The 57,671-nt window shown below is 32.0% G+C and carries 57 protein-coding genes and 3 tRNA genes (2 of these 60 only partly in view); 24 read left to right on the forward strand and 36 right to left on the reverse strand.

Features of this window, described 5'->3' with window-relative positions; all coding sequences use genetic code 11:
• The 3 genes from ftsZ to ACQY6M_RS06140 all read left to right on the forward strand — a co-directional run.
• Positions 1–566: the end of a cell division protein FtsZ gene (gene ftsZ, locus ACQY6M_RS06130; protein ID WP_428741289.1), read on the forward strand. It extends 1,300 nt beyond the left edge of the window; the window shows 566 of its 1,866 coding nt (coding positions 1,301–1,866); its start codon lies beyond the left edge, outside the window; it ends in the stop codon at positions 564–566.
• A 68-nt stretch (positions 567–634) separates the two neighbouring features.
• A complete protein-coding gene (locus ACQY6M_RS06135) occupies positions 635–1,081 on the forward strand; it encodes a GatB/YqeY domain-containing protein (RefSeq protein ID WP_428741288.1) in 447 nt (148 codons plus the stop codon).
• Between the two features lie 13 nt (positions 1,082–1,094).
• A tRNA-Arg gene (locus tag ACQY6M_RS06140) sits at positions 1,095–1,168 on the forward strand.
• 241 nt (positions 1,169–1,409) lie between these two features.
• Here the strand turns inward: ACQY6M_RS06140 and ACQY6M_RS06145 are convergent.
• Positions 1,410–2,531, reverse strand: a complete 1,122-nt coding sequence (locus ACQY6M_RS06145; RefSeq protein ID WP_428741287.1) for a LytTR family transcriptional regulator DNA-binding domain-containing protein — start codon at positions 2,529–2,531, stop codon at positions 1,410–1,412.
• Positions 2,532–2,756: 225 nt separating this feature from the next.
• Between ACQY6M_RS06145 and ACQY6M_RS06150 the strand changes: the two genes are divergently transcribed.
• The 5 genes from ACQY6M_RS06150 to ACQY6M_RS06170 all read left to right on the forward strand — a co-directional run bounded on the left by ACQY6M_RS06150 (position 2,757) and on the right by ACQY6M_RS06170 (position 5,987).
• Positions 2,757–3,620 carry a COG4315 family predicted lipoprotein gene (locus tag ACQY6M_RS06150; RefSeq protein ID WP_428741286.1) on the forward strand — a complete coding sequence of 288 codons (864 nt, stop codon included), beginning with the start codon at positions 2,757–2,759 and terminating at the stop codon, positions 3,618–3,620.
• A 75-nt stretch (positions 3,621–3,695) separates the two neighbouring features.
• Positions 3,696–4,037 (forward strand): c-type cytochrome, encoded by a 342-nt coding sequence (locus ACQY6M_RS06155; protein WP_428741285.1) that lies wholly within the window; start codon positions 3,696–3,698, stop codon positions 4,035–4,037.
• Between the two features lie 15 nt (positions 4,038–4,052).
• On the forward strand, positions 4,053–4,478 hold the full coding sequence (locus tag ACQY6M_RS06160) for an OB-fold protein (RefSeq protein WP_428741284.1): 426 nt from the start codon (positions 4,053–4,055) through the stop codon (positions 4,476–4,478).
• Positions 4,479–4,480: 2 nt separating this feature from the next.
• The gene (locus ACQY6M_RS06165) at positions 4,481–5,032 is read left to right on the forward strand and encodes a YceI family protein (RefSeq protein ID WP_428741283.1); all 552 of its coding nucleotides are present in this window, start codon (positions 4,481–4,483) and stop codon (positions 5,030–5,032) included.
• Positions 5,033–5,084: 52 nt separating this feature from the next.
• Positions 5,085–5,987, forward strand: coding sequence for a DUF5777 family beta-barrel protein (locus tag ACQY6M_RS06170; protein WP_428741282.1), 903 nt, complete (start codon positions 5,085–5,087; stop codon positions 5,985–5,987).
• 182 nt (positions 5,988–6,169) lie between these two features.
• On the opposite strand, the gene ACQY6M_RS06175 is transcribed toward ACQY6M_RS06170, so the two are convergent.
• The 5 genes from ACQY6M_RS06175 to ACQY6M_RS06195 form a co-directional block, all read right to left on the reverse strand.
• Positions 6,170–6,358, reverse strand: a complete 189-nt coding sequence (locus ACQY6M_RS06175; RefSeq protein ID WP_428741281.1) for a YgaP family membrane protein — start codon at positions 6,356–6,358, stop codon at positions 6,170–6,172.
• 1 nt (position 6,359) lies between these two features.
• Positions 6,360–9,566 carry an efflux RND transporter permease subunit gene (locus tag ACQY6M_RS06180; protein WP_428741280.1) on the reverse strand — a complete coding sequence of 1,069 codons (3,207 nt, stop codon included), beginning with the start codon at positions 9,564–9,566 and terminating at the stop codon, positions 6,360–6,362.
• 86 nt (positions 9,567–9,652) lie between these two features.
• Positions 9,653–10,729 carry an efflux RND transporter periplasmic adaptor subunit gene (locus ACQY6M_RS06185; RefSeq protein WP_428741279.1) on the reverse strand — a complete coding sequence of 359 codons (1,077 nt, stop codon included), beginning with the start codon at positions 10,727–10,729 and terminating at the stop codon, positions 9,653–9,655.
• 7 nt (positions 10,730–10,736) lie between these two features.
• Complete coding sequence (locus ACQY6M_RS06190; protein WP_428741278.1) at positions 10,737–12,050, reverse strand: TolC family protein; 1,314 nt, start codon at positions 12,048–12,050, stop codon at positions 10,737–10,739.
• 147 nt (positions 12,051–12,197) lie between these two features.
• Positions 12,198–12,830, reverse strand: a complete 633-nt coding sequence (locus tag ACQY6M_RS06195) for a Crp/Fnr family transcriptional regulator (protein ID WP_428741277.1) — start codon at positions 12,828–12,830, stop codon at positions 12,198–12,200.
• Positions 12,831–12,974: 144 nt separating this feature from the next.
• Between ACQY6M_RS06195 and ACQY6M_RS06200 the strand changes: the two genes are divergently transcribed.
• Both ACQY6M_RS06200 and ACQY6M_RS06205 read left to right on the forward strand, forming a co-directional pair.
• Positions 12,975–13,394 carry a CBS domain-containing protein gene (locus ACQY6M_RS06200; protein ID WP_428741276.1) on the forward strand — a complete coding sequence of 140 codons (420 nt, stop codon included), beginning with the start codon at positions 12,975–12,977 and terminating at the stop codon, positions 13,392–13,394.
• Between the two features lie 130 nt (positions 13,395–13,524).
• Positions 13,525–13,677, forward strand: coding sequence for a hypothetical protein (locus ACQY6M_RS06205; protein WP_428744931.1), 153 nt, complete (start codon positions 13,525–13,527; stop codon positions 13,675–13,677).
• Between the two features lie 91 nt (positions 13,678–13,768).
• On the opposite strand, the gene rpe is transcribed toward ACQY6M_RS06205, so the two are convergent.
• Both rpe and ACQY6M_RS06215 read right to left on the reverse strand, forming a co-directional pair.
• A complete protein-coding gene (rpe, locus tag ACQY6M_RS06210) occupies positions 13,769–14,425 on the reverse strand; it encodes a ribulose-phosphate 3-epimerase (RefSeq protein WP_428741275.1) in 657 nt (218 codons plus the stop codon).
• Between the two features lie 150 nt (positions 14,426–14,575).
• The gene (locus ACQY6M_RS06215; protein WP_028891227.1) at positions 14,576–15,439 is read right to left on the reverse strand and encodes a sigma-70 family RNA polymerase sigma factor; all 864 of its coding nucleotides are present in this window, start codon (positions 15,437–15,439) and stop codon (positions 14,576–14,578) included.
• A gap of 218 nt (positions 15,440–15,657) precedes the next feature.
• On the opposite strand from ACQY6M_RS06215, the gene ACQY6M_RS06220 reads away from it, so the two are divergent.
• From ACQY6M_RS06220 to ACQY6M_RS06230, 3 genes are read left to right on the forward strand one after another with little or no spacing between them, the layout of a single operon-like run.
• Complete coding sequence (locus tag ACQY6M_RS06220) at positions 15,658–16,227, forward strand: RNA polymerase sigma factor (protein WP_428741274.1); 570 nt, start codon at positions 15,658–15,660, stop codon at positions 16,225–16,227.
• Between the two features lie 5 nt (positions 16,228–16,232).
• Positions 16,233–16,427 (forward strand): hypothetical protein, encoded by a 195-nt coding sequence (locus tag ACQY6M_RS06225; protein WP_428741273.1) that lies wholly within the window; start codon positions 16,233–16,235, stop codon positions 16,425–16,427.
• A 23-nt stretch (positions 16,428–16,450) separates the two neighbouring features.
• Complete coding sequence (locus ACQY6M_RS06230) at positions 16,451–17,269, forward strand: mechanosensitive ion channel family protein (protein WP_428741272.1); 819 nt, start codon at positions 16,451–16,453, stop codon at positions 17,267–17,269.
• 282 nt (positions 17,270–17,551) lie between these two features.
• Here the strand turns inward: ACQY6M_RS06230 and ACQY6M_RS06235 are convergent, their stop codons facing one another.
• The 5 genes from ACQY6M_RS06235 to ACQY6M_RS06255 form a co-directional block, all read right to left on the reverse strand.
• The gene (locus ACQY6M_RS06235; RefSeq protein ID WP_428741271.1) at positions 17,552–18,250 is read right to left on the reverse strand and encodes a porin family protein; all 699 of its coding nucleotides are present in this window, start codon (positions 18,248–18,250) and stop codon (positions 17,552–17,554) included.
• A 1-nt stretch (position 18,251) separates the two neighbouring features.
• Positions 18,252–18,980, reverse strand: coding sequence for a bifunctional demethylmenaquinone methyltransferase/2-methoxy-6-polyprenyl-1,4-benzoquinol methylase UbiE (gene ubiE, locus ACQY6M_RS06240; protein ID WP_428741270.1), 729 nt, complete (start codon positions 18,978–18,980; stop codon positions 18,252–18,254).
• Between the two features lie 25 nt (positions 18,981–19,005).
• Complete coding sequence (locus ACQY6M_RS06245; protein ID WP_428741269.1) at positions 19,006–19,899, reverse strand: NifU N-terminal domain-containing protein; 894 nt, start codon at positions 19,897–19,899, stop codon at positions 19,006–19,008.
• A gap of 99 nt (positions 19,900–19,998) precedes the next feature.
• Positions 19,999–21,393 (reverse strand): OmpP1/FadL family transporter, encoded by a 1,395-nt coding sequence (locus ACQY6M_RS06250; RefSeq protein WP_428741268.1) that lies wholly within the window; start codon positions 21,391–21,393, stop codon positions 19,999–20,001.
• 38 nt (positions 21,394–21,431) lie between these two features.
• Positions 21,432–22,712, reverse strand: a complete 1,281-nt coding sequence (locus ACQY6M_RS06255; protein WP_428741267.1) for a hypothetical protein — start codon at positions 22,710–22,712, stop codon at positions 21,432–21,434.
• 145 nt (positions 22,713–22,857) lie between these two features.
• Between ACQY6M_RS06255 and proS the strand changes: the two genes are divergently transcribed.
• The 4 genes from proS (at position 22,858) to rpsT (ending at position 24,952) form a co-directional block, all read left to right on the forward strand.
• Entirely contained in the window at positions 22,858–24,336 is a 1,479-nt protein-coding gene (proS, locus tag ACQY6M_RS06260) for a proline--tRNA ligase (protein ID WP_428741266.1), read from the forward strand.
• 75 nt (positions 24,337–24,411) lie between these two features.
• Positions 24,412–24,483, forward strand: a tRNA-Glu gene (locus ACQY6M_RS06265).
• 111 nt (positions 24,484–24,594) lie between these two features.
• Positions 24,595–24,666: transfer RNA gene (locus tag ACQY6M_RS06270), tRNA-Glu, on the forward strand.
• Positions 24,667–24,700: 34 nt separating this feature from the next.
• Entirely contained in the window at positions 24,701–24,952 is a 252-nt protein-coding gene (rpsT, locus tag ACQY6M_RS06275; protein ID WP_428741265.1) for a 30S ribosomal protein S20, read from the forward strand.
• Positions 24,953–25,106: 154 nt separating this feature from the next.
• Here the strand turns inward: rpsT and rodA are convergent, their stop codons facing one another.
• The 15 genes from rodA to ACQY6M_RS06350 all read right to left on the reverse strand — a co-directional run bounded on the left by rodA (position 25,107) and on the right by ACQY6M_RS06350 (position 39,758).
• Positions 25,107–26,384, reverse strand: coding sequence for a rod shape-determining protein RodA (rodA, locus tag ACQY6M_RS06280; RefSeq protein WP_428741264.1), 1,278 nt, complete (start codon positions 26,382–26,384; stop codon positions 25,107–25,109).
• Positions 26,365–28,257 carry a penicillin-binding protein 2 gene (gene mrdA, locus ACQY6M_RS06285; protein WP_428741263.1) on the reverse strand — a complete coding sequence of 631 codons (1,893 nt, stop codon included), beginning with the start codon at positions 28,255–28,257 and terminating at the stop codon, positions 26,365–26,367. Before mrdA ends, rodA begins: the two co-directional genes overlap by 20 nt.
• A complete protein-coding gene (gene mreD / locus ACQY6M_RS06290; protein WP_428741262.1) occupies positions 28,254–28,760 on the reverse strand; it encodes a rod shape-determining protein MreD in 507 nt (168 codons plus the stop codon). The genes mrdA and mreD overlap by 4 nt, the downstream gene beginning before the upstream one ends.
• Positions 28,753–29,580: a rod shape-determining protein MreC gene (mreC, locus tag ACQY6M_RS06295; RefSeq protein WP_428741261.1), complete on the reverse strand. Its 828-nt coding sequence runs from the start codon at positions 29,578–29,580 to the stop codon at positions 28,753–28,755. The genes mreD and mreC overlap by 8 nt, the downstream gene beginning before the upstream one ends.
• 16 nt (positions 29,581–29,596) lie before the next feature.
• On the reverse strand, positions 29,597–30,625 hold the full coding sequence (locus ACQY6M_RS06300; RefSeq protein ID WP_133537849.1) for a rod shape-determining protein: 1,029 nt from the start codon (positions 30,623–30,625) through the stop codon (positions 29,597–29,599).
• 81 nt (positions 30,626–30,706) lie between these two features.
• Entirely contained in the window at positions 30,707–32,233 is a 1,527-nt protein-coding gene (purH, locus tag ACQY6M_RS06305; protein ID WP_428741260.1) for a bifunctional phosphoribosylaminoimidazolecarboxamide formyltransferase/IMP cyclohydrolase, read from the reverse strand.
• Between the two features lie 147 nt (positions 32,234–32,380).
• Complete coding sequence (locus tag ACQY6M_RS06310) at positions 32,381–32,506, reverse strand: hypothetical protein (protein ID WP_262708966.1); 126 nt, start codon at positions 32,504–32,506, stop codon at positions 32,381–32,383.
• Positions 32,507–32,587: 81 nt separating this feature from the next.
• On the reverse strand, positions 32,588–33,043 hold the full coding sequence (locus ACQY6M_RS06315; protein WP_428741259.1) for a GAF domain-containing protein: 456 nt from the start codon (positions 33,041–33,043) through the stop codon (positions 32,588–32,590).
• A 533-nt stretch (positions 33,044–33,576) separates the two neighbouring features.
• The gene (locus ACQY6M_RS06320) at positions 33,577–34,413 is read right to left on the reverse strand and encodes a pseudouridine synthase (RefSeq protein ID WP_428741258.1); all 837 of its coding nucleotides are present in this window, start codon (positions 34,411–34,413) and stop codon (positions 33,577–33,579) included.
• Positions 34,414–34,460: 47 nt separating this feature from the next.
• Positions 34,461–35,378 (reverse strand): geranylgeranylglycerol-phosphate geranylgeranyltransferase, encoded by a 918-nt coding sequence (locus ACQY6M_RS06325; protein ID WP_428741257.1) that lies wholly within the window; start codon positions 35,376–35,378, stop codon positions 34,461–34,463.
• Between the two features lie 17 nt (positions 35,379–35,395).
• A complete protein-coding gene (locus tag ACQY6M_RS06330; RefSeq protein WP_428741256.1) occupies positions 35,396–36,322 on the reverse strand; it encodes a mevalonate kinase family protein in 927 nt (308 codons plus the stop codon).
• A 51-nt stretch (positions 36,323–36,373) separates the two neighbouring features.
• Positions 36,374–36,871 carry a toxin-antitoxin system YwqK family antitoxin gene (locus tag ACQY6M_RS06335; protein WP_428741255.1) on the reverse strand — a complete coding sequence of 166 codons (498 nt, stop codon included), beginning with the start codon at positions 36,869–36,871 and terminating at the stop codon, positions 36,374–36,376.
• Between the two features lie 20 nt (positions 36,872–36,891).
• On the reverse strand, positions 36,892–37,971 hold the full coding sequence (locus ACQY6M_RS06340; protein ID WP_428741254.1) for a diphosphomevalonate/mevalonate 3,5-bisphosphate decarboxylase family protein: 1,080 nt from the start codon (positions 37,969–37,971) through the stop codon (positions 36,892–36,894).
• Positions 37,972–38,005: 34 nt separating this feature from the next.
• Positions 38,006–38,713, reverse strand: coding sequence for a LytR/AlgR family response regulator transcription factor (locus ACQY6M_RS06345; protein WP_428741253.1), 708 nt, complete (start codon positions 38,711–38,713; stop codon positions 38,006–38,008).
• A complete protein-coding gene (locus ACQY6M_RS06350; protein WP_428741252.1) occupies positions 38,706–39,758 on the reverse strand; it encodes a sensor histidine kinase in 1,053 nt (350 codons plus the stop codon). The genes ACQY6M_RS06345 and ACQY6M_RS06350 overlap by 8 nt, the downstream gene beginning before the upstream one ends.
• 200 nt (positions 39,759–39,958) lie before the next feature.
• Between ACQY6M_RS06350 and ACQY6M_RS06355 the strand changes: the two genes are divergently transcribed.
• The 3 genes from ACQY6M_RS06355 to ACQY6M_RS06365 all read left to right on the forward strand — a co-directional run bounded on the left by ACQY6M_RS06355 (position 39,959) and on the right by ACQY6M_RS06365 (position 40,921).
• On the forward strand, positions 39,959–40,300 hold the full coding sequence (locus ACQY6M_RS06355; protein WP_428741251.1) for a MotA/TolQ/ExbB proton channel family protein: 342 nt from the start codon (positions 39,959–39,961) through the stop codon (positions 40,298–40,300).
• 67 nt (positions 40,301–40,367) lie between these two features.
• A complete protein-coding gene (locus ACQY6M_RS06360; RefSeq protein WP_428741250.1) occupies positions 40,368–40,598 on the forward strand; it encodes a hypothetical protein in 231 nt (76 codons plus the stop codon).
• Positions 40,599–40,618: 20 nt separating this feature from the next.
• Positions 40,619–40,921 (forward strand): hypothetical protein, encoded by a 303-nt coding sequence (locus ACQY6M_RS06365; protein WP_428741249.1) that lies wholly within the window; start codon positions 40,619–40,621, stop codon positions 40,919–40,921.
• 50 nt (positions 40,922–40,971) lie between these two features.
• Here the strand turns inward: ACQY6M_RS06365 and ACQY6M_RS06370 are convergent, their stop codons facing one another.
• The 3 genes from ACQY6M_RS06370 to ACQY6M_RS06380 are packed head-to-tail and all read right to left on the reverse strand — an operon-like array spanning position 40,972 to position 44,842.
• Positions 40,972–42,183 (reverse strand): NAD(P)/FAD-dependent oxidoreductase, encoded by a 1,212-nt coding sequence (locus ACQY6M_RS06370; RefSeq protein ID WP_428741248.1) that lies wholly within the window; start codon positions 42,181–42,183, stop codon positions 40,972–40,974.
• Positions 42,183–43,109, reverse strand: a complete 927-nt coding sequence (locus ACQY6M_RS06375; protein WP_428741247.1) for a GYDIA family GHMP kinase — start codon at positions 43,107–43,109, stop codon at positions 42,183–42,185. Before ACQY6M_RS06375 ends, ACQY6M_RS06370 begins: the two co-directional genes overlap by 1 nt.
• Complete coding sequence (locus ACQY6M_RS06380) at positions 43,109–44,842, reverse strand: hydroxymethylglutaryl-CoA reductase, degradative (RefSeq protein WP_428741246.1); 1,734 nt, start codon at positions 44,840–44,842, stop codon at positions 43,109–43,111. Before ACQY6M_RS06380 ends, ACQY6M_RS06375 begins: the two co-directional genes overlap by 1 nt.
• 142 nt (positions 44,843–44,984) lie before the next feature.
• Between ACQY6M_RS06380 and ACQY6M_RS06385 the strand changes: the two genes are divergently transcribed.
• The 4 genes from ACQY6M_RS06385 to ACQY6M_RS06400 all read left to right on the forward strand — a co-directional run bounded on the left by ACQY6M_RS06385 (position 44,985) and on the right by ACQY6M_RS06400 (position 51,162).
• Positions 44,985–47,132: a S9 family peptidase gene (locus ACQY6M_RS06385; protein ID WP_428741245.1), complete on the forward strand. Its 2,148-nt coding sequence runs from the start codon at positions 44,985–44,987 to the stop codon at positions 47,130–47,132.
• 46 nt (positions 47,133–47,178) lie between these two features.
• Positions 47,179–48,747 (forward strand): peptide MFS transporter, encoded by a 1,569-nt coding sequence (locus tag ACQY6M_RS06390; RefSeq protein WP_428741244.1) that lies wholly within the window; start codon positions 47,179–47,181, stop codon positions 48,745–48,747.
• Positions 48,748–48,781: 34 nt separating this feature from the next.
• Positions 48,782–50,545 (forward strand): peptide MFS transporter, encoded by a 1,764-nt coding sequence (locus ACQY6M_RS06395; protein ID WP_428741243.1) that lies wholly within the window; start codon positions 48,782–48,784, stop codon positions 50,543–50,545.
• Between the two features lie 98 nt (positions 50,546–50,643).
• A complete protein-coding gene (locus tag ACQY6M_RS06400; protein WP_428741242.1) occupies positions 50,644–51,162 on the forward strand; it encodes a thioredoxin family protein in 519 nt (172 codons plus the stop codon).
• A gap of 2 nt (positions 51,163–51,164) precedes the next feature.
• On the opposite strand, the gene ACQY6M_RS06405 is transcribed toward ACQY6M_RS06400, so the two are convergent.
• From ACQY6M_RS06405 to ACQY6M_RS06425, 5 genes are all read right to left on the reverse strand, one after another.
• On the reverse strand, positions 51,165–53,192 hold the full coding sequence (locus ACQY6M_RS06405) for a ComEC/Rec2 family competence protein (protein WP_428741241.1): 2,028 nt from the start codon (positions 53,190–53,192) through the stop codon (positions 51,165–51,167).
• 60 nt (positions 53,193–53,252) lie between these two features.
• Complete coding sequence (locus ACQY6M_RS06410) at positions 53,253–54,467, reverse strand: hypothetical protein (RefSeq protein WP_428741240.1); 1,215 nt, start codon at positions 54,465–54,467, stop codon at positions 53,253–53,255.
• A 133-nt stretch (positions 54,468–54,600) separates the two neighbouring features.
• Positions 54,601–54,936, reverse strand: coding sequence for a hypothetical protein (locus ACQY6M_RS06415; protein WP_428741239.1), 336 nt, complete (start codon positions 54,934–54,936; stop codon positions 54,601–54,603).
• 136 nt (positions 54,937–55,072) lie between these two features.
• The gene (lysS, locus tag ACQY6M_RS06420) at positions 55,073–56,770 is read right to left on the reverse strand and encodes a lysine--tRNA ligase (protein ID WP_428741238.1); all 1,698 of its coding nucleotides are present in this window, start codon (positions 56,768–56,770) and stop codon (positions 55,073–55,075) included.
• Positions 56,771–57,243: 473 nt separating this feature from the next.
• Positions 57,244–57,671: the 3' portion of a DUF456 domain-containing protein gene (locus tag ACQY6M_RS06425; RefSeq protein WP_428741237.1), read on the reverse strand. Its footprint extends 73 nt past the window's final position; the window shows 428 of its 501 coding nt (coding positions 74–501); the start codon falls outside the window, past its right edge — the gene reads right to left on this strand; the stop codon is at positions 57,244–57,246.

The raw sequence follows: 57,671 nt of genomic DNA on the forward strand, positions 1-57,671 counted from the left end.
TAAAACAGCAAACCGTTCAACAAGATTTGTTGTTTGATTTACCGTTGAATTCTTACGAAGAAATTAAACCAACTTCTCATTTAGTAGAAACTACGAATGAGATTAAAAATATTGAGGTTACCGCACAAGAAATTAAATTTCATAAGGTTGAAAAACGTTATGTGTTAGACGATTTTAGTGCACAACCAACGATTGGTAAAAGTTCTACACCAACGATAAAAGAAGAAGTAGAAGAAGAGTTACGTTTTGAGGTAAAATCTAAAACGAGAGAAGAGATCAATAATATTGAAACAACGAGTGAAGAAGTTTCTCCTTTAAGTTTAACAATTTCTGAATTGCAACAAAGAGCGCAAGAAAGAAGAGATAAGATGAAAGGGTTTAACTATAAATTCAACGATCAAGTAAGTAAAAATATTGATGATATTGAGCGTCAACCAGCCTATAAAAGGTTAGGAGTTGATATTGATGCTGGTTCTGATATTAGTAAGTCCGATACAGCATTAAATACAGATAATAACGATTTATTACGTTCAAATAACTCGTTTTTACACGATAATGTAGATTAATAAAAGAATAACACTTATTTTTAAAATCCCGAGTTATCGGGATTTTTTAATATAAAAAACGACAACTTATGAGTTTGCAAAAACAAGTAATGGATAAAATGAAAGAAGCTATGAAGTCTAAAGATACTGTAGCTTTAACCGCATTAAGAGCATTAAAGTCAGCTTTTATGTTGGCAAATACTGAAGCTGGTGCAGGAGAGCTTTCAGAAGCAGAAGAATTAAAGATTGTTCAAAAGCAAGTAAAACAACGCAAAGATAGTGCTGCTGTTTTTGCTGAACAAGGGCGTAACGACTTAGCGGAACCTGAATTAGCAGAGGCTACTGTTTTAGAACAATTTTTGCCTGAAGCGTTGAGTGAAGAGGAAATAGGAAATATTGTTGAGAAAACCATTGCAGATGTTGGAGCAGAAGGAATGAAAGATATGGGAAAAGTAATGGGAATTGTATCTAAACAATTAGCAGGACAAGCAGACGGAAAAACAATTTCAGCAATTGTAAAAGCTAAACTAGCATAACAATTGTTTTATAGACTCAGTAGTTCAACTGGATAGAACATCAGATTTCGGCTCTGAGGGTTGGGGGTTCGAGTCCTCTCTGGGTCGCTACAAGTTAAAGATAATCTAGAGTGTTTTTATAAAATACTCTAGATTACCAAACTTAATTAACTTAAGAAAATTTCTCGGTTGATTTTTGCCCAATCTTTAACGGATGTCATTTTTACAGGTAGTTTTTCCAAAACCTCTTTTATGTTTAGGTTAAAGATATTGCCGATTGCTCAACCGTTAGGTGACTCCGGTTTAGAGAACTTATATAAAAAAAATACAAACCATCATAAAAAATAAGCTATTCTCCTCTTAGCCATTTTTTAAATTCTGAAGATTTATTTTTACTTATAATTATATCTAAAGGAGATCGAGGTTTTGTTTCTATTTTAAGTTGATTACTTCCGTATTTATATATTTTGTCTATTGCTTTTACAGATATAATAAATTGTCTGTTAGCTCTAAAAAATTCAGTATTATCTAAATCAGAAAAAATATCATCTAGACTATTATTGCTGTGAAATATTGAACCATCAAGACAACAGATATAGGTAATAGTATTTTGAGTATAAATAAACCCTATGTTGTCGGGTTCAATCGATACTATTTCATCTTTTACATAAGTCAGAATTCTTTTTTTAACAGCTGAGTTTGTGATTGTTTTTTCAGCAGGTGTATCTACAGTATTTATTTTTTCTCTATACAACATTAAATCACTGTTTAACTGAGATAATGTAAGAACTTTTTTTGATAAGCCTTCGTTTTGTTCTTCAAGGTTTTTCTCATATCTCCCACTAATAAATCGAACCATAAATAAAGACATAATAATAATTAAAGTACCAGAAGCCCCATAAACAAGGATAAAATTGGTTTTAAGTTTTTGCATCCTGTTTTTAATATATTTTATATTGGCGTGTGCAGCAACAATCCAATCAGTATTTTTTACAGGGTATAAATAGATAATTTCAGAGCTTCTTTTCTTATCTGAAAACTCTCTAACCCCTCCCATTTCAGTTTTACTGTTTAATAGGTTGTAAAAATCGTGAGAATCTAATTCTTTATTAATAACAGGTTGAACAAATGATTCATCAGGTAAAATTAACTGTCCAATTTTTTTTGGGTCAGGATGGCAAATTTCAACCCCAGACCAGTCAAACATGCAAATAAAGCCAGACTCAATACTAGTGTTTTCTATACTTCTTTGTAAATTATTAATTACGACATTTTCAGGAAGCCCATTTTCTATTTGTCTTTGTACAAGAGAAGATATTTCATTTGCTTCTCGCTTGCTAGCTTCAATTTGAGTTTGTAAAAAATGATTAGTAGAAACTTCTAATAAATAGTTCATACTAAAATAGCTTACAACAAATGTAACAATAGCCAACCCTAAGAAAGTTAAGAAATATACGCGGTCTTTTTTCATAAATAGTAATTGGTTTTAATTCTTCTATAGAATTGACTTATAAAATTCACAGAATTGAAATTAATAGGTGTAATCTTAAAGAGAAAGATTAAGAAATGAACAAATTTTCAAGTGCTTTTTTTCCTTTTTAGTAGCTTTTTTTTCCTTTTCACCTACTTTTCACTACTACCTAAAGCATAAGATATATTTATTTGCGGGGAACAAATCTAATATAAATTTTTAATTATGAAAAAAACATTTTTATTGCTGGCAGTTACAATAAGCCTAATTTATAGTTGTAGTAGTGACGACTCTAACCCAGAAGTTGATATTCCTGATGATAACCCTACAACTGAAAAGAATGTATTATTATCTGAAGATACTACCCATGGAAAATATTTGACCGATGCTAGTGGAATGACATTGTATTTTTTTTCTAACGATTCTAAAATGACTTCTGAATGTATTGAAGGTTGTTTAGATGCTTGGCCTGTTTTTTATGAGTCAAACTTAGAATTAGATAATGGTCTAGAATCAAATGATTTTGGAACTATAACACGTAAGGATGGAGCTAAACAAACTACATATAAAGGATGGCCATTATATTATTATGTTGGAGATAATAGTAAGGGAGATATTAATGGTGATGGAGTAAATCAGGTATGGTATGTAGCTAAACCAGATTATTCAGTTATGTATGTAAATGCTCAATTAGTAGGTAATAATGGAGTTAATTATATTATCGATAACCAAGGAGATATAGTAGAAGGTGAAGGAAAGACTTTATATCTTACCGATTCAGAAGGAAATACATTGTATGCGTATGCACCAGATAAAAATGATACAAATACGTATACTTCTGAAGATTTTTCTAATGATGGAGCATGGCCAATATTTTATAATGATTTAAAAGCAGTTCCAAGTGTTTTAAAAAGTAGTGATTTTAACGTAATAAAGGTACATGGCAAGAAAGATCAAATAACCTTTAAAGGATGGCCTTTATATTATTTTGGTTCTGATAATTCTAAAGGAGATAATAAGGGAGTTAGTGTTCCTAACCCAGGTGTTTGGCCAGTTTTAAACAATGCTACTGGAGTGGCACCAGAATAATCAAGTAAATTTCATAAGCATAATTATAAAATAGAAGAAGAAACTCTTCTTCTATTTTAATCACTTTAAAAAACAATGAAAGTTAACAACAACATTATTAATTGGATAATTGCATGCTTATTATTTAGTTTTATTTCTTGCGAATACAATGTAGAAGAAGAAGTTACAAGTTTTATATGTAGCCCAGACCTTTCTTTTTCAGCAACTATAAAACCTATTATAGATAATAATTGTATTCAATGTCATGATGGTTCTTACCATCCATATGATTTTAGAGTGTTTTCAGTAGTAGAAAACAATGCTTCTATGATAAAACAGCTTACTCAGAGCCGTGTAATGCCTAAAGAAGGATCGTTAACACAAGAAGAAATTGAACAAATTGCCTGCTGGGTAGATAATGGAGCACCTAATAACTAAAAAACAAGAATACAAATGAATAGAACTATAAAAATAGCGGGTATTATTATACTTATAGGTTTTTTCATAGGATTATTCTTATTAATAAAACTTTACAATAAGCCACACTCCGATGTAAATACGATAAGACCTACATACAAGCTAACGTCGGCGTATATCATAAATGAATTTAAAAATAATGAGGAAAATGCCAATTCTATATATCTCGATAAAATAATACAAGTAGAAGGAACCATAAAAGATATTAAGACAGCAAATGGTAACAGTGTAATTATCTTAGGGCAAGGTAACGCTATAGAGACTGTTAGTTGTAATATGGATCCTACCGAAAATAGAATGGTTTTAGGGTTAAAAAAAGGACAAGAAATTACTATTAAAGGAATCTGTACGGGATTTTTGATGGATGTGATTCTCGTTAGATCTGTTATTATTAAAAAATAAAAATGAAAATACGTTTAATATTTACTTTAACATTAGTATTTACACTATACAACTCGCTTTTAGCACAAGAAAGATATTTGACCAAACAAGGAAGCATATCATTTTTCTCACATACCCAAGTGGAGGATATAAAGGCAGAAAATAATCAAGTTTTGAGTATTGTTGATATTTCAAGTGGAGATATAGCTATTACAATACTAATGAAATCTTTTGCTTTTGAAAAAGCTCTTATGCAAGAACACTTTAATGAAAACTATGTAGAGTCAGATCAATTTCCAAAAGCCTATTTTACAGGTAAAATAAAGAACTTAGAAGAAATTTTAAGAGGAGACAACTCTATTGCTCAAATAGAAGGGAAATTAACTATTCATGGTGTTACAAAAGAAGTAACAATACGAAGTAAATTGTACATAAATAAAACTAAAATAGAGTTACAAGGAAAATTTATAATTCTTGTTGCTGATTATAATATTAAGATTCCTGCCATTGTACGTAATAATATAGCACGTGAGGTAGAAGTAAGTTTTCGCCTTGAACACTCACCATATAATTAAAAAGACTATTAAGCTAATCTAATTAGTCTTGATGTAATAAAATTTAATTCAAATGAAAAATATAATAAAGTTATTGTTTTTTTTGATTTTCTGTGAGCAAGTTTGCGCTCAGGAATTAATGGATATTTTAAATAAAGAAGCTCCACAAACAAAAGAATTTGTATCAGCTACATTTAAAGGAACTCGAATTATAAATGGTCAATCGATAGAAAATAGAAAAAAAGGAGTTTTAGAGTTCCTAATTTCCCACAGATTTGGTAGAATTAATGAAGGAATTGATAATTTTTTTGGTTTAGATGATTCAAATATTCGATTTGGTTTAGAGTATGCTTTTACTGATAACTTAACATTAGGGCTAGGGCGTAGTTCTTATGAAAAAACATACGATGGTTTTGTTAAATATAAGTTCTTAAAACAATCAACAGGAGTACAGAAGTTTCCTTTTAGTATGTCATTATTTGGTAGCATTGCTAAAAAAACTATAAAGAATTACGAACCAGAAAATGAACCAGATTTTAATGATCGTTTGTTTTATACTACTCAGGTACTTATTGCTAGAAAGTTCAATAAAGAATTTTCTTTACAACTTAGTCCTACATATATACATAGAAATACTGTTGCAATAAATTCAGACCCTCATGATATTTTTGTTATAGGAGCTGGTGGTCGTTATAAAGTAAGTAAAAGAGTATCTATAAATACAGAGTATTTTCATACTATCAACCCCCTAAAATCAATAGACACCCATAATTCATTAGCCTTTAGTGTTGATATAGAAACTGGAGGACACGTATTTCAATTAATATTATCTAATGCTATAACTATGATTGAAAATAGCTTTATTACCGAAACTACTGGAAACTTTTTTAAAGGAGATATTCATTTTGGATTTAATATTTCTAGAGATTTTCAGATAGGTAAAAGGCATAAAAAACTTAAGGAAGAAAAAAATTAAAAAAGAAAACAGCAGGAGATAAACTCTTTGCTGTTTTTTATGTTTAAGGAAAATATTGGGGAAAAGGTTGCTTAACTGATGCAAAATTACAAAACATAAATAACTGCTTATGTAACTTAAGTTACATAAGCAGTTATAGTTTGATAAGAGATGTTTTTTGTGGTGAATTTTAATAATGCTTTTTAATCTTTTACTTTAAACACTTTGGTTAAAATATCATCCATCAAACACCATTTGGTTAATGATGATTGCAATAAGTTTGCGCCTACAAAAGCAGTAAACCATAACCAATTACTATTTACTTTGATTGCTAAGATTACACTGATAAGTATAAAAGTTCCTGCAATACCACGTACAATTCTATTTTTCATGTTACTTATAATTTTTACGTTCAATTAAATAATATACCAATGGCACTACCAATAAGGTAAGTGCAGTAGCTGTAATAGTTCCTCCCATCAAAGAAATGGCTAACCCTTGAAAAATAGGATCAAATAAGATTACAAATGCGCCAATAACTACAGTACCTGCGGTTAATAAGATAGGAGTGGTACGTACAGCACCAGCTTCAATAACAGCTTGTTTTAATGGAATTCCTTCTGCCAAACGTAAGTTGACGAAATCAATCAGTAAAACGGAGTTTCGTACCATAATTCCTGCGAGGGCAATCATTCCAATAAATGAAGTTGCAGTAAAGTAAGCACCCATCATCCAGTGTCCTAAAATAATTCCTACCATGGATAAAGGAATGGCAACCATCATTACAATTGGAGCTTTAAAGTTTTGGAACCATCCTACAATCAACATATAAATGATGATGATGACTCCTAAAAAGGCAATTCCTAAATCTCTAAACACTTCTAAGGTAATTTGCCATTCACCATCCCATTTTACGGTATAATCATCTTCAAAATCGGGTTGTTTAATGTATAATTCATTCAATTCATATCCCTTCGGAAGTGGAATTTCTTTTAGTTTTTCTTCCATTCCTAAAATAGCATAGGCAGGACTCTCTAGTTCTCCAGCCATATCAGCCATCACATATACCACACGTTTTTGATTCTTTCTGTAAATACTTTTTGCACTGTTTTTTTCTTCAACAGTAACCAAATCGCTTATTGAAACCATGTTACCGTGTTGCGATTTAATCTGTAATTGGGCAATATCTTGCACAGAAGATTTCTCTTTTTCATCTAAAGCAAACACAATTTCTACTTGATTAGAGGCATCTTCATCATACAACGTTGAAACAGCTCTGTTAGACAAAGCCATGTTTAACGTGTAAGCAATTTGCTGAGGAGCCACACCGTATAACATTGCTTTTTCCTTATCAATTACAAACTCATATTCCGTTTGATTGTCCTCTACCATCCAATCGATATCTACTACATCGTTGGTATTGTGTAAGATGTTTTGAACTTCGTTGGCAATTTCAATTTGTTTGTCATAATCTGGTCCGTATACTTCCGCAACAATAGTTGATAATACAGGTGGCCCTGGTGGAACTTCGACTAATTTTACATTTGCCTTAAACTTCTTGGCGATATTTTGAATATCTGCACGCATCAATTTAGCAATATCATGACTTTGTATATTTCTATCTTTCTTGTCAACTAAGTTTACCTGAATATCTGCCATGTTGCTACCACCACGTAAGTCGTAATGACGAACTAATCCATTAAAGGTAATTGGTGCAGAAGTACCTACATAACTTTGGTAGTTTATCACTTCAGGTCTTGTAGACAAGTATTGTGCTATTTCTTTTGTTACGGCGTCTGTACGTTCCAATGTGGTACCTTCAGGCATGTCAATTACTACTTGGAATTCGTTCTTGTTATCAAAAGGTAACATTTTTACAGCTACCGATTTGGTAAAGAACAACGACATAGACCCTAGCAATAAAACAATCGTGATTCCTAAGAATGTCCAACGTTTGGTTTTGTTTTCAATAAGTGGGCGCTCGAATCGCTCATACAATTTATAGATTAGCGTGCTTTGCATTGCTTTGGTTTCATCTTCTTCTACCTTTTCCTCAGTACCTTGCTTGTCTTTTTCGCGTAAGAAAATATATCCTAAATACGGGGTAATCGTTAATGCGACAAACAGTGATAAAATCATAGCGATAGAAGCTCCAATAGGCATCGGACTCATATAAGGACCCATCAATCCAGAAACAAATGCCATTGGTAATACCGAAGCAATTACGGTAAAGGTGGCTAATATAGTTGGGTTACCTACTTCGTTAATAGCATATAAGGCAGCTTGCTTAAACGGTAATCGTTTCATTTTAAAATGCCTGTGCATATTTTCGGCAATAATAATGGAATCATCTACCACAATACCTGTTACGAATACTAAAGCAAATAAGGTGATTCTGTTTAAGGTATAATCTAACATGTAGTAACTTAACAAGGTAAGCGCAAATGTGATAGGAACCGATAAGAATACAACCAATCCACCACGCCAACCCATGGCTAACATTACTACTAATGTTACTGCGATAATGGCACCGATTAAGTGTAATAATAATTCTGATACTTTTTGAGATGCTGTTTCACCATAGTTACGTGTAACTTCAACATGTACATCATCAGGAATTAAATTGGTGCGTAAATGATTAACTTTAGCTAAAATAACATCGGCAATTTGCATGGCGTCAGCCCCTTTTCGTTTTGCTATCGATATAGTTACTGCTGGATATTCTGATTGATACGTTGAAGCATTACTGCTTGCTTGTCCATACCCAAAACTTACATAGTTTTTAGGGATTTCTGGACCGTCTAGTACATTCGCAACTTGTTTTAAATAAATCGGTTGATTTTGTTGTACGCCAACCACTAAGTTTTTAACATCTTCAGTAGATTGTAAAAACTTTCCTGTAGTTACTAAAAACTCGGTATCATTTTTATCATAACTTCCTGCACTCAGTTGCTGATTGCCAGCTTTTAGCATTTCAGTAATCGATAAAAAGTCCAGTCCGCTAGCGGCTAGTTTGTCTTTGTCTACTACCACACGAACCTCACGATTTCTACCTCCAATTTTTTGAGTAATGGCTACATCATTTACCTTTTCAATTTCGTTGGTAAGCTCTTGTGCGAGTTGTTTTAATTGATAGTCATCATAGTTTTCACTCCATAATGTCAACCCTAACATAGGTACATCATCAATCGCACGAGTTTTTACCAAAGGCATGGTAACACCTTTCGGCATTTGATCCATGTGTTTGTTAATTTCATTGTATAGTTTCACGAACGAACGCTCAATGTCTTCTCCCACATAAAACTGAACAATGACCATTCCTTGTTCTTTCATCGAAGTAGAGTATACATACTCTATTCCTTTGATGTTAGAAATTATTTTTTCTAAGGGTTTGATAACTCTCGATTCTACTTCTGTAGGACTCGCTCCTGGATATCCTACAAAAATATCAGCCATAGGCACATCAATCTGTGGTTCTTCTTCTCTCGGAATTAAAAAAGAGCTGTACACACCAATTACCATAAACACTACCATTAATAAGATGGTAAGTTTAGAGCCGATAAACCCTTTGGCTATTTTTCCTGCTAAACCTTCTTTCATTTTTATTGTTTTGGGCGTTACCACTTCGTGGTCGGGCTATTCGCGCTACATGGTAGCTTGCTTCTATCCCTAACGCAATTTTTTACTTATTTAATTGTAATGTTCGCTCCATTGTATAGTTTCCCTTCAGAAGAAACAATGTAGCTTTCATCATTAGATAAACCTGATAAAACCTCTACTTGATCTCCAAAAGTTCTCCCTAAGCGTAACCAACGTAACACAGCAGTATTACTTTGACTTACCGTATAAATTCCTGATAGTTGTCCTTTGTGTACCAATGCTTCTGATGGAATTAAAACCATATCAGTGCTTTTTTGTGTTTTTTCAACAGGAAACTGAACCGTTGCAAACATTCCTGATAACAATTTTACATCTGTTTTATCTAGGTCAATTTTAACTAAGTATTGTCCACCAGTATTTTTTGCTGAGGTACTAACTTCCGATACTTTTCCTGTAACCGTTTTGTTGATTGATTTGATAGTTACATCAACCTTTGTGTCTTTTTTAATTTGAGAAATTTCACTTTCCGGCACTAACGCAGTTACTTCAAATCCGCCTTTTCCTTCTACAGAAATTAAAGGCATTCCAGGATTCGCCATTGCACCTTTATCAATAAACTTGTTTGTTACTACTCCTGAAAAAGGAGCTCTGATATTCGTATAAGCAAACTGAGAATTGATTTCATTTCTCATCTGTTTTGCTGCTTCTAAATTTGCTTTAGCAACATTGTAATGAACAGTGATATCGTCAAACTCCTTTTGAGAAGCACTGTTCTGCTCAAATAAGTTTTTAAAGCGATTGTAATCTTTTTCAGCACTTAAAAATCCTGCTTTTGCTTTAATAATGTTAGCCTCTACTTGTGCTTTCTTAGCTTGTAAATCGCTGTTATTGATAGATAGTAATAATTGACCTTTGTTTACTTTATCACCAACTTTTACGTGTATGTTAGTTACATAGCCCATCATACGAGTACTTAATTCAGCACTGTTGGTGGCTGCTACTTTTCCGCTTGCAGTTATAAACGGATTGTTGTCATTAGCCGTTACTTTAGCAACTTTTACAGCGACAGCTGGTTTGTTATTGCTGTTGTTGGCTGTTTCTTTTTTACCACAACTTATTGTTAAAAGTGATGCGGCAAGAGCGATTGTATATATAGTTTTCATTTGTTGATTATTCTTTGGTTAAAAAATCTAAATAAGCTTTGGTATAGTTGTATTGATATACGGTTTGGTAATATTCTAATTGTTTTTGTGCGTATTGCGTTTCAGCAGTTAATAAATCAGATGTTTTTTCTAATCCTTCTTTAAACCTGTTTTTTCTGATCCGTAAGGCTTCTTCCGATTGTTGTAAAGCCAATTCGGTTAGTTTTAACTGTTCCTCAGCATCAGTTAACAATCGTTTGGTATTGTTTAATTCTAATTGACTTTTAGATTTGTACTGCTCGTATTCTAATCTTGATTTTTCATACTGCGCTTTGCTTTTTTGTGCTTTTCCGTAACGTTTAGAACCTTTGAAGATATCCCAAGTTAATTGTGCTCCTATTACATAGCCACTAGCATCTGCATTAAAAATTTTATCATCGTACAACTCATAACTACCAAAAGCATTTAAGCGTGGAAGAAAATCCATTTTATCTGCTTTGTACATTTTTTGATATGCCTCAGAAGCTAACTCCATTGCTTTAATATCTGAACGATTTTCAGAAATAGTAATGTCTACTAACTGATTGGTTAAGTTTACTTGTAAGCTATCTGAGGGTTCATAAATGTTATCTTGTTCTTCATTCATCAAAAAAGACAAGTAGTTAGAAGCATTTAGCACATTGCTTTTTGCTGTTTGTAACTGGTTTTTTACTTCGGTAACTCGAACTTCAACCGCTAATACGTCTGCACGTTGTAAATACCCTTGCTTAAAGCTATTTTCTGCCATTTGTTGGTTTGCTTCTGCGGCTTTTAAAGCTTTTTCTAATACAGAAACTCCCTTGTGAGCTAATTGCAATTGCATGTATGCTTTTTCTACTTCTAACAATAAATACTCTTGTGTGCGTTGTGTTTGCAAGTTGGTTGCTTCCATTTTAGTTTTAGCGGCTCTACGTTGGTAAATACCGTCTAAATTCACCAAAGGTTGCTGTACTTCTATTTTAGTGGCAAAGTTTTGTGTTCGTTTTGGATTGTTTAACAAATCGGGATTGAAATCCGCTTGCGTTAAAATTTCCTGATTCAACTTACTACCAAATGCCATTAATGGATTGATGGTTACAATTCCTGTATGAGAAGCAGTAATATTAGGCAAGAACACAGCGTTGGTTTGTTTGTAATCGGCACGTGCTTGCTGGTAGCTTTGTTCAGATATTTTTAATGAGGTGTTATTTTCCTGAACTCTTTTTAAAATGTCACTTTTAGAAATTGAAATTTTAGTTTGAGCTAGGGTAGTAGCTGTTATGAAAAGTGCTACCGTAAATAAACTAATATATGATGTTTTCATTTTTACTATTTTATAACAGCAAAATTAGGCTCAGAATATACAGGAGTCAGTAACTAATGTTACAATGAAAAAAGCACCCAAAAAAAGGATGCTTTTATATAATGAATTATCAAAAAGATATTAATATTGTTCTGCTTGGTGTGAAAATTATAGTTCTAACACCTTAATTTGATTGCGGTATAATTCAATTTTATGTTTTTTTTCTAACGCTTTTAAAAGTCTTGAAACTACAACTCTAGAAGTGTGTAAATCATTTGCTATTTGTTGATGAGTTACGTTTATAAGATCGTTTTGGTTTACTAGTGCCTTGTCTTTTAAGTATTTTAACAAACGCTCATCCATGTTCAAAAAAGCAATAGTGTCAACCGCCTCAATAAACTCTTGCAACCTGCTGTGGTAGCTATGTAAGATAAACTCTTGCCAGCTTTTATACTTACTAAGCCATTCACTCATTTTTTGTTTGGGAATCATCAGCAGTTTTACATCAGTTTCGGCAACTGCTTTTATTTTACTTTTAGTTTGTCCCATACAACAAGAAAGAGTCATAGCACAAGTGTCTCCTTTTTCGATATAGTATAAAACTAAATCATCGCCTTCTTTGTCTTCACGTAATATTTTTATAGCGCCACTTAATAATAATGGGATGGAAGTTATATAGCTTCCAATATCAATAATAACTTCGTTAGCTTTTATTTCTTTAAATATGGCAACATCAGCAATTTCCTGTAATAATTCTTCCTCAAATAAATAACCGTAGTATTTCTGTAAATCTTCAATCAAGACAAAATGTTTTTTGTAAAAATACTTAAATAATTACAGTTTAGATATTGAAAAAATAGAATATATAACATGATTTAAATCACTTATTAACTAATGTTTATTGTTGAAATTTGAAATAGTTAATAACCATAAAACGATACAAAAATGAAAAAAAGAACTCCTGTTTCAGCAATAATGACTAAAGAAGTTATCACATTAAGTAGTACAGATGATTTAATGACAGCAGAGAAACTATTTAAAAAAGAACATATAAGACATATTCCAGTAGTGAGTGGTAAGGAAATAAAAGGAATGTTGAGTTATACCGATTTATTACGAATAAGTTTTGCAGATGCTGTTGATGAAAGTGAAACAGATGTAGATACGGTGGTATATAATATGTTTACAATAGACCAAGTGATGGCGAAAAATTTGGTAACTGTAACTTCGACGGCTACAATTAAAGAGGTAGCAGAGATTTTAGCAAAAAAAGAATTTCATGCATTACCAGTAGTTGATGAGGGTGTATTAGTTGGTATTGTAACTACTACCGATTTGATTAACTATTTATTAGAGCAATTTTAATGTTTTAGTTAAAAGTAAAATGTTGATTATTTAAAAAAAAAGTAAGGGAAAAGCGTACTTTTATTATGGTTTTTTATGAGTTGAATTATTTTTTACAAAATATTTTTAAAGAAATTCAAAATATTTAAATATGTTAAAAAATATCTCAAACTTAGGTTCAGTTTTAAATAAATCAGAACAAAAATCTATTCAAGGTGGGTGGACTTATATTATGTGTACAAATTGCAATCCGCTTCCTCCTGGTTATATTTGTATGAATAAACCTTATTGTGGAGGTGTTTAAGACTCATTTTTGAGAAAAAACAAAGTCACAAGTATATAATTAATTGCTAGTGTATTTAGAGGTGTAAAGCTCCAAATACACTAGCAATTTTTTAATTTATAATGTTTTTCAAATTTGAAATGGTGTCGATTGGATTATCACTTTTAAAAACAAAGCTACCGGCTACCAATACATCTGCGCCAACTTCAACAAGCTTATTGGCATTTTGATCTGTTACACCACCATCAATTTCAATTAAAGTAGATGCTTCGCTAAATTCAATTAGGTTTTTTAATTGTTGAATTTTCTTATAAGTGTTTTCTATGAATGATTGCCCTCCAAAACCAGGGTTAACACTCATAATACAAACTACATCTAAGTCTTTAATAATATCTTCCAAAACTGCAATTGGTGTATGTGGATTCAAGGCTACTCCAGCTTTCATGCCAGCTGCTTTAATTGCTTGGATTGTTCTGTGTAGGTGAGTACAAGCTTCGTAATGTACCGTTAAAATATCAGCTCCTAAATCGGCAAAAGTTTGGATGTATCGATCAGGGTCTACAATCATTAAGTGTACATCTATTGTTTTGTTAGCGTGTTTAGAAATTGCTTTCAAAACAGGCATTCCAAAAGAGATGTTTGGTACAAAAACACCATCCATGATGTCTATATGAAACCAATCGGCATCACTATTATTAACCATTTCAACATCACGTTGTAGGTTTCCAAAATCAGCCGCTAAAATTGATGGGGCTACAAGCTTTTTCATTACTATAAGTTGTTGTGTTGTTATTTAGTGCAAATATAGCTAAAACTAAGTGCATAAAAACCAAAAAGAAAGCTCTCAATTAAGAGAGCTTTCCATTCATTAATCAAAAAACGAATAGTTACGATAACTATTTGTTATTGTTAGTATTGTTTATCCTAAGTAGGTCATTAAAATCTTACTGCGAGACGTATGTTTTAACCTTCTAATAGCTTTTTCTTTAATTTGACGCACACGCTCACGAGTTAAGTCAAATGTTTCACCAATTTCTTCTAAGGTCATTGGTTGATGCTCTCCTAAACCAAAGTATAACTTTACAACATCAGCTTCACGTGGAGTTAATGTTTCTAATGCACGATTAATTTCAATACGCAATGATTCGTGTAATAAAGTTTTATCTGGATTTGGTGATTCACCTGAGTTTAAAACATCGTATAAGTTAGAGTCTTCACCTTCAATTAAAGGAGCGTCCATCGATACGTGACGTCCAGAATTTTTCATTGACTCTTTAACATCGTTTACAGTCATGTCTAATTTCTTGGCAATCTCTTCAGCACTTGGTGGGCGCTCATTTTCTTGCTCTAAGAAAGCATACATTTTGTTGATTTTGTTAATAGAACCAATTTTGTTTAATGGTAAACGAACAATACGAGATTGCTCTGCCAAAGCTTGTAAGATAGATTGACGAATCCACCATACAGCATACGAAATAAATTTAAAACCACGAGTTTCATCAAAACGCTTAGCAGCCTTAATTAATCCTAAGTTACCTTCGTTAATTAAATCAGGAAGTGTTAACCCTTGGTTTTGATATTGTTTTGCTACCGAAACCACAAAACGTAAATTAGCTTTAGTTAACTTCTCAAGTGCTCTTTGATCTCCAGCTTTGATTCTTTGTGCTAATTCTACTTCTTCATCAGCTGTGATTAAATCTACTTTTCCTATTTCTTGCAAATATTTATCTAAAGATGCGGTTTCTCTGTTGGTAACCTGTTTTGTAATTTTAAGTTGTCTCATCTACTTGAAGTATGTTTTAATTTTTCAATCAGTATACATTATGTTATACGTATGCGATAAAGAGAATGTTACATTTTTTTTTAGTTTTCTTAAAATATTTTCAATGATGTTAAAATTTCGTTAAATTAGGGAAGAAAAAGAGAAAGTAAAGTGACTTCTTTATTGTGCTGGGTGTCTAAACTGTATTATATCTAAATGAAAACTAACTGTACTGCCCATTGGAGAGTATTGATGTAACAAAGTTAAACGACGAAGATTTGGTTCGTAAAATAGTAGAGAAAAATGATACTCATTTATTTGCTGTTTTATACGATCGTTATGCTAGTGTTGTTTACAACAAATGTTATGGTTTCTCAAAAAGCAAAGAAGAAGCCCAAGATTTAACACACGATGTTTTTATTCACTTGTTTATTAAATTAAGGACCTTCAAAGGAAGGTCAAAGTTTTCTACATGGTTGTATTCTTTTACATATAACTTTTGTGTAAACTATGTACAAAGAGATAAAGAAAAGAAAAGAGAAAAAGTAACGGTAGTAACAGATGAAATAAAAGAAGAGAGCAGTATTGATACTATTGATGATGCTACACTATTCGAGTTAAAGTCAGATAAATTGGTTAAAGCACTCGAAATGATTTCTCCTGAAGAGAAAATGATTTTATTAATGAAATATCAAGATGACATGAGTGTAAAAGATATTTCTGAGGGGTTAGGATTAGGGGAAAGTGCAGTAAAAATGCGCTTGAAAAGAGCTAAAGAAAAAGTGGTTAAAGCGTATAATGAATTGTAATAATTATGGAAAATCCATTTAAAAAAATATTACATAACGAAGAATTGCCGGAAGTGCTTAAAAATAAGGTGCTTAATGATGTGGCAATGATAAAATTATCAATAGATATGGCTGATTTGTTTGTGGTGAAATACCCCAATACTATCGTTGATCTATTGAATGGTGGAACACAAAAAATAGATAAAGAAGATAAAGAATAAACAAACCTAATTACCGTAAAATTATGATCACTTTACAAATAGACATTTTAACTCCATTTAAAAATATCTTTCAGGATATAGTTAATTCATTACCAACATTAGTTGGCTTCATTAGTTTCGTAATTATTTCTTGGATTATTATTAAGGTATTTTTGTTTTTAGTTAGAAAAGCATTAGCAAAAACAAAAGTAGATGAATGGTCAAAAAAGCTCAGAAAGACGGAAATTTTTGGGAACAGCACAATCAATATTGTACTTACTAATGTGATTCTAGCAGTACTAAAATGGTTTTTAATTTTTGTTTTTGTAATGGTAGGTGCCGAAATGTTTGGATTAAATGTGGTTTCTGAAGGAATAAAAAGTTTCTTTGCTTACTTACCAAGGTTGTTAACAGCATTAGGAATATTTGTTGGAGGGGCTTATTTAGGAACAGTTGTTAAAAAAGCAATTCAAACAATGTTCAAATCTATTGAAGTTTCAGGAGGTAATTTGGTTGGAAGTATTGCTTTTTATTTAATAGTGGTGTTTTTATCAATCACAGCTTTAGATCAAGCAGGGGTAGATACGTCCATAATTAAAAGTAACTTAACGTTGTTAATAGGCTCTATTTTGTTAGCTTTTACGGTAGCGTTTGGTTTGGGAGCTAAAGATGCTGTAACAAGATTACTATTTGGGTATTATTCCAGAAAAAACATTGAAATAGGAGAGAAAATTATTGTTAATGATGTTGAAGGAGTTGTAATTGCCATTGATAATATATGTATAACAATTAATACTATTGAAGGAAAGATTATTTTACCCATTAAAGATTTAGTTGACAGTAAAATAGTTATAAAAAAATAAAAAAAAATAACATTTTTTTATATCTTTGACGTAGAAAAACAATGTTTTTTTAACAGTGCGATAGATTTCGGGGGACTTCTATCCAACGGTAAAGAGAAATCTTTATGAAAAATTAGACCGCTTATGGCGGTCTTTTTTGTTTTATGTAATATGGATTCGAAGAGATGAAATGCGTTTAATAAGTGTAAAATACTTAGATATTTTATCAGTTATTTATTGATATTAATTAATAAAAAAGGCTTCCATTTAATGGAAGCCTTTTTTATGCTGTTTATTTATGTTTTACTCAAAAGCTAAGTGTAAAAATATACCTCTAGTTCCTAAGAAGTCTATAGGGTCAGTCCATTGACTTGGTGTTTTATTATCGTATTTTACTTCGTTGTTAATAGCAAATACACCTCTTATTGATGGAGAAAACTTAAAGTAACTTAAATAAAAATCAACTCCAATACCAACTTCATACATAACATTACTAGAAGTGGTTCTAAACTCACCTGCAAAATTGTCATCACTATTACGTTCGTTACTTGAGAAGTTGTGATCGTAAGAAAAACCACCTAATACATACGGACGCATATTGTTAAGCCTATTTGTGCTAAGTTTTAGTATTAAAGGTAGGTGTAAATATGTAGCTCCAACCTCACGGGTATTTACATTTTTAGCCCCAGCAATATGTTTAAAATGTAACGTTTTAGTATTGGACATTAATCCTGGTTCAAAACGAAGGTTAACATTGTTATGTAGCCTTAAATCGGCAATTAATCCGACATTAAATCCAATTGATGATTCTACTTCGATTTCTGCATTGTCAAAATCACTTGGCTTGTATGAAATCTTGTACCCATTATTATTGGCACCTAAATAAAAACCATAATGAAAAAGAGGTTTATCAAAGCTAGGAAGTTTTAATAATTTTTCTCTTTGCGCTTGTAAAGAAAGTGACGCAACGAAAATTCCGAAAAGTAAAAGCCTTTTTAACATACTATTTTAAAGCGGTATAAATTGATGCAACACCAAAGGTTACAGGTATATTCTTTGCATTCTTAAACCCATTTTTTTGTAAAATATTGTTGAAAGCCTCTCCAAAAGGAAAAGAATTTGCACTTTCTGATAAATAAGAATAGGCAACCTTGTCTTTTGAAAAGAGCTTACCAATAATAGGCAATATAAAATTGGTATACAATTTATATCCTTGTTTAAAAGGAAATTTGGTAGGATTTGAAGTTTCTAATACAACAAATTTACCACCTGGTTTTAATACACGGAGTATTTCTGTTAAGCCTTTATCGAGGTTTTCAAAATTACGTACTCCAAAAGAAACAGTAATTGCATCAAAAGTATTATCGGCAAACGGAATGTTTTCGCTATCACCAACAATCATTTCTATTTTATCAGACAAATTCGCTTTAGATATTTTTTGTCTTCCTACCTGCAACATTCCTTCAGAAATATCTAAACCAACAATTTTTTCCGGATTCAACTGTGACATCATTAACGCTAAATCACCCGTACCAGTAGCAATGTCTAAAATTTGTTGCGGATTGTTCTCGCCCACAAGCTTTACCACTTTTTTACGCCAGCTAACGTCAATCCCTAAAGAGATAACGCGGTTCAATCCGTCATAATCTTCAGAAATATTATCGAACATTTTAGCAACTTGTTCTTTTTTACCTAATTCAGAATCTTTGTATGGTTTAATGTGTTCAGACATGTGTTTTGTTTAGTTAGCGATGAAATTATCCGTTAATAGCGACTACTTCGTCAATTTGATTTGGTAGCATTTCTTTTAACATGGTTTCAATACCATTTTTTAATGTTACTGTTGATGATGGACATCCGCTACAAGCTCCTTGTAAAATTACACTTACGCGTTTATTTTCTGCATCGTACGATTGAAATGCAATATTACCACCATCAGAAGCTACAGCAGGCTTAATGTATTCATCTAAAATATCAACAATTTTAGCTTCAGTATCAGTTAAATTTTCTTTAGGAATTTCAACGTTCTGTTTGGTTTGTTGTTTTGGTAATTCAGTAATGATTTTTTTACCATCTTGGATATAACTGCGGATAAAAGTACGTACTTCTTGGTACACCTCATTCCATTCAATCATATCGTATTTGGTAATTGAAATATAGTTTTCAGAAATAAAAACTTCTTTTACAAAAGCAAAATTAAATAAGGCTTGAGCTAGGGGAGAAGACTTACTAGCTTCTTCAATATTAGTAAACTCAACATCAGTTTGAGTTAATGCTTTGTTGGTTCCAAACTTCATTACTGCTGGGTTTGGAGTTACTTCAGCATATACTTCTACAGCATCCTTTTTAGTAGTATCTTCTTTTACAACAGGATCTCCATTTTGTATATAAGCTTCAATTTGCTCGCGTACTTCCTCTTCAACATCACTCCATTGTACGATGTCATAACGTTGAATGGCAATAAAATTAGCAGTTACTAATACTTTTTTCACAAAAGGAAGGTAAAAAAGTTGTTGAGCTAACGGTGAATTTTTCGCTTCGTCAATATTGTTGTATTCATAACTTCCACCATTGACTAAAATTTTGTTACTAACAAATTTTAAGATGGTTTCGTTATTGGTTTCTTGTATGTTTATTTTTATAGAACTCATAAGGTATAAATGAAGAGCAAAATTACGGTAAAAAACTGAGATATGGATATATAAAAAATCCTGCATAAAGCAGGACTTTAGTAGTATGTTTTCCTAAAATTATAAACTGAACGATATCGTTCCTGAAATTCGAGAGGTGTTGTTGGTCAACTCTATAGGGTTAACATTAACATTAGGTGAATTATATATATTATAAGGACTATTATTTTCAGAATTTGTATATGATAAATCAAATTTGATATGTCCAAAATTGTATCCAAGTCCTAGAGAAAATCCTGAAATATGATCTTCATCCAAAGCATTTTTATAAGGACTCTCTTCAAAGTGATATCCTCCGCGAACGCTCATTTTATCAAAACGCCATTCAGTACCTATATTAAATGCGTGAGTTCCTTCAAAATCATTTTTAAAATTTTGGTTGACATCAGAAAAATAAGAATCGCTCTGATCATATTTTATGCCACTGTAATTTTTATAGGTATAGTCAATGCTAATTAAGCCTTGTTTTTCAAATATAAATGCAGCACTAGCGGTTAGTTTACTAGGAGTTCTTAGTTTATATACAAAAGAATTGAATTCTTCACCACTATTAACATCAGTACTTTGATTGGTAGCAGAAATTTCAGTGTATCCAAGCCAATCATCATATCTAGGGTCATTAGGGTCAAAAACATTTAAGTTGCTGTCTTCAAAAATTTCTGGATACCAGGTTGGGGTCTCATAAGCTAAACCAAAACGGAAGCTTTGATTCACCTTGTAGATAAAACCAGCGCTTAAAGAAACTCCACTTCCTTCAAAATAACTATCTTGAATATTTAAAGCTGTAAGAGTGTTGTTATTGTTGTCTTCATTAATTTCTCTTAGTCTTGTAATCTGTCCAAAAGTAAAACTGTGAAATTTTATACTAGCACCAGCATACAATTTATTTTGATGTACGGCAGAAAACCCCATTTCAAAAACACTACTTTCTCCATAGGTAGAATTACTAAAACGTTGTTCTTGACCATTGTTAAATTGATTATTGGTGTCATCAGGATGTTCATTAAATAATGCTTGTCCACTATTGCCTTGTGATGAAAATACCCCTTCAAAGTCACTTTTTAATCTATAATTAAAGGTAAGAGCAAAGCGATTCCAATCGGTATCATAAGCCGAATCAAAAGATAAAATACCTCCTGCTTGGGTAATGTTGAAAAAATCATCTTCTGTATTGGTGGTATTTCCATAATATCTTGCCGAATATTCTGTGTTTCTATTTCCTAGAGTAACTCCAAATGCACTTTTTAGAGCAACGGCACTACCAGCTGGGTTAATACCAAAAGAAGATATATCTCCTCCTAAAGCACCAAAGGCTCCACTCATAGCTTCAAAACGAGCTGTTCCGTAATTATCATCTTTTGAGAATAAAATTCCTAAATCATTATAACCTAATGATTGAGAAAAGGCTGTACAGGTACTCGCGACTAATATCGCGAAAGTTAAAATTTTTTTCATTTCTTTTTTTCTTAATTAGTTTACTTACTTATAGTAAGTTATCTTCTGCTATTTCGTGAGCTTCTTGAACTATTATCGCTTCTACTGCTTGAAGAGTTATCTCTTGAACTTCTTGAAGGAGCTGAATAATTTTGCGAAGAGCTTCTAGCTGGGGTAGAGTAGCTTCTTGAGTTTGAAGAACGATTGTTTCGTGAAGTATACTCTTTTTTGCTACGGTTGTTGGATCTAGAATAGCTGCGTGAGTTTCTTGTAGGAGTATCTTTTTTAGCAGACCTATTTGAACGTTGAGCTCTGTTTGTGTAATCTCTTGAAGTTCTTGTAGAAGAGTTATTGGTAGCTTCTCTATTATCTGAGCTTCTGTAGTTTCTTATAGAATAACCTCTGCTATTTCGAGATGAACGTGGCACACTTCTAGTACTTCTTGTAGGACGAGTTCCTCTAGTGTCATAACTTCTAGTTCTGGTCGAACGGTTTGTGCTTCTTCTATTATAGTCGCCATCTCTGGTAGAACGAGTGTTACGATAGGTTCGGTTATTACTTCTTCTGTATACATCTGACGAGCGTCTTGAAGTAGCAGATCGTCTTCCAGTGGTATAACTTCTTCTTGAAGTAGAGTTAGTTCTGTAAGCTCTGTACGGATTAGAACTTCTATATGGTCTATAATAATTACGGTTGTGATAGTAGTTGTTATGGTAATAATATGGACTGTAATAATTATAATATCCTCCGTAATAAGGGTAATAATAAGAACCATAGTAACCACCTACACCAACATAAAATCCAGAATTCCAATGATAAGGGTGCCAATAAGAATTGTAGCCCCAATTATAATAGCGATAACGCCACCAAGGTCTGTAATAATTATAACCATAATAAGAGTCCCAATACCAATCATTATAGTATCCCCACCTTGGATATGTGTTTATATTAATAACAACATCTGAAGTAGCACTTTCTCCCCAAGGTTCATTATAGTTGTACGTAATTTGAGTTTCAGGTTCTTCTTCATGAATAATGTCTTCTTCGTCATAATAATCTGCATTTTCAGACTTATAGTTCTCAATATCGGTAAAAATGTCTGTTCCGTTTAAGGTACCTAAACGTTCTAGCTCTTTGGTAAAATAATTTTCTTGATATTCATCATATTCACGATCATCTGTAATAATTACTCTACGTTCAGGTTGTTCTATTTCATCTGCATAAATACCATCATCATTACCTGTAGTTGTTTGTGTAGATCCGCATGAAATAAAAGTAGCTATCATTAATAATGATAGTAAATAATATGAAAGTTTGGTGGTGGCGTAATGGGACTTCATGACGTTATGTTTTTAGTTAAAGCAAATTATTTTTAAACGAGCTGCAAAAATTAGTTTCTTTGTTGGGCTTGTTACCTTTTTAATGTAGTTTTGCAGACACAATTTACGCATAAAAAATAACAATATTTATGCCAAACTTTTGATTATGAGCAAACATTTAACAAAAAGAGCCGAAGATTACTCGAAATGGTATAACGAATTGATTGTCAAAGCTGACTTAGCTGAAAATTCAGCAGTTAGAGGATGTATGGTTATTAAACCCTACGGATTTGCAATTTGGGAAAACATGCAAAAAGAGTTAGATAGAATGTTTAAGGAAACAGGACATCAAAATGCATATTTCCCTCTTTTTGTTCCCAAAAGTTTGTTTGAAGCTGAAGAAAAAAATGCTGAAGGTTTTGCGAAAGAATGTGCGGTAGTTACGCATTATCGCTTGCAAAATGATCCTGAAAGAGAAGGGAAACTTCGTGTAGATCCTGAAGCAAAGTTAGAAGAAGAGTTAGTGGTGCGCCCTACTTCCGAAGCAATTATTTGGAATACATATAAAGGATGGATTCAATCGCATAGAGATTTACCATTGTTGATAAATCAATGGGCAAATGTGGTACGTTGGGAGATGCGTACACGTTTGTTTTTACGTACCGCTGAGTTTTTATGGCAAGAGGGACATACAGCTCATGCTACTAAAGCTGAGGCAATTGCTGAGGCAAAGCAAATGCAAGAAGTGTATGCTACTTTCGCAGAAGATTTCATGGCAATGCCAGTAATAAAAGGAGCAAAAAGTGAGACTGAGCGTTTCGCTGGAGCAGATGACACATTGACCATTGAAGCATTGATGCAAGACGGAAAAGCGTTACAAGCTGGGACATCACACTTTTTAGGTCAAAACTTTGCAAAAGCTTTTGATGTAAAATATACGTCAAAAGAAGGGAAGCAAGAGTATGTATGGGCAACATCTTGGGGAGTGTCAACTCGTTTAATAGGTGGGTTGATTATGACACATTCTGATGATGCAGGTTTAGTATTGCCTCCAAAGTTAGCGCCAATTCAAGTGGTAATTGTACCTATATACAAAGGAGAAGAGCAGTTAAACGCAATTTCAGAGAAAGTTGATGTAATTGTAAAAGAGTTACGAGCTAAAGGAATATCAGTGAAATTTGACGATAGAGACACTTTTAGACCAGGAGCTAAGTTTGCGGAATACGAATTAAAAGGAGTGCCTGTGCGTATAGCTATGGGGGCTCGTGATTTAGAAAATGGTACTGTTGAGGTTGCTCGCCGTGATACTTTTGAAAAACAAACGGTTTCTAGTGAAGAAGTAGTTGGCGTTGTAGCTAATTTATTAGAGGAAATCCAAGAGAATTTATTCAATAGAGCGTTAAGTTACAGAAACAATCATATTACAGAAGTAAACACATTTGAAGAGTTTAAAGATGTAATTGAGAACAAAGGAGGTTTTGTTTCTGCGCATTGGGATGGTACTATTGAAACAGAAGACAAGATTAAAGAGTTGACTAAAGCAACCATACGATGCATTCCTAACGATGCAAAAGAAGAGGATGGAATATGTGTGTTTACAGGGAAACCATCAACTAAAAGAGTACTTTTTGCCAAAGCATATTAAAAAAATAAAAAAAAGCTTTGTGTAATAAAAAACAGTTTCTATATTTGCACCCGCAATCGCAAAATAGATTGTTTTGGTCCGTTCGTCTAGGGGTTAGGACGCCAGGTTTTCATCCTGGTAACACGGGTTCGATTCCCGTACGGACTACAAGTTCTTAAGCTAGTTTTAGAGTGAAAATAAAACTAACAAAAAGATAAAAATTATTGCAAATAACAAAAAGAGTTGTATATTTGCACCCGCAATCAGAGTGATTGTTTTGGTCCGTTCGTCTAGGGGTTAGGACGCCAGGTTTTCATCCTGGTAACACGGGTTCGATTCCCGTACGGACTACGAGTTTTTTATAAACAATAAACGGTTTAGTACAATGGCAAATCATAAGTCAGCATTAAAGAGAATTAGAAGTAACGAAGCGAAGCGCTTAAGAAATAAATATCAGCATAAAACAACTCGTAATGCTGTTAGGAAATTAAGAGCTACAGAAGATAAGAAGGAAGCAGAAGGAATGTTTTCTAGTGTTGTGTCTATGTTAGATAAATTAGCAAAGAACAACATTATTCATAAGAATAAAGCAGCAAATTTAAAGTCTAAATTGGCTAAACACGTTGCAGCTTTATAAGAGTTTTAAGGTTAGTTAATAGTTAAAATGCTTCGAATTTTCGAAGCATTTTTTTTTGCTCATATAACACCAACTACTTTTATACTATAGCTGTAGAGCTAAACTTGTTATAGTGAAAATGGATAATTAGAAATTAGATTTTAAGGAAATATTTTTACCAATCATACTTCTTATGGGCATCTAAACGAATAAAGATGAATAGGAGCAAGGTAAAGCCCCATAATGAAGAGCCTCCGTAACTAAAGAAAGGTAAAGGAATTCCCACAGTAGGTAACAATCCTATAACCATACCTATGTTAACAATAATATGGAAAAAGAAAATAGAGGCTACACTATAACCATATATTCTTCCAAATTTATTTGTATGTGTTTCTGATAAATAGATTATTCTGTAAAGAAGTATCATAAATAATATAATAACAAGTGAACTTCCTACAAAGCCCCATTCTTCACCTACTGTACTGTATATATAATCGGTATGTTGTTCTGGTACGAAGTTACCTTGAGTTCTATCTCCTTGTAAAAAGCCTTTACCTGAAAATCCACCAGAACTAACAGTCATTTCTGCCTGATAAGAATTATACCCTATACCTTTATTGTCTTTAATTTTACCTAATAAAATATCAAAACGATCTTTTTGATGTTGCTCTAAGACATTGTTATAAGTATATCCAATTCCCAAAACAAATAATGTTGTAAAAAGATATAGGCTAATTATCTTTAAAATATTAAACCTAATAAAACGCTTGTTTTTATAAACGCCATAAAGAGTTGCAATGGTAATAATGGATAAACAAATAATAAGAATTAATTTGGCACCAAAGTAAACCGTTAAAATAAATAATATGATAGAAATAGTTCCAAATAAAATATATGCTAGGGTTAACCCCTCTCTATTTAATACAAAAAAGAAAGAAAAATAGATTAAAACAGACCCCATATCTGGTTGTAAAGCAATAAAAAATGCAGGTAAAAAAATGACAATAAACGCTTTGGTTTGGTTTTTTATCAATTTTAAATTGTATTGCCGGTCACTCATCAATTTAGCAAGTGCCAATGCAGTAAAGGCTTTTGCAAACTCAGAAGGTTGGAGACCAATACCTCCAAAGTTGTACCATGAAGTAGCTCCATTAATTTTTTTCCCAAAAACTAAAACTCCTGCTAATAACACTAAGGATATAACATATAAGACACTGGCAAATTGTTCATAAAACTTAGAATTAAAAAAGAGGATAAATATAATTACAGGAATACTTAAACCGATAAAGATTAGTTGTTTTCCATACTTTGTTGAAAAATCAAAAATTTCCCTAGCTTCATCATTTGATGAGGCGGCATAGATATTCATCCATCCAAAACCGACTAGCAATACATAGAGTAAAACAAGAAGCCAGTCAATTCCAGCAAAAATATTATTTCGTTCCTGTCGCAATGGAGTCTATGTTTTGGGTTAATAGTAATTCTTTTTTGTCATATTGTTCTTGAAGACTTAAATTAATCATTCGTTCTTCAATGTGCTTTCTCGTAATAGATTTATTTAAATATTTTTCAATCAGCAAACTAGTAATTGGAGCAGCAATGGTTGAACCAAACCCTCCATTTTCTACAAAAATAGCAATCGCTATTTTTGGATCGTCTTTAGGAGCAAACGCGATAAAAATAGAATGGTCAGGTAATTGTACTTTTTGACCATCTACTCGAATAAAATTTTCAACTGTTCCTGTTTTACCACAAATATCTATTCCTTTTACTTGACTATATTTAGCAGTACCTCTAGTAAAAGTTTCATGCATGGCTTCAATAGCAATGGGAAAATGTTCTGGAGATACTGTAGTGTTTCTTCTTGTAGTGAAAGTTGTATCCGTTATAGGTTTACCATCAATTTTTTTAACAATATGAGGAGTGTAATAGTAACCTTTATTTGCTATTGCAGCTGTCATGTTAGCTAATTGAATAGGGGTAGTCTCTACTTCACCTTGCCCAATTGCATTAGAAATGGTTGTGGTAGCTCCCCATCTAAAATCATAACTTCTGTCATAAAAATCACCATCTGGAATTCGTCCTTTTTGACCTGAAGGCAAATCGTATCCTAAATAATTCCCTAAGCCAAAACTTTTTGCATGTTTACTCCATGCATTTGTACCAATTGTAGGGTTTTCGTATTTGTCTATTATCTTTCGGTAAGTTGTTGCAAAATAACTATTACAAGATTTTGCAATGGCAGTTTTTAGACGTATAGAACGACCTACAATACCACAGTGGCATTTCATAAAAGCGTTGGGTCTTTTTCCATATCGATAACCATGATGACAGGTAACTCCAAAATTTTCATCAATAACTCCCTCTTGTAAACCAATCAACCCATTAATAATCTTAAAGGGAGATCCAGGTGAATACATAGCTTGCAAACCTCTGTCAAATGTTGGCATATTTATGCTATCGTTGAAAAGTTTTATCGAGTTTGGCGAACGTTTTCTACCTACTAATAAATTTGGGTCGTATGAAGGAGCTGTGACTAAAGCTAAAATTTCACCTGTTTTTGGTTCAATAGCAACAATACCACCTCTTTTTCCTTTCATCAACAATTCACCATACTGTTGTAGCTCAGTATCTATGGTTAAGGTTAAATCTTTACCAGTTACAGCAAGTGTGTCATATTTACCATTCTTAAATGAGCCCGTAATTTTATTTAAGTTGTTCCTGTTAAAGTATTTTTTTCCTTTAATTCCTCTTAACTCTTTCTCGTATTGTTTTTCTACTCCTAATTTTCCAATAAGTTCACCTTGTTCATAGTAGTCACTTGTTTTTGCTATATATTCATTTACTTCACTTAAATAACCTAAAACATTTGCGGCTGACTTAATTGGATAATTACGTATGATACGTTTTTGTATATAAAACCCTTTATATTTAGGAAGTTTTTCTTGCAGGTAAGCAAAATCTTCTTTCGCTAATTGCTTTAAAAATACGGAAGGAAGCCATCGAGCATAACTTTCAGCTTTATTGAAGCGGTTTATAAAATCTTCTTTATCGATTTTTAAAAGAGAACAAAATTCTAGAGTGTCTAATGGTTCCACTTCTTTAGGGATAACCATCACATCATATGATAATTGATTCGCAACCAATAACTTTTTATTACGATCATATATGTAACCACGCTCCGGGTAATCATATTCAATTTTTATAGTAGCACTATGGGTTAAATCTTGTTGCCCGCCATGTACAATTTGAAGTTGAAATAACCTTGAGATGTATACGATTCCAACAAGGGTAATTAAAAAAATAAGTAAGAAACTTCGTTTCATGTTAGCTTTCTCCTAAAAATAAAACTTCCTAAAAAATACAACAGTAACGTAAATACACTTGAAAATAGTGTATTAATAAGTACGTTTGAGAGATTATAAAAGCTAAAGTTAATTAAATTGAATAAAATAAAATGATGAATTATTGTTAAAGCTGTTGTGTAATTGAAAACTTTATCAAAAGATTCATGTCTTAAATCGAATAATAGATAGTCAGAGGTTGTTTTTTTAAAGACAGCTCTGAAAAAAAAAGGTCTTATATAAGCAATAAAAAGTGTCGAGAATGCATGAATACCACCAGAGTTAGAAAACGCATCAACACATAACCCTAATAAAAAAGATAGTATTAAAATAGGGAAACGATTTTCTCTTAAAGGATATAAAAACACAAAAACAATATACAAGTACGGATTTATATATCCTAAGAACTGAACATTGTTTAAGACTAGCACTTGCAAAAGCAAGAGAAAGACAAATAAAAATATGATGTATAGCGTTTTATTCATTAGTGTTTTCTACACTTTTAATTTCTTCTTTATTGAGATTGGTAATTATATAGATATGTCCTAAACTAGACATATCGTTGAAAAGCTTGATGTCAATACTATTTACAGCTGTTAGTTCTTCAGGTGTTTTAATTACTGTACCTATAGGAATCCCTTCAGGAAAAATTGTAGATTTTCCACCAGTAACAATGGTGTCTCCTTCCTTAAATTTTGTTTGGCGTGGAATATCTGTTAATTGAACGATATTGTAATCTTTTCCATTCCATATTAGTGTACCAAAATGAGGGTTGTTTTTAAACTTAGCATTAATGCTACTTTTTGAGTTTAAAATAGATTGGACTCTGGCATATTTTTGAGAAACATTATCAGTTATACCAATAATTCCTTTGCTATTAATCACGGCCATTTCTATAGCTACTCCATTTTTAGAACCTCTATTAATGGTAAGGAAGTTGTTAGCCTTGTCAAAATTATTATTAATAATTTTCCCGTTGATGTATACATAATTTTGATAAGTGTTTGTAGTATCAATAACAGCTTTTACCTTAGCACTATCTAATAATGTATACAATTGTTCAAGCTCGTTTTTTAATTTAACGTTTTCTTCAGAAAGAAGAGTGTTTCTTTCTTTTAAGCTAAAATATTCTGAAATGTCAGATGATTTTTTATACAAACCACCTGAAATGAAATTTGTAGAGCTAATAAATTTACTCTTATGGAAAGAATGGTTGTTAATGATTAATGCAACAGCTATAACTTCTAAGAATAGAAAAAATAAGAAATACTTATACTTCTGAAAGAAATAAATAAGCTGTTGCATAAATAATCATTCAAATTTATTTGATTAATACAGTCTTGTATTTTTCAAGATTTTTAAGAGCGATTCCAGTTCCACGAACTACAGCACGTAATGGATCTTCAGCTACATATACAGGTAAATCTGTTTTTCTGGATAAACGTTTGTCTAAACCTCTAAGCATTGAGCCTCCTCCTGCTAAATAAATACCTGTATTATAAATATCGGCAGCTAATTCAGGTGGAGTTTTTGATAACGTTTCCATTACAGCATCTTCAATACGCAAAATAGATTTATCTAATGCCTTGGCGATTTCACGATATGAAACTTGTACCTGCTTTGGTTTACCGCTTAATAAGTCACGACCTTGTACCATCATATCTTCCGGAGGATTGTCTAAATCTTCTGTAGCAGAACCTATTTGTATTTTTATTTTTTCAGCAGTAGTTTCTCCGACATGTAAATTGTGTTGCGTACGCATGTAATACATAATATCACTAGTGAACAAGTCTCCAGCAACCTTTACTGATTGGTCACATACGATACCTGCCAATGCTATAACAGCAATTTCAGTGGTACCCCCACCTATATCAATAATCATGTTTCCTTTTGGTTCCATAATATCAACACCAACACCAATTGCAGCAGCCATTGGTTCGTAAATCAAATAGATTTCTTTGGCATTCATATGACGACCCGAATCAATTACCGCACGTTTTTCTACTTCTGTAATTCCTGAAGGAATACAAATAACCATACGTAATGAAGGTGGGAAAAGCTTCTTTTTGATAGCAGGAATTTGTTTAACAAATTCCTTAATCATTTCTTCTGAAGCTTGGAAATCTGCAATAACTCCATCTTTTAAAGGACGTATTGTCTTAATATTTTCATGGGTTTTTCCTTGCATCCTATTTGCTTCATGACCTGTGGCTATGATTTTACCAGTCAGTCTGTTACGAGCAACAATAGATGGGTTGTCAATAACCACCTTACCATTGTGGATTATAAGTGTATTTGCAGTACCTAAGTCAACTGCAATATCTTCTGTCATGAAATCGAAAAAACCCATAAAGATTTCGTTATTTATATTTATTTTAATGTATTCTCACAAATCTAATAAAAATCTGTGGGTAATTTACATTGAATATAATTAATGTTTAAAATGTCTTGTTCCTGTAAAAACCATTGCTACATCGTGGTTGTTACAATAATCAATACTTAATTGATCTTTAATAGAACCTCCTGGTTGAATTACACTTTTTATTCCCGCTTTATTTGCTATTTCTACACAGTCAGGGAAAGGGAAAAATGCATCACTAGCCATTACCGCTCCATTTAAATCGAAATTGAAGCTAGTAGCTTTTTCAATCGCTTGTCTTAGTGCATCAACTCTACTTGTTTGTCCAGTTCCACCAGCTAACAACTGCTTATCTTTTACTAAGATAATTGTGTTAGATTTTGTGTTTTTACATAGCTTAGATGCAAATAACAAATCCTCTAACTCACTTTCTGATGGTTTATTGTTAGTTGGGTACGATAAATCTTCTAATTTATCAGTAATATAGTCTTTATCTTGAACTAAAACACCATTTAAAGCTGTTCTTACAGTTTGCTTAGGTAATTCAACTTCTTTTTGAACAAGAATTACTCTGTTCTTTTTACCTTTTAAAATTTCCAAAGCATCAGTATCATATGCTGGAGCAATTACTACTTCACAAAATAATTCGTGAATTTCCTCAGCAGTAGCTTTGTCAATTTTTGTGTTTGAAATTAAGATACCTCCAAAGGCAGAAACAGGATCGCCAGCTAAAGCGTCAACATATGCTTGGTGAATAGTTTTTCGTTGTGCAAAACCACAAGCATTGTTATGTTTTAAAATAGCAAATGTTGGGTCTTCACCTTTAAACTCTTCAATTAAGTTTACGGCAGCATCTACATCTAAAAGATTATTGTAACTTAACTCTTTTCCGTGTAACTTATCAAACATTGCATCTAAATCACCAAAGAAAAATCCTTTTTGATGTGGGTTTTCTCCATAGCGTAATACTTTAGAAGTAGTTTCGCTAGCTTTATATACAACTTCTTCTTCATTAAAATAGTTGAAGATAGCTGTATCGTAGTGAGAAGAAATATTAAATGCTTTTGCAGCAAACTTTTTTCTATCACTTAAAGAAGTGTTTCCGTTATTTTCTGAAATAATGTTTAAGAAATCTGAATATTGCTCCATTGAAGAAACAATTACAGTGTCTTTGAAGTTTTTTGCTGCAGCACGAATTAATGAGATACCTCCAATATCAATTTTTTCAATAATATCTTGTTCAGAAGCACCAGAAGCTACTGTTTTCTCAAAAGGATATAAATCAACAATTACTAAATCTAGCTGTGGAATATTGTATTCTTCCATTTCAGCAATATCACCTTCATGATCTTGTCTGTTTAAAATACCTCCAAAAACTTTAGGGTGTAAAGTTTTTACTCTTCCACCTAAAATTGAAGGGTACGAAGTAACGTCTTCTACAGGGACAACATTTATCCCTAATTCGTTGATGAACTTCTCAGTTCCTCCAGTAGAATAAATAGTAACTCCTAAATCGTTAAGTTTTCTTACAATAGGCTCTAATCCGTCTTTATGAAAGACAGATATCAACGCTGATTTGATAGTTTTTGTAGTATTCATTATTGTTGTGTTGTTAAGCTTGCAAAGCTAGTAAAACCCTAGGGGTTACACAATGATTTTTTAAGTTTTGAATAGTAAAAAAAACACCACCAAAAATTGTTTTTATTCTGGTGGTGTTTTGTACAACAAATATGAAAAAAGAAAATCTTACTCTGCAGTTTCTAAAAAATTACGAAACCATACAGCGAATTTTTCTAATAAAGATTGTTGAGATTTTGAGTGAGCATTAGCACTTCCTAATGCTGCATAAGAAGGATATTCTTTACTGCTCATATTTAAGGGGATTAAATGGGGTTAATAAATCTCATCAAATAAAAGAAAAAAAATCCTAATAATCAAACAATTGCAAAAAAATTAGATAAAATTAGCTACTTTTTTGCATGTATACTCTAATAATTCTTCATCATTAGGGGTAAATGGGTTAACTGTGTGAGAGTCAATATCTATTTGACCGATGTTTTCGCCGTTGACAAAAATTGGAATTACAATTTCCGATTTTACCTTCCATCCGCAAGAAATATAATTGTCTTGTTCGCTTACATCTTGTACCACAAAATTTTCATTGCTAACAGCTACTTGACCACAAATACCCTTTCCAAAAGGAATAATAGTATGTTCTGTTGGTTCTCCATTAAATTGCGCTAATTTTAATTCTTCTTTGTCTCCGTTTCTAAAATAAAATCCAACCCAATCGTAGTAAGAAATTTCTGAAGCTAGATAATCACAAATTTGCTGTAATTTTTCTTCTTTTGAAGAAGTAGTGGTGTCAACGATAGTGTCGATATTATTTTTTAGTTCTTGTAAATTCATAAAAAGTGTTTTTACCTTATTCGTAAAGAATATTTAAAGCTTACAAAAATAAAGCTTAAAAACTAAAAATGTTTTTATAAGGTATAAATAATCAATGAAGTTTAAGTTGGTTGTTTCGTCTTTTAATATTGATTAATTAAAAAAGAAAGCAAAAACCACCCTTTTAGGGTGATATAACGTGTTGAAGAAACAAATACTTTTGTTGGGGTTAATCTAAGTCTAAACTCCTCATGTTTAGCTAATATAATTAAAGGGGAATTATAAGTAAGGGTAACAATGATAGTAACGTGTCCAAAATGTGAATCAAAAATTTTAAGGAGAAAAAGAAGGAGTTTTGTTTTGAAACTAATACCAAATTCAAAAGTGTATAAGTGTTATATGTGTAAAATTACATTTTTGTATACCAAACAATATGTAACTACTTTTTTAAGTGTAAAAAGATAATTGAGAGAGTAGAGGAACTAATTTATGTAAGGGGAATTAGAATTAAGGTTTGTTGAATGAAAAATCCCAAGCTTTAGCTTGGGATTTTTTTACATCATTTGTAAATTATTAATTTCTTGTTGAGTTAACTCACGCCATCTACCGCGGGGTAAATTCTTTTTGGTTAAGCCAGCAAAAACTACTCTATCAAGTTTAATTACTTGATAGCCAAAATGTTCAAATATTTTACGTACAATGCGGTTTCTTCCTGAGTGGATTTCAATACCCACCTCAGTTTTCTTTTCCCCGTCAACATAAGAAACAGCATCAATAAATACTTTTCTTCCTTCAATAACTACATCACCACGTAACTTTTCTAAGTCAGTTAAAGTTAATTTCTTATCTAGAGAAGCATGGTATAATTTACGCACGTTATGTTTTGGGTGTGTAAGTTTTTTTGCCATTTCACCATCGTTGGTAAATAAAAGAAGACCAGTGGTGTTTCTATCTAGCCTTCCTACAGGATAAATACGTTCTTTAGTAGCACTGGCAATAATTTCCATTACCGTTTTACGACCACGATCGTCTTCCATGGTAGTAATGTAGTTTTTAGGTTTATTTAGTAGTACGTAACGCTTTTTTTCCATAGAAATTAAGGTTCCGTCAAAACGAACTTCATCAGTAGGCTGTACTTTGTAGCCCATTTCAGTTACCAGTTTTCCGTTAACAGAAACGCTTCCGTGTTCAATGTAAGTGTCAGCTTCTCTACGAGAACAAATTCCTGAGTTAGAGATGAATTTGTTTAAACGAATACCTGTGTCTTCAGTTTTTTTCTGAACAGGTTTATTTGTTTTTGGTTTTCTGAAATCTTTTTTGAATTGATTTTTTTCTTGAGGATTGCTGTTACGTCCAGCTTGTCGTCCTCTCGACGAGTTTTTTGAATTCATGTTTGAAATTTTAAAAAGTGTGCAAATTTACGCCAATTATTTGGTTTTTAATCTAAAACTTCAACTACTTTGTCTAAAATTAAAGACTTATCTATAAAAAGTAAACTAAAAACACCAATTAATAAAAGTATTTTTAAAATATTGTGAGCCAATCGATACTGATTGTTTCTGGTTGAATTCCAAGTATAAATTCCTACAAAAATTAAAGTTACTGCGGCTAAATAGAAATAATATTTCATGTATTCAATAGCTGGGTAATTATATAGAACTCCTATAGGGATTAAGGTAAGAGTCATTAAAAAAATAACAAGTTTTTTGGTGTTACGTTCACCATACTTTACAGGGAAGGTATTATAGTTGTTCGCAACAGCTCCTTTTATGTTTTCTAGGTCTTTAATCAATTCACGGATCATAATTACTAGAAAAAGAAAAAAAGCATGTACGAAAATTACTTTAGAAAAGTTTTTATAATGTACAAAAATCACAAAAAAGGGCAGTATGGTTAATACCGTTGCAGATATTAATCCTATTAACGAATATTTTTTTAGTTTATGGGAGTAGAACCAGATGCCAAAAATATAGACAGCAAAAAAGAAGGCTGCTCTCCACGATACCAGCCAGCCAAAACCAAAACCTATAAAGTTTAATAAAAAGTAGAGACGTAATTTTGTTTCTTGTTTTACATAGGAGTCAATTCCTGTTTTTATGGGACGGTTTATTTTATCGGCTTTCTTATCGTAAAAATTATTAATAATGTATCCTGAAGCAACTACACAAACAGTAGCAATGACTAAATAGAGTAAGTGCCAATCAAAAACTATTGGTTTTATTGATTTGGTATCAGAAAAAATAAAAATAGCAGCTAAATATTGAGCTGCTATTAATACAAGAATGTTGTAACCTCTTATAACTGATAAAAGGCTGAATATTTTTAAAAGTAAGGTGTTGTTTTTAAATGTACTCATTACTTAATAGTAGCATTTTAAAAGCGATACACCAATTCTAATTTATAATCTTTTAAACTAATTTTTGCTTTCTCATAATCTTCAGTAAACCCTAAGATATAACCTCCTCCACCTGAACCACAAAGTTTTAAGTAGTAATCGTTTGTTTGTATTCCTTTCTCCCAAACTTTATGAAAAGCTTTTGGAATCATAGGTTTAAAATTTGTTAATACTACTTTTGATAGTTTTTTTACATTTCCAAATAATGATTTGATATTTCCTTGTAGAAAGTCTTCAATACAAGCATCAGTATGTGTTGCAAATTCTTCACTTATCATTTTACGGAATCCTTCATTTTTCATCTTATTCATAAAGATGTTTACCATAGGTTCGGTTTCTCCAACTTGTTCAGAATCTAGTAAGAAAACTGCACCTTTTCCTTCTTTTTGTGAAGGGATTCCAGCAGGCTCTATGTGTTCTTTTGAATTGATTAAAATAGGTAAACTCAAATAAGAGTTTAAAGGGTCTAAGCCAGAACTTTTCCCATGAAAAAAAGATTCCATCAATGAGAAAATATGTTTTAAACTTAAAAGCTTATCACGAGTTAAGTTTTCTAAAACGGTAATTTTATCGTTCGCATATTTGTCATAGATAGAAGCAACTAAAGCACCTGAGCTCCCTACACCATACCCTTGAGGAATAGATGAATCAAAGTACATTCCATTATCAATATCACTCTTTAGAGCAACTAAGTCGAAAGAAACAATGTCAGAATTTAATTCAGCTAAATAAGAATAAAATTTAGCTAAACTTTGATTTGATTTTTGAGCTTCTCCTGTTAAGTTTTGGGCAGACTTTAATGCTCCTTTATACGAGCTGTATGGAATAGCTAATCCTTTGGAGTCTTTAATAATACCATACTCACCGAATAGTAATATTTTTGCGTAAAATAAGGGTCCTTTCATAGGTGTATTAATTACAGTGCAAACATACGAGTAAATGTACTAGTTAACAAACTAGTAAACATTTTTATAAAAAGTTTTCCAAACGCCAACTTTTTCGTTATCGCTATATTTTCCTTTGGTCTCTATTTTACCATTTTTATAAAAGGTTTTCCAAATACCTTCTCTTTTACCTTCAACATATTTTCCTTCTTCTTTAAGTTCGCCAGTTTCATAATATACTTTTCTTATACCATGTAATTTTCCATTTTTGTAATTGGCTCTATGAAAAGGTTTGCCGTTAGGATGGTAGTATAGTACCAATCCATCAAATTCTTCTTCGTTAGGTTTATTAACAGTACTAAAGCCTTCCATTTGAATTTGTCCATTTTTATAGTAGTCTACAATCCAAAAACCATTTTTTACTTTTTTAGGAGCAGGCCTGTAAAATTGATAGTTATCTTTAGTGGTTGGTTGCCAATTTTGATCGAACCATATGGTTGTGTCTTGAGCAATCACAGATGAAGTTAAAAAAACAGTGAGGAATGCTATTAACAAAGTTGAAATTTTCATAATAGTAGGAATTTTTAAGATTATAAAGGTTTTGCACCAAAACCGACACTATCACAAATATACTGATTTTTTTGGCAGAAATCTGCTAATTTGCTCTTAATAAACTCGTTGATATCTTCTTTTTCTGAGTCAGGGTATAAAACATGTACATTTGCACCAGCATCAAGAGTAAAGCAGATATTACTGTTGTTTTCTTCTCGGTATTCCCAAATTTTATTGATGATTTCTAACGTATTTGGTTTCATTAAAATGAAATAAGGATTGCTAGTTAGCATCATAGCATGCAGCGTTAACGCTTCGCTTTCAACTAGGTTGATAAAAGCTTTTATGTCTCCATTTTGAAGGATTTCTGAAAGCTTTTTTAAGTTTTCATTTGCTTGAATAAAACGGCTTTCTGCATACGGATGATTGTGCATAAGATTATGCCCTACAGTACTAGAAACTTGTTTTTCGCCTTTATCAACTAACAGAATTGTGTCCTGATAATTCTCAAAAATAGGATGTATTTTGTAAGGGAATTTTACTCCCAATAGATCTGAGCTATTTTCAATTTCTGGGTGATTCCCCCAAACAACTAACGGTCCTTCAATACTTCTGCTGGCGCTTCCAGATCCTAGACGAGCTAAAAAGGATGCTTTTTTATTGATGTATTCATCAGTTAAATTCGAATTCAACTCTTTTTCTAAGCTCATTAAACACATTGCAATAGCACTCATACCGCTAGCGGATGACGCAATTCCACTACTGTGAGGGAAAGAGTTTTCAGAAGAAATGGTCATTTTATAGTCTAAAACATATGGGCAATATTCTTGAACTCTTTTAAAGAATTTAGCAATTTTAGGTTTGAAATCATCTTTCTTTTTACCTTCAAAGAAAAGTTCAAATTCAGCTTGAGGCATTGATTGACTCTTTGTAAATTCGATTTTTGTGGTAGTATGACAGTTGTTTAATGTAAAACTTATTGATGCATTTTTAGGAATTTGTGGTTCACTCTTTCCCCAATATTTTACTAGGGCAATATTGCTTGGTGTTTGCCAAGTAACTGATAAGTTTTCTACTTTTTTATCTGAAGTTTGAAATTTAAATTCTGATGTATTCAATGTGCAAAAATTTGCTGTAAAGATAGAGTTTCACTTACACTTCTGCTAATTTTTGTAAAACGATGTCTTTATAGCTTCTGCTTATTGGAATTGCCTTTTTTTGAATTTCAATATACTCGTTGGTATATGAGTCAATTTTGCTAAAAGCAACGATAAATGAACGGTGAACACGTAAGAACTGTAGTTTGGAGAGCTTCTCTTCAAAGTTACTAATAGTTTCTCTTGTGATTATGGTGTTGGTTGAGGTAAAAACTTTTACATAATCACCTAAACTTTCTATATATAAAATGTCGTTAAAGTCAATTTTAGTCATTTTTCTGTCAGATCGAACAAACATGAAGTTGTTTTCTGATGTTTTTTGAATACTTTTTTGTATGCTGTCTGAGTTTATTGCTATTTTTTGAATAGCCTGTAAAAACCTGTCAAAAGCTATAGGTTTTAATAAGTAGTCAGTCGCTTGTAAGTCAAAACCATCTACTGCATAATTGCGATATGCAGTTGTGAAAATTATTTTTGATTTTTTGTTGATGATTTTAGCTAAACTCAAGCCGTTAATTTCAGGCATGTTGATGTCTAGAAAAAACAAATCGATTTTTTCAGTTTGTGCAATCTGTAGTGCTTCTAAGGCATTTTTACAGCGCGCAATTAATTTTAGATTGTGTGTTTTTTCAATAAACGACTCAAGGATTTCTCTAGCAACAGGTTCGTCATCAACAATTACGCAGGTTATCTTTTTAGTCATCTTTTAAAGGAATTTTTAAATCAACGATAAATTGATTTACTTCAGATTTTATTGAAAGATTAGCTTGGTTTTTATACAACATTTCTAATCTTTTTTGAATGTTCTCTAGTCCAATACCTTTTTTTGTAGAGGTTACTTGTTTTGATGTGTTTTTAATATGGAAAATTAGAAAATCTTCGGTAGTTTTCAGGTTGATGTCAATGCTTAGTACTCCGTTAATTTGTGTTCCGTGTTTAAAAGCATTTTCAACAAAAGGTAACAATAACATAGGAGGGATTTGAATAGCATCATTGTATAGACTTTTGACAAAGCTAACTTGTAAACTTTCTTGAAAGCGCATTTTTTCTAACGAAATATAATCCTCAATATGTTGAATTTCATTCTCCAATACTACTGAAGGTTTGTCAACTTGATAGAGTATATAGTCTAATAAATTAGAGAGTTTTAAAATCATGTCTGGGGCAGTGTCCGATTTTTTAAGAGCAAATCCATATAACGTATTTAAAGTGTTGAACAAAAAATGCGGATGAATTTGCATTTTTAAGAATTTTAATTCTTGTTCTTTAAGTTGTAGTTGGGTTTGTAGGAATTTGTTTTCTAATGTTTTCTTTTCTTCGATGGATTTGTAATTATGACTTAGTATTTTGTATCCACTAGCTAGGACAATGATTAAAAATACGCATACTAAAATAACAGACGAACTTTTAGTTAAGGCAGGCATATTTTGAAATTCTAAATTGAAGAAGAAAACAAATCCAAAAACTACAGTAACCAAAACACCAAATAGTGTAAAAATAATAGCATAAATAGTGTATAATAAGAATGACCAATATTTTTTTGTAAGTAGATAGTTAGGTATTAAGCTATATGCAAAAACATAGGATGTTGTGATAGAAATAACGGATAAAATACTAGTGAACCAAAAAAGGAATTGAGGGTTGTTACTTCCTGTGCTAAAAAATAGGTAAAAGAATAACCAAACAAGCCCCCAGTATAAAATATGTAGAGGTGTTTTATATAAAAAAGAAGTAAATATCTTTAGCATCTTGTAAAAAAGCACATTTTTAAGTTAAGATGAAAATAAAAATAGATGAAATAAAGATTTAGTGAGGTTTATAACCAATTTTTTTATTTTGGTTGTTAAATTCGTTAAACATCGTTTGAAGTTGGTTGTTTGTCGTTATTTCAATTATTCAATTAAAGTCAATCCTAGTTTTACAGCGTATAATTTTAAAAACTAATTTTATGAGATTTATTATCGAAGGAGGTTGGATGTTTATGGTTCCACTAGTTGTATTGTTAGGAGTTGTTATTGTGTTGTTTTTTTTGGGTTTAAAAAATAATACGGAGAAGAATTCCAAACTTATCAAATCAATTAGTCTATTCTCTTTTGTTTTTGGAGTGCTAGGTTTTGTAATTGGAATGTTAGCTGCTCTAGGAGCTATAGCAAATACTAATAATAGTATTCCTCCGCAGATTCTTGCAGGAGGACTAAAAGTAGGTTTAATTGCGCCAACTTTTGGATTAATGATTTTCCTGTTAGGAAGATTGCTTGATATTATCTTGTTATGGAAAAGAGAAGACTAATTTAGATTTTTGATTAGTTAGTTACTTAAATACCCATTTCTAATATAGAAATGGGTATTTTTGTTGCATGAGAAAAATTAAATTAATTTGGGATTTCAAAGGTCCAGATGGTTTAGAAACTGCAAAGCATCACTGTATTCATTTAAAGGAGTTTGCTCAGATAGATAGTTTACCTTATCATGAGGTAAATTTTGTATCTTTAAACGAAATGCATACCATAGCTTTTATTGTGGTTGATGAAGAGAATATGAAAGTTTTTAGAGATGCACTCAAACCTCATAGAGGAGAATTAGCGTAAATAACACAAAAAATAGACCTATGTTTTTAATCAATGCCTTAGCAAAACCAAAGAAGTCTTCTGAACATTATGACGAAGTTTTAGGAGCTTATGTGAGTTTGTATATCGACTATAAAGATATTGAAGGAGCTATGCAACTAGCTAAATTTTATATTAAAGAAGAAGACTGGAAAGTAGTTGAAATTGAAGACGAGTATTTTACATTAGATTCAGTTGATGATGTAGAAGATGAAGAACAAAAAGAATTATATGAAGAAGCCATAGAATATGGGTACTCTATCATTTTTAACTGTTATGAAGAAGATGGAGAAGACGAAGATTAAATAGTTTAAATAATAGAATAAAAAAAGCCATTACTTAGTAATGGCTTTTTTTATTGTTCTGCAATAGCTTTAGCACAAATGAATCCGCCTGTCCAAGCGTTTTGAAAATTGAATCCACCTGTAACGGCATCAATATTTAAAACTTCACCTACAAAAAATAAGTTTTTGTGTTTTTTACTTTCAAAACGTTTAAAGTTGATTTCTTTCAAATCAATACCGCCAGCAGTCACAAATTCTTCTTTAAAAGTAGTACGACCATTAGCGTTGAATAACCCTTTTGTTAATTGATTGGCTAAATTTTGAAGTTGTTTATTACTAATATCACCCCAGTTTTGGTTGCTTTTTACTTCTGAAGCTGTGACCAATCGTTCCCATAATCGACGAGGAATGTCTCCGAAAGGTGATTTTAAGTTTATTTGTTTTTTAGCTTGAGGTTTTTTTAATTGTTGTAATATTTCAAAAACCGAATCTGTATCTTGTCCTAGCCAGTTAACAAGTACGTTGTATTGGTAGTTTTTGTCTGCTAGAATTCGAGCACCAAAAGCGGATAATTTTAAGATGGCAGGTCCACTTAATCCCCAATGGGTAATCAATAATGGACCAGAATTTTCCAAATTCGTTCCAACAAGAGTTACTTCAGCATTTGGTACAGAAATACCGCCCAAATCAATAATTCGTTTGTCTTTGATGTTAAAAGTAAATAAAGAAGGAACAGGCTCAATGATAGTATGGCTTAAAGTTTCACATAACTCCCATACTTTTTTACTGCTTCCAGCAGCAACCACAACATAGTCGGCTTCAAAATCTTGATTTTTTGTGTTGATAACCCATTTCTCATCTTGTTGATAAACAGAATTTACACCATGGTTTTTTAACACGGTAATTCCGAGGTTGTCAACAGCGTTTTGAAAACAATCAATAATAGCTTGTGAGGTATTGGCTTCTGGAAATACTCGATTATCTTCTTCTATTTTTAAAGGAACCCCATGATTTTCAAACCACTCAAAAGTATCACCAGTCATGAATTGATGAAATGGTCCGAGTAATTCTTTTTTCCCTCTAGGGTAGAATTTTGTCAGTTCTTTAGGATCAAAACAAGCGTGAGTAACATTGCAACGGCCTCCACCAGAAATTTTTACTTTTTGTAAAACTTCTTTTCCTTTCTCAAGAATAGTAATGTCTAATTCAGGATTGAGTTCTTTTGCATTAATAGCGGTGAAATAACCAGCGGCACCACCACCAATGATAATAACTTTTTTCATTATAAAATCATTTCTTTATATGAAAGGATAGTGTCGAATCCTTTTTGTTGAAAGTAGTTTATGGTGTCTTCATTACCAGTAGCTAATATAAAATCACCACCCCAAGCACCTAGGCTTTTTACTTCTCCAAAATAATCTGGAAATGTAGTTTCTTTTATAGGTTTTAGTTTAATTATTGAACTGATGAGCTTTTCATGCTCAAAAATAATTTTATTTAGATCTTTAGAAGTGCTAGCGTTTAAAAACTCTTGTGTTAAGTTATCTATTTCAGGAATTAACATTTTAGCTTCTTCTTTGTGTTTTTTATAAAGAGCAATTCCTTCTCTGCTATTTTGTTTTTGATTCAAATACACAAAAAACAATTCTTCAGAAAAACTTGGGTTGAAATTTATCTCTTCAACAAAAGGTTGTTTTTCTTTTAATTGATATAGGATAGGAGAGTTATGTTTTGCGCAAGCAATATCGTAACCACTACCTGAGAAAGCATTCCAAAGCAAAGTAAACGGATTTACATTTGCCCAAGTAGCAATATTATTAATTAAAGTTGAAGAACTTCCTAATCCCCAGTTTTGTGGAAATGTTAGATTTGTCTTTACGATATATCCATGATTAGTATTTAAAAAATCAGGATTTAGTTCTTTTGCTTCATGTAAAATGTCATGTAAAGTTTCAGCTATAAATTCGGCACTTCCTTCTTTATCTGAATTAAAGGTAGCTGAGGTTAGCCTCAGTTTTGGTAAATCAAAAGAAGCTTCAAACCAACATTCTCCTGTATGTGTAAAGCTTCCCCAAATAAGTTGCGGTTCTTTAATCGGTTCAACGATTAAGTCTTGTCCAAACTTAGTTGGGACAGCTAATGATGTTGCGCCATCAAGAACAACGTATTCTCCAGTGAGTAATAATTTTCCGTTTGAATAATACTGCATTATACCAATCCGAATTGTTTAAAATGATGGGTAAAGTGCTTTACTTGGAACTTCTTCCAATACTCATAATCTAGCTCTCCAAAAAATGGATGCACTACTTTTCGGTTAGGGTTCTCATTAAACACAGTCTCAAAATATTGAACCTGATATATCAAATCATCAATAGCTTCGTTTATTGAATCAAACTTCAACGGAGTTGGATCTTCTGATAAAAAAGGAGCTTTAAATCCAACTTGTAATTCGCTATCGGTATTTAAAAAAGGCTTTCTTCGAGTTGTTTTCTCATCAGAAACATACATGTCAACATGCCAATTTCCGTTAGCTATTTGAGTAACTGTACTTAAATGCTCGACCATTTGTTGCCCGTTCATTTTTCCAAATAAGGGTTTAGCATCAGTAGCTAAGTTTATAAGCGTACTACGTACTTCTTCCTCATTTAAAAAGTCTACCCATTGTACTTTTGGTTTGCGAAGCTCATTTAGTTTTTCAACCACAGCGCTGTGTGAGGCTGTTCTATCTTCAAAATAAGCCACGACAGCTTCTTTTTCTTCGTTAGTAGCTTTGTGTTGATTCAAAATATTCATCAAGTGCATTTTCATATGTCCATGTTGAATTCCTTTAGTAGTTAAGGCACGTAAAGCAGCAAAGTTTTGCGCTAAACCTGCAGCAGCGATAATTTGCATTAAGGTACGTGCACTTGGTTTTTGCATCATGTCTAACGATAATTTAGCCATGGGGTGTAATGCAGTTAGTCCACCTACGGTACCTAGAGCTAAAGGAATTTCAATCCAAAATCTAAAAACACCGTCTTTTACTTCGCAATGTGTTAAACTACTGTATTGCCCATTTTTTGAAGCATAGGCATGTGCTCCTGCTTCAATAGCCCTAAAATCATTACCTGTAGCTAGTACAACAGCATCAATACCATTCATAATTCCTTTGTTATGAGTGACTGCACGATACGGTTCTATTTCAGCAATTTTAACTGCCTGTTCAAATTTTTGAGCAAATTTCTCAGGGTTTTTACCTCCTAATTCTTCTACCTTACAGCTTACTTCCGCTCTAACTAAACATTCAGGAACGTAGTTAGAAAGTATACTCATCACAATTTCAATATCATCTTTTCTAAAAGCTTTAGCAATAGCTTCTAAACAAGAGTTAATAAAGTTAGCACCCATACTATCTTTCGTTTCAAACGTAACATGTAACTGATAGTAATCTGTTAGTTTATCAGTTTTGTCAACCAGTTGAATATCTAAAATACCACCGCCACGTTTTTCCATGTTTTTTGTGATGGATGCTGTGGCAGCATGTAATTCGGTTTTTTGTTCATTGAAATAAGAATGTAATTCTTTTTTATCTCCAGCGTACATAAAATGTACTTGACCAATTTTTGTGGTAGAAATTACTTCAGTTTTAAATCCACCTCTGGTACTCCAATATTTAGCTACTTTTGATGCCGCAGCAACCACGGAACTTTCTTCAACTACCATCGGTATTGCATAACTACGTCCATTAATTACAAAATTAGGGGCAACGCCATAAGGCATATAAAAGTTAGAAATAGTATTTTCAATAAAATCATCGTGCAATTGTTGTAGCTTTTCATCTACGTTCCAATATTGCGTAATGGTTTGTATAATTTCTGGTTGATTATTGAAATAAGTTTTTGCCAACCAGTCTATTTTTTCCTCTTTGGTAAGTTTAGAAAAACCAGAGATCGTTTCAGACATTCTCAATTCATTTTTGGTGGCTCAAAGATAAGTGAATCCTGTTAAAATAGGGGTGATATTTGGTATTTATGACTTTTTTGGGGTGTTTTTTGGTGATTTTTCCGTAAACTTGGCAAACTTTTTAGATAAACAACAACTTAACATGAAGAAATTATTACTATTTTTTATAGGAATATCTTCGCTAGTGCAAGCTCAGAAAAAAGATATTTCTTTAGAAGATATATGGCGAAAAGGTACATTTAGAGCCGATTACATGAACTCCTTAAATTCTATGAATGGAGATTATTATTCGCTTTTAAACTATGAAAACGGAAGTACTTCAGTAGACAAATACAGCTATGAGACCTTAGAGAAAGTAGCAACTATTGTAGATAGCAAAGATTTAGCGGGATTGAAATCATTTCAATCATACAGTTTTAATAATGACGAAACCAAATTGATTTTAGGTACTAACTTTAAACCAATTTTTCGTCATTCTTTTTTAGGTACATTTTATGTGTATGATATCGCAAAAAAATCACTAGACTTAATTGGGGAAGATATTCAAGAACCTACTTTTTCTCCTGATAGTAAAAAAATAGCCTATGCCAAGAATAATAATTTATTCATTAAAGATTATTCAGATGCTAATGTTGTAATTCAAATTACTAATAGCGGTAAAAAGAATGAGATAATTAACGGTATTACAGACTGGGTTTATGAAGAAGAGTTTGGTTTTGTAAAAGCCTTTGAATGGAGTAAAGACAGTAAGAATTTAGCTTACTTACGTTTTGACGAGAGTAAAGTAAAAACATTCTCAATGGATGTTTATGGAAAAGGTAAATACCCAACACAAGAGGTGTTTAAATATCCAAAGGCAGGAGAAGATAACGCGAAGGTTGCCTTACGTATATTTTCATTAGTTACTAATAAAACTGCTGAAATCAGAGTAGGAGATTACGAATATATTCCAAGAATTAATTGGACAAATGATGGTAATTTGTTAGCTGTACGTACCTTAAATCGTCATCAAAATGATTTAAAAATGTACTTTGTTGATGCAACAACTTTTAGAAGTCATGTAGTTTTAAATGAAACTGATAAAGCTTATGTGGATGTCAACGATGACTTAACTTTTTTAGACGATAATAGCTTTATTTGGACGAGTGAAAAAGATGGATACAATCATATTTATCACTATAACAAAGACGGACAGTTAATAAATCAAGTAACAAAAGGAAACTGGGAAGTTACTTCGTATTATGGGTATAATGCAGATAAAAAAACGATCTATTATCAGTCAGTAGAAAATGGATCTATCAACAGAGGAGTGTATAGCATTTCTTTGGATGGAAACAATGAAAGATTGCTAAGCAATCCTTCAGGAACTAACAGCGCCTCTTTCAGTAAAAACATGCGTTACTTCATTAATACATTTTCAGATGCGAATACACCACCTGTGTATACATTAAGAAATGATGAAGGGAGAGTATTAAAAACTATTAAAGACAATGCAGCTTTAAAAGAGCTTATTGCTGGGTACAATTTGAGTAAAAAAGAGTTTTCTACGATTAACATCAATGGAAACGATTTAAATATGTATACAATAAAGCCTGCAAATTTTGATGCGAATAAAAAATACCCAGTATTAATGTATCAATATTCAGGTCCAGGTTCTCAAAATGTAAAGAACAGTTGGAATAGTGCTAATGATTATTGGCATCAAATGTTAGCGCAAGAAGGGTATATTATTGTTTGCGTTGATGGTAGAGGAACAGGGTTTAAAGGACGTGATTTCAAAAAAGTCACCTATATGAACTTAGTGAAGCATGAAACTGAAGATCAAATCGCGGTAGCTAAAGAATTAGCAAAATTACCATATGTTGATGCAAATAGAATTGGTATTTGGGGATGGTCTTTTGGAGGACACATGAGTACAAACTGTATTTTAAAAGGGAATGATGTGTTTGCAGCGGCAATAGCTGTAGCACCTGTAACTACTTGGCGTTTTTACGATTCAATTTATACAGAGCGTTATATGCGTACACCTGAGGAAAATCCAGCAGGATATGATGATAATTCACCTTTAAACTATCCAGAATTATTAAAAGGAAAGTATTTATTAATTCACGGAACAGGTGATGACAATGTACATGTTCAAAATGCTTATAGAATGATTGAAGCTTTAATTCAAGCAAATAAGCAATTTGAGTGGGGAATGTATCCTGATAAAAACCATGGTATTTATGGGGGTAATACACGTTTACACTTGTTTACTAAGATGACGAACTTTATTAAGAGTAACTTATAAAGTGAAAAAATAATACTATCTACAAACTCTTTAAAAAATAGTTAATATGGATTTCTCATTAGGATTGATAATTTTTGGTTGGATTTTTTGTTTAATATGGATACCTCTCGTTATAAGAGCGAACAGTAAAATGCATCCAAGAGCACTCTTTGTTTGTTTTTTTGCAGAAATGTGGGAACGTTTTTCGTATTATGGAATGAGAGCTTTACTTACCTTATATATGGTAAAAGTTGTTTTTCAACAAATATCTAGTGGTGAAGCAGATGTAAAATCCCTTGCTATTTATGGAACCTATACAGCGTCCATATATCTTGGACCTATTATAGGAGGTATGATGGCTGATAAGTATTTAGGTTTTAGAAAATCTATCTTACTAGGTGGTATTTTAATAAGTTTAGGACATATTGCGTTAGCTGCCCAAGGTTTAATTGCAGAGACTAATGAGCTTTTCTTTTTTATAGCTTTATCCTTTATAGTTGTAGGTACAGGTTACTTCAAACCAAACATATCGAGTTTTTTAGGGAAATTTTATGAGCAAGATGATCCAAGAAAAGATCCAGCGTATAATATTTTTTACATGGGAATTAATGTTGGGGCTTTCTTATCAGCATTAACATGTGGGTATTTAGGAGAATCTGTAGGTTGGCACTGGGGATTTGGATTAGCAGGTATAGGGATGTTTGTAGGTTTATTAGTATTTTGGAAAAATCTAAAATATTTTGGTGAAAAAGGTCTTGTTCCTGATGAAAAATATGATACTAAAAGTATTTTTGCAGGACTTAGCGTTAATAAATTAATTATTCTTTTAAGTTTTGTAGCCGTACCTCTATGGGCTATATTGTTTAGTTATGACGATGTTTTCAAATATGGATTAACAGGAATTACCATTGCGGTATTAGGTTATCTATTTTATTTGAGTACTCAATATGAAAATGGTTCTCGTTTATTAGTTGTTTTAGTCTTGTTTATATTTCATGCCATGTTTTGGGCTTTATTTGAACAAGCTGGAGGAACACTTACGTTGATTACTGATAGATTTGTAGATAGGACTATTGGTAGCTCTGAAATTCCTGCATCGCAATTTCAAGCGTTAAATGCGCTTTTCATTATCATTTTTGCTCCTATATTTGCTTGGCTTTGGATGAAGTTAAACAAGCTTAAAATGGAACCTAGTACACCTCTAAAATTTGTGTATTCTTTAGTCTTGTTGGCATTAGGTTTTTTAATTATAGTTATAGGAGCGAAAACAGCTATAGCATCAGGTGAAAAAATTATAGTTTGGGCAATAATCTTCATGTACCTATTCCATACCTTAGGTGAGCTATGCTTATCTCCAGTAGGTTTATCTATGATTACCAAACTTTCGCCATCTCATATAGTTGGTTTTACAATGGGAGCTTGGTTTTTATCTTATTCGGTAGGTAATAAAATGGCAACAGAAATTGGAAAACTAATTAGTGTAGGTGAATTAAAAGAAAATGCTTCAATGGCAGAACAAGTAAGCCCTTATGTTGATGTTTATCTTCAATGGGGGGTATATGTAGTGTTAGGGTGTGCCGCAATACTACTATTGTTTGTTCCATTGCTAAAAAGACTAATGAAAGGGATACATTAAAATAAATTAGTATATAAATTATATAACAAGAATAATGAATACAGATATTGAGAATTTATTTAAGGACAAGGTGTTAGGGCACCCAGCAGGGTTGTTTGTGTTGTTTTTTACAGAAATGTGGGAACGTTTTTCATACTATGGAATGCGAGCTCTTTTAGTTTTGTTTTTTACAGCTTCTTTGTTAGATGATGGTTGGGGTTGGCCACGTGAATGGGCATTTGCTATTTTTGGAACTTATACCTCTTTAGTGTATTTATCAACAATGGTTGGTGGGTATTTTGCCGATAATGTTATTGGTATTCGTAAGGCAGTTGTTATAGGTGCTTTATTGATGACCATAGGTCATGCTTGTATGGCGGTAGAAACATCTTTCTTTATTTATGCAGGATTAGGGTTTTTAGTAATAGGTAGTGGTTTTTTCAAACCAAATATGACCTCTATTATTTCTGAAATGTATAAAGGAAAAGAAGAGAAAAAAGACGGAGCTTACACCATTTTCTATATGGGGGTAAATGCTGGTGCTTTCTTAGGAATTCTTTTATGTGGATATTTAGGAGAAAAAGTAGGATGGTCATGGGGATTCGGAGTAGCAGGTATTTTCATGTTATTCGGATTATTACAATTCTGGTTTGCTCAAGGAATTTTTGGTAAAATTGGAGATGGTCCTAAAAATAAAAATGTAGATATTATTGATGATATCACTTCAGAAGAAAAAGAAGTTGAAGAAGGAAGAAACCCTTTTACAGGAGTGCAAAAAGTATTAATTGCTGTTTCATCTTTATTAGGTTTGTTATGGATCTTTAATGACCCTATTTCAAAAATATCAGAAGGAAAATACAACGTTTTTCCATTTGAATTTGCTGGACTTTCAGGTTCTACAGTTGCAATTCTTTTAGCATTTTTAATATTTATTGCATTGTTAGTAATGCGTATTCCTAAATATACACCAGTTTTAAGGGATAGAATGTTAGCTGTAGTATTTTTTGCATTTGTAACAATTTTCTTCTGGGCAATTTTTGAACAATCACCAAGTTCGTTAACTGTATTTGCTAGAGATTATACTAATAGAGTTTTAGAAGGAAATACAGGGTTTATATTTAAAATAGTAAACTCATTAATGACTATCGTTCCTCTTGGAATTATTACATGGGTTCTTCTTTTATTATTCAAAAAAACATTTGCAAAGTATGCATTGGCTAATGTGTTTTTAGGAACAAGTTTTGTAATTATATGGTTTATTGCACTTTGGATGTTAAAAGAAGAGTTCCAAAAAGATACGGCAGAAATACCAGCGTCATGGTTTTCGGTATTGAATTCGTTATATATTATTACGTTAGCACCGTTATTTTCTAAATGGTGGGAAAGTAAATACAACCCAAATGCAAATATGAAGTGGGCAATTGGTATGGGCTTATTAGGTTTAGGTATGGCTGTTATTGCTATAGGTGCTAATGGTATTGAACCAGGAGCTGAAACCGCATCTGTAAGTATTATCTGGTTAATTTTAGTGTATTTATTCCATACTATGGGAGAGTTATGTGTATCGCCAGTAGCGTTATCGTATGTTTCTAAATTAGTACCAGGTCGTATGATTGCCTTTATGTTTGGTATTTGGTATTTAGCAGTAGCTATAGGTATGAAACTAGCAGGGGTATTTGCAGAATCATCAGAAGGAATTGCTAAAGAGCAAGGATTAAGTAGCTTTTTCTGGTTGTTAACAGCTATTTCTTTTGGATTAGCAGTATTGTCAGCGGTACTTTATCCAGTAATTAAAAAATTAATGCACGGGGTGAAATAACCCTAAATATAGGTTAAAAGAACTTTTAAAAACCTGTCAAGATAAAAACTTGACAGGTTTTTTTGTAAATTTGGAACAGTTATAGAGACCAAGGAGGTATGAAAAAAATAATATTAGTAGCAGTTTTTGCCATTATTTCATTAGCGGTAAAGGCACAAGATAAAGTAAATTGGATGACCTTTGAAGAGGCAATGGAGTTGAGCGAGAAAAGTCCAAAACCAATTTTAGTTGATATTTATACCGATTGGTGTGGTTGGTGTAAAAGAATGGATAAAACTACTTACCAAAACAAGGTGATTATTGAATACATCAATACACATTATTATCCAGTGAAATTAAACGGAGAAGCAAAACACGACATCACATTTCAAGGAAGGACGTTTAAGTATCAAGCGCAAGGAAGAAGAGGATATCATGAGTTAGCAGCTGCTATCATGAAAGGACAAATGAGTTATCCATCTACAGCATTTTTTAATGCCGAGCGACAATTGTTACAGAATGTACCTGGTTACTTAGAAGAAAAAAGATTTGAAAAAATATTAGCATATTTTAATAAGGATAATTATAAAAATACTCCATGGCAAGAGTTTGAAAAAAACTTTAAAAGCGCCATGTAAAATTATTCTTTAATAATATAAGCACCATTTTGACCTGTATACCAAAATGGTGTTTTTTGTTTATAGCAAGTTTCTTTCCATCTGTTAATGTATGATTTGTAATTACTCCCGTCAGCAATAATTTGTTGAGGTTTTAATAAGATAATAAGTCTGCTTAAATTAATCTTAGGACTATCTTTTAGAATTACTATTGGATTTTCAACCCCATTTATTTTATAAACGCCTAAATTATCTACAATTAAAATTGGATTACTTTTAGAAGAGGTGATGTTGAAAGTTGAATCAAGAATTTTAGAAGAAACATGTTCTCCAATTCTATAAGATTTTAATAGTTTTTCTTGCTGTAACACAGAGTCATTTGCAGAACTAAAAACGGTGAGTTCTTTACCATTCCTTTTTCCTAAAATAGAATATCTACTCTTGTGAAATACAATCAATTCATTTTTATTACTGATCTCAAATTTTTCATAAAAATATACTCCTTGTAAGAGTAGGATTGAAGTCAATAAGAATAGAATACTCTTCGAAGTTTTTTGAATCCAAACTTGAAATAAGAAAACAATAAAAACATACCAAGCTACCATTACTCCTAAAGACATGGATATTTCTTTTAATAAAAAATCTTCTTGATGCGAAATCCAATCAACAAATAAATTCATTGTTGAAATAATGAAACTATAACCGTCTGCTAAGAATTGAGGGAGTATGTTCATCGTAGCTAATAGAATAATTATAATTCCAAAGAGTAGTATCCCGCCTAAAAAAGGAATGATAATCAAGTTTGAGAGGATAAACAATCCTGGAAACTGATGAAAATAGTACAAGCTGATAGGTAAGATTCCCGTTTGTGCGGCTATAGAAACTGTAAACAATTGCCAACCTTTATCCAGTAGCCAAAATTTAGGTTTCCATAAGCCATATAGTAAAGGTTGTACCCAAACAATACCAAAAACTGCTAAATAACTCAATTGAAAACCTACATCAAATAAGAACATAGGTTTTATCAATAGTAAAAATAGCATGGAGCTAACTAATGAAAACTCAATGACCTTTTTCCGTTTAAAAGATTGCCCGATAGCTATAAAAGTAAACATGGTTACTGCGCGCACTACTGAGGCTGATAAACCTGCGATAAAAGCAAAAGACCAAAGTAATAAGATGATGCAAATAGTCTTAATAATCATTCCATGAGAAAGTTTTTCCAAAGGTTTGAATAGATAGGAGAGCAGCAATAACAAAATACCAATATGCAGTCCTGAAATGGCTAAAATATGAATAGCACCTGCATTGGTATAGCTTTCTAATAATTCTTTAGATATTTCTTGACGCTGACCGAGTAATAAAGCATTAATCACTGCAAATTCATTGTTTGAAAAATGGTATTGTTTTAAAGAAGTTTGTACTTTTTCTCTGATGCTAGCCGATAAACTAACTAAAGAAAAATTTGCGTCGTTAAGCTGTTTAAATTGCTGCTTGCTTAAAAATACTTGATGATAAATGTACTGTTTTGCTAAATAGTGTTTGTAATCAAATTGATGTGGATTTAAAGGCGGAATCAATTCTTTAAAAGAAGCTTTAATAAAAATCCGATTACCAACAGCAAGCTTAGTTTGTGTACTGTCTTTTTGAATGTTTAGAAGAATGTAACCATTTGTTTTGGTGGAATCAACCTGAGAGACTTTAGCAATATACTTTGTGTAATAATTTCCTGGTTTTAGTACTTTTTGTATGGTTAGTATAGAAGTAGAATTGTCAGTTAATTGATGTTTATAGTAGTTTTTATAATTCTTCGGGTTGTGAATATAGGTGATGCTAATTCCTATAAAAACAAAAAGTAATAAGCTAACTACGCTAAAAGTTTTTCGTATTGAAGACTTTTTTAAAAAACAAAGAGCAACTAGGAAACCTAGTAAAATGTAGCCTAAATAAAGAAAATTAAACTGCCAAATCAGTGTATAAAACTGAAGTGTTATTCCAATAAGAACACACAATAAAAAATAAAAGGGTGGATATAGTAACAATTTTTTCATAGCTTTTTAAAGTTATGAAAAAAGTATGATTATGAGATGTTTAACCTATGTCAGTGTAAGTTATTTAATTTTATTGAGTAATTCTTGTATTATTTTAAATAAATTATTTTCATTAGTTACTTCGTTTTTTTCATTTTCAAAATCGATAGGAACAGTGTTTTTGAGATATTCAAAAATTTCACCTTCTTTATTTAGTTTACTTTCTTCATTTAATCTATATAGCTCAAGTATTTTTAATTTATCTTGATATACTTTATAGAAAAATTTATAATCATTCATTATTTTTCTATACTGTCTTAATAAGAACCAAGCTATGCTTTCAATAAAGATTAAAATAGCAAAATGCTTTGAACTTTGTGTTAAAAAAGAGTAAGTTGTATCAAAGTTTATTTTAGAGATACTAAGATAGAAGAACAATACAGCAATAAGAGCAATTGATATACCAGATAAAAGCATGAAACTAGCTCTATTTTTAGTTTCAAGCGCAAGTGTATTGGCGTTTTGAATATTAATGTTAATAAATGAAATTAAATTATTACTAACTATTATTGAATTAATTTTTTCATTTAGTTCAGCGATTTTTTTGTTGAAATAATCTTTAAATTCATTACTTGATGAATCTATAGTGTTTAGTTCTTTCAATTCACTTTTTAAAAGATCTTTTTCTGAATCAGTTACTGTGAACTTTTCAATAGTTTCTTTAAAGATATATTTAGGGATATATGTGATTAGTAGGATTAATAAAAATCCAATTATGTAAACAGCAATTTTAACAGAATTAAATTCTTTTGATGAAGAAATATTAATATCAATGAAATCTGAATATTTTATTTTATTGTAAAATTCTTGTTCGGAGGGTATATTCTCAGTTACTTTCTTAAATTTAAATTTGTTGATACTGTATTTGTAATTTAAAGCCTCAAATTTGTAAAAGAAAGAAGTAGGGATATTACTTAAAGTGTCTATTTTAATTTCACTTTTACTATGTATACCTTCTATATCAATCAAACTTATTTTTTGATAGAAAGATAAGTTTGAAACACTATCTAACTTATTTATTTCCTCTTTGGTTGTTGTTAATATTTTTTCTCTAAATTTTAGCTGTCTTTCAAATTCAATATTATCAATTCCATTAAGTTTTTCTTTGATTAGTTGAACTTCTTTTCCTGAATCATCAATATAATTAGCTAATTTGAAAAAGCAAATCATTACTATAATAGTTAAAAAAAGATATCTAAATACCGCAGTATATTCTATTATGTTTTTCTTCTTCATAGGTATGTATTTGCTCTAATGTTAAAAGATATAAGTTTCTTTTAATGGTTTATATTCTTGATAACTAATCTATAAAAAACAACATTAGTATCAAATAAAAAAAAGCAACCTTAAATGAAATTGCTTTTCAATTCTATTCAATTTCTAAATATTCAGATTTCCCTCCCGATAAATCTCCATTCAGCCAATTCCAATCAAACGATAATTTCAGTTTTCCATTTGGTGTTTTTGAAATTATCCCTGTTGATTCTCCTGCTTTCAATTCTCCTTCGGTTGTTAAGCACTGATATAAGAGTTTAATTTCTGAATCTTGAGTTTGTTTTCCAATTATAAAACCTTCCTGTATTGCTCCTCCCTTGTATTTTCCGGTAATAGTAGTTCCATTTTGGAAATAATGAAAAATGGTTTCATTGGATGATAATCCACTTTTGTTTTCAGTAGCTACAAATTTCTTGTTGTCTAAATTCAATTTGAGTTTTTTAATAAGTTACAACTGTTAAAATATTCTTTGATAACGAAGTTCAATAAAAATAGATAAAGAAGCAACAAAAAAAGCAACCTCAAATGAGATTGCTTTTCAATGCTATTTAGTTTTTTGAAATACGTTATACGATTTCTACAACCAAACCTTCTTCCGTTTTTTCAACTTTAGCAAGGTTATTTTTAGTTAACCCTTTAATGGTTTTGTCCCACTTTTTGTTAGATAAACCACTTTGAGTTTTTAACTCGTTTAAATCTATTTTTTCAGCTTTTTCTATCAATGCTAACAATGCTTTTTCATCATCGTTTAACTCAACAGTAGGAGCTTGCTTCTCAGGTTTCATTTGCGGGAAGAATAATACTTCTTGAATTGACGGATTGTTCGTTAAATACATAATTAAACGATCCATTCCAATTCCTAATCCAGAAGTAGGAGGCATACCATATTCTAAGGCGCGTAAGAAATCTTGATCGATAAACTGACCAGCTTCATCATCTCCACGTTCCGCTAATTTTAATTGTGCTTCAAAACGCTCGCGTTGATCAATAGGGTCGTTTAATTCAGAGTATGCATTAGCAATTTCTTTACCACATACCATTAGCTCAAAACGCTCAGTTAATTCAGGATTGTCACGATGCTCTTTACATAACGGAGACATTTCCTTAGGATAATCGGTAATAAAGGTTGGTTGAATGTAGTTTCCTTCACATTTCTCACCAAAAATCTCATCGATTAACTTTCCTTTCCCCATAGTGTCATCTACCTCAATTCCCATGTCTTGAGCAGCTTTACGGATTTCATCTTCCGATTTTCCGTTGATGTCAAAACCAGTAAAGTGTTTAATAGAATCTGCCATGGTAACACGCGCATACGGAGCTTTAAAATCTACTTTATGCTCTCCAAAAGTAGCTTCGGTAGTTCCATTCACCGCTAAAGCACAGTGCTCTAATAATTTTTCGGTGAACTCCATCATCCAGTTGTAGTCTTTATAGGCTACATAAATTTCCATTGCAGTAAATTCTGGATTATGCGTTCTGTCCATTCCTTCGTTACGGAAGTTTTTCGAAAACTCATACACACCGTCAAAACCACCAACAATCAAACGCTTTAAGTATAATTCATTCGCAATACGCATGTATAACGGAATGTCTAAGGCGTTGTGATGTGTGATAAATGGTCTTGCAGCAGCACCACCTGGTATTGGTTGTAAAATAGGTGTTTCTACTTCAAAGTATCCAGCATCGTTAAAAAACTGACGCATCGCATTGAATAACTTAGTACGCTTTACAAATACTTCTTTTACCTGTGGATTTACTACCAAATCAGCATAACGTTGACGGTAACGCATTTCAGGATCTGTAAATCCGTCAAAGGTATTTCCTTCAGCGTCTACTTTAGGTAATGGTAATGGCTTTAAAGATTTACTTAATAGTTTGAAATCTTTTACCATTACAGTGATTTCTCCTACCTGAGTTTTAAATAACTCACCTTCAATTCCTACAAAATCACCTATATCTAATAACTTTTTGTACACTTCGTTGTACAAGTTTTTGTCTTCTCCAGTACAAATCTCGTCACGGTTAAAATATACCTGTACACGACCTTCGCTATCTTGTAATTCAGCGAAAGAAGCTTTACCTTGGATACGGCGTGACATTAATCTACCTGCAATTACCACCTTTTTACCCTCTTCAAAGCTCTGTTTTATCTCTTTCGAGTTTGAATTTAATGGGAATAAATCAGCTGGGTAGGGATTGATGCCTAATTCTCTTAGCTTCCCTAACTTTTCTCTACGTACAACTTCTTGTTCTGATAATTGCATGGGTTATTTTTTATTAATTTTTAATGAAGCTGCAAAGATACAATCAATTGCAGAATTAAACAACGCTTAACAGATTCACATTTTTTGTAAAAAAATAATAAAAGTTTGGTAGCTTTAAAAAAGGTTGTATATTTGCAGGCTGTCCAATTTTAAAAGGGCAGCATTTAGTTGTGTTGTTAGGTACTTTAAATAGTACCATGGTTTTGTTAACCAATGGAAAGCTTCCCTGAGATGGGTTGCTTTTTTTTTTGCACTAAATTAAAGTATTTTTTGAAGCTATTTCCCGCTTTTCGCACTCGCTCTCTACGAGGAGCTCAAACAAATGCTACAATCGGGGCTAAGTGTATTTGCTAACTTTTTTAAAAATTGTTAGTGTCTGTCATTTCGAACGAGGTACAAGGAGAAACCGTAAGGTTCAGTGAAGCTAAATCTCATGATTAAAAGCAAGGTTTTTAATATAGTTTTGCTTCCCTCTAAAAGAAAGAACCACTATACTCCCAGAATTTCATAATAAACAATACTAAATATACCGTAGCGATAGAAAATTTGATAGTAGCTGATGCTAAGAATCCTAAAAAAGCACCGAACGATGCTTTAATAGCTCTGTTGGTATCTTTACTGTCATAAATCAATTCACCAACTAAAGCCCCCATAAAAGCTCCAATTAAAATTCCAAACGGGATAGGAGAGAGGAGTCCAACAATTAAACCAATGGTAGTGCCATATATACCATATTTTGAACCTCCGAAACGTTTGGTTCCCATTGCAGGAATAAAGTAATCAAGAAAAAATATAATAACTGCAATAGCTAGGGTAATGCCTAAAAATGTCCAGTTTTGAGGAACCGCTTTGGTTAAGTGTAGCAACAGTAAGCCTACCCAGCTTGTTATTGGACCCGGTA

It is taken from the genome of Tenacibaculum sp. (assembly GCF_050290165.1).
GTDB lineage: Bacteria > Bacteroidota > Bacteroidia > Flavobacteriales > Flavobacteriaceae > Polaribacter.

Bases quoted from the DNA above. Each gene is read 5' to 3' on its own strand.
- ACQY6M_RS06135 (WP_428741288.1), top strand. From the start codon at position 635: ATGAGTTTGCAAAAACAAGTAATGGATAAAATGAAAGAAGCTATGAAG.
- ACQY6M_RS06145 (WP_428741287.1), bottom strand. From the start codon at position 2,531: ATGAAAAAAGACCGCGTATATTTCTTAACTTTCTTAGGGTTGGCTATT.
- ACQY6M_RS06150 (WP_428741286.1), top strand. From the start codon at position 2,757: ATGAAAAAAACATTTTTATTGCTGGCAGTTACAATAAGCCTAATTTAT.
- ACQY6M_RS06155 (WP_428741285.1), top strand. From the start codon at position 3,696: ATGAAAGTTAACAACAACATTATTAATTGGATAATTGCATGCTTATTA.
- ACQY6M_RS06160 (WP_428741284.1), top strand. From the start codon at position 4,053: ATGAATAGAACTATAAAAATAGCGGGTATTATTATACTTATAGGTTTT.
- ACQY6M_RS06165 (WP_428741283.1), top strand. From the start codon at position 4,481: ATGAAAATACGTTTAATATTTACTTTAACATTAGTATTTACACTATAC.
- ACQY6M_RS06170 (WP_428741282.1), top strand. From the start codon at position 5,085: ATGAAAAATATAATAAAGTTATTGTTTTTTTTGATTTTCTGTGAGCAA.
- ACQY6M_RS06175 (WP_428741281.1), bottom strand. From the start codon at position 6,358: ATGAAAAATAGAATTGTACGTGGTATTGCAGGAACTTTTATACTTATC.
- ACQY6M_RS06180 (WP_428741280.1), bottom strand. From the start codon at position 9,566: ATGAAAGAAGGTTTAGCAGGAAAAATAGCCAAAGGGTTTATCGGCTCT.
- ACQY6M_RS06185 (WP_428741279.1), bottom strand. From the start codon at position 10,729: ATGAAAACTATATATACAATCGCTCTTGCCGCATCACTTTTAACAATA.
- ACQY6M_RS06190 (WP_428741278.1), bottom strand. From the start codon at position 12,050: ATGAAAACATCATATATTAGTTTATTTACGGTAGCACTTTTCATAACA.
- ACQY6M_RS06200 (WP_428741276.1), top strand. From the start codon at position 12,975: ATGAAAAAAAGAACTCCTGTTTCAGCAATAATGACTAAAGAAGTTATC.
- ACQY6M_RS06205 (WP_428744931.1), top strand. From the start codon at position 13,525: ATGTTAAAAAATATCTCAAACTTAGGTTCAGTTTTAAATAAATCAGAA.
- rpe (WP_428741275.1), bottom strand. From the start codon at position 14,425: ATGAAAAAGCTTGTAGCCCCATCAATTTTAGCGGCTGATTTTGGAAAC.
- ACQY6M_RS06215 (WP_028891227.1), bottom strand. From the start codon at position 15,439: ATGAGACAACTTAAAATTACAAAACAGGTTACCAACAGAGAAACCGCA.
- ACQY6M_RS06225 (WP_428741273.1), top strand. From the start codon at position 16,233: ATGGAAAATCCATTTAAAAAAATATTACATAACGAAGAATTGCCGGAA.
- ACQY6M_RS06230 (WP_428741272.1), top strand. From the start codon at position 16,451: ATGATCACTTTACAAATAGACATTTTAACTCCATTTAAAAATATCTTT.
- ACQY6M_RS06235 (WP_428741271.1), bottom strand. From the start codon at position 18,250: ATGTTAAAAAGGCTTTTACTTTTCGGAATTTTCGTTGCGTCACTTTCT.
- ubiE (WP_428741270.1), bottom strand. From the start codon at position 18,980: ATGTCTGAACACATTAAACCATACAAAGATTCTGAATTAGGTAAAAAA.
- ACQY6M_RS06245 (WP_428741269.1), bottom strand. From the start codon at position 19,899: ATGAGTTCTATAAAAATAAACATACAAGAAACCAATAACGAAACCATC.
- ACQY6M_RS06250 (WP_428741268.1), bottom strand. From the start codon at position 21,393: ATGAAAAAAATTTTAACTTTCGCGATATTAGTCGCGAGTACCTGTACA.
- ACQY6M_RS06255 (WP_428741267.1), bottom strand. From the start codon at position 22,712: ATGAAGTCCCATTACGCCACCACCAAACTTTCATATTATTTACTATCA.
- proS (WP_428741266.1), top strand. From the start codon at position 22,858: ATGAGCAAACATTTAACAAAAAGAGCCGAAGATTACTCGAAATGGTAT.
- rpsT (WP_428741265.1), top strand. From the start codon at position 24,701: ATGGCAAATCATAAGTCAGCATTAAAGAGAATTAGAAGTAACGAAGCG.
- mrdA (WP_428741263.1), bottom strand. From the start codon at position 28,257: ATGAAACGAAGTTTCTTACTTATTTTTTTAATTACCCTTGTTGGAATC.
- mreD (WP_428741262.1), bottom strand. From the start codon at position 28,760: ATGAATAAAACGCTATACATCATATTTTTATTTGTCTTTCTCTTGCTT.
- mreC (WP_428741261.1), bottom strand. From the start codon at position 29,580: ATGCAACAGCTTATTTATTTCTTTCAGAAGTATAAGTATTTCTTATTT.
- ACQY6M_RS06300 (WP_133537849.1), bottom strand. From the start codon at position 30,625: ATGGGTTTTTTCGATTTCATGACAGAAGATATTGCAGTTGACTTAGGT.
- purH (WP_428741260.1), bottom strand. From the start codon at position 32,233: ATGAATACTACAAAAACTATCAAATCAGCGTTGATATCTGTCTTTCAT.
- ACQY6M_RS06310 (WP_262708966.1), bottom strand. From the start codon at position 32,506: ATGAGCAGTAAAGAATATCCTTCTTATGCAGCATTAGGAAGTGCTAAT.
- ACQY6M_RS06315 (WP_428741259.1), bottom strand. From the start codon at position 33,043: ATGAATTTACAAGAACTAAAAAATAATATCGACACTATCGTTGACACC.
- ACQY6M_RS06320 (WP_428741258.1), bottom strand. From the start codon at position 34,413: ATGAATTCAAAAAACTCGTCGAGAGGACGACAAGCTGGACGTAACAGC.
- ACQY6M_RS06325 (WP_428741257.1), bottom strand. From the start codon at position 35,378: ATGAGTACATTTAAAAACAACACCTTACTTTTAAAAATATTCAGCCTT.
- ACQY6M_RS06330 (WP_428741256.1), bottom strand. From the start codon at position 36,322: ATGAAAGGACCCTTATTTTACGCAAAAATATTACTATTCGGTGAGTAT.
- ACQY6M_RS06335 (WP_428741255.1), bottom strand. From the start codon at position 36,871: ATGAAAATTTCAACTTTGTTAATAGCATTCCTCACTGTTTTTTTAACT.
- ACQY6M_RS06345 (WP_428741253.1), bottom strand. From the start codon at position 38,713: ATGACTAAAAAGATAACCTGCGTAATTGTTGATGACGAACCTGTTGCT.
- ACQY6M_RS06350 (WP_428741252.1), bottom strand. From the start codon at position 39,758: ATGCTAAAGATATTTACTTCTTTTTTATATAAAACACCTCTACATATT.
- ACQY6M_RS06355 (WP_428741251.1), top strand. From the start codon at position 39,959: ATGAGATTTATTATCGAAGGAGGTTGGATGTTTATGGTTCCACTAGTT.
- ACQY6M_RS06360 (WP_428741250.1), top strand. From the start codon at position 40,368: ATGAGAAAAATTAAATTAATTTGGGATTTCAAAGGTCCAGATGGTTTA.
- ACQY6M_RS06365 (WP_428741249.1), top strand. From the start codon at position 40,619: ATGTTTTTAATCAATGCCTTAGCAAAACCAAAGAAGTCTTCTGAACAT.
- ACQY6M_RS06370 (WP_428741248.1), bottom strand. From the start codon at position 42,183: ATGAAAAAAGTTATTATCATTGGTGGTGGTGCCGCTGGTTATTTCACC.
- ACQY6M_RS06375 (WP_428741247.1), bottom strand. From the start codon at position 43,109: ATGCAGTATTATTCAAACGGAAAATTATTACTCACTGGAGAATACGTT.
- ACQY6M_RS06380 (WP_428741246.1), bottom strand. From the start codon at position 44,842: ATGTCTGAAACGATCTCTGGTTTTTCTAAACTTACCAAAGAGGAAAAA.
- ACQY6M_RS06385 (WP_428741245.1), top strand. From the start codon at position 44,985: ATGAAGAAATTATTACTATTTTTTATAGGAATATCTTCGCTAGTGCAA.
- ACQY6M_RS06390 (WP_428741244.1), top strand. From the start codon at position 47,179: ATGGATTTCTCATTAGGATTGATAATTTTTGGTTGGATTTTTTGTTTA.
- ACQY6M_RS06395 (WP_428741243.1), top strand. From the start codon at position 48,782: ATGAATACAGATATTGAGAATTTATTTAAGGACAAGGTGTTAGGGCAC.
- ACQY6M_RS06400 (WP_428741242.1), top strand. From the start codon at position 50,644: ATGAAAAAAATAATATTAGTAGCAGTTTTTGCCATTATTTCATTAGCG.
- ACQY6M_RS06405 (WP_428741241.1), bottom strand. From the start codon at position 53,192: ATGAAAAAATTGTTACTATATCCACCCTTTTATTTTTTATTGTGTGTT.
- ACQY6M_RS06410 (WP_428741240.1), bottom strand. From the start codon at position 54,467: ATGAAGAAGAAAAACATAATAGAATATACTGCGGTATTTAGATATCTT.
- lysS (WP_428741238.1), bottom strand. From the start codon at position 56,770: ATGCAATTATCAGAACAAGAAGTTGTACGTAGAGAAAAGTTAGGGAAG.